Genomic DNA, 56900 nt, shown 5'->3' with positions numbered 1-56900 from the left:
GGTCATCGAAACGGTCCTGATCGACCGGCCCGGCGAACCGTTCCTCGGCGCCGGCGAGGCGACGTCGGGCCCGATTGCCGGCGCGATCGCCAATGCCGTCAGGAATGCGTCAGGGCTCAGGCTGCGGCGGATGCCGTTCACGCCGGACGCCCTGCGCGCCGCCGCAATGGGTAACCATGAGTAACATTGCATTTCCCCTTGCGGAAAAAACCGTTAAGCTTCGCGCGCGCGCCTGGAGGGAGATCTGTTTTCACGGCGCATTTTTCATCAAGAAGCGGCATTGATCGCGGTTTTCCCGCGGCGACGAATGCCGTCAATCACAAGGAGACAAGGATGGGTAAGGTAACAGGCGCCATGTTGTTGGCGAAATCCCTGAAGGAACAGGGTGTAGAGCACATGTTCGGGATCGTCGGTTTTCCCGTGCAACCAATCGCTGCCGCCGCACAGGAAGTCGGCATCAACTATGTCGGCATGCGCAACGAACAGTCGGCCTCCTATGCCGCGCAGGCCGTCGGTTACCTGACGGGGCGCCCGGGCGCCTGCCTGACCGTTTCCGGCCCCGGCGTCATTCACGCCTTTGCCGGCCTGGCGAACGCCAAGGAAAACTTCTGGCCGATGATCCTGATCGGCGGCGCGTCGCCGGTGTATCAGAACGGCATGGGCGCCTTCCAGGAAGAACGGCAGACCGAACTGGCCGCACCGTACTGCAAGTTCGCGCATAACGTGGAACACGGCTACCGCATTCCGTTCTACGTCGAAATGGCGGTCCGCCACTCGATCTACGGCCGTCCGGGCCCGGTCTATCTGGACATGCCCGACGACATCATCCTCGGCGAAATCGACGAATCCGAAGTGTCGGCCGTCGCGCGCGTCCCGGCCCCTCCGCGGGTCCAGACCATGCCGGAATATGTCGACCAGGCGCTCGATCTTCTGGAAAAGGCCGAGAAGCCGCTGGTCATCGTCGGCAAGGGCATGGCCTATTCCGGCGCCGAAGAAGAGGTCCGGAAATTCATCGAACGCACGCAGCTTCCCTTCCTCGCCTCCCCGATGGGCAAGGGCGTCATGGACGACAACCACCCGCTGTCGGTCGGCGCCGCGCGCAGCCTGGCGCTGAAGGAGGCGGATGTCGTCTTCCTGATGGGCGCACGGCTCAACTGGATCATGCATTTCGGTCTGGCGCCGCGTTTCAACAAGGACGTCAAGATCATCCAGCTCGATATCGCGCCGGAAGCCATGCACCAGAACCGGCCGGCAACGGTCGCCATGGTCGGCGACGGCAAGGCGGTCGTGGCCCAGTGCAACGCCGCGCTGGACGGCCGTCAGTGGTTCTATCCGAAGGACACGCCATGGCGTCAGGCGATTGCGAAGAAGTCGGCGGATAACGCGGCCGCCATCCAGCCGCAGATCGACGACAATTCCTCGCCGTTCAACTACTACCGCGCGCTGAAGGACATCCGCGAATGGGCCGGCGAAGACGCCATGATCATCGGCGAAGGCGCCAATACCATGGATATCGGCCGCACCCAGCTGCCGAACGCGAAGGCGCGCCGCCGTCTCGACGCCGGCAGCTACGGCACGATGGGCATCGGCATGGGCTTCGTCATTGCCGCCGCGGTCGTCAACCCGGACATTCCGACGATTTCGGTATCGGGCGATTCGGCCATCGGCTTCTCCGGCATGGAGATCGAGACCTGCTGCCGTCTCGGCCTGCCGGTCAAGATCGTGGTGCTGAACAACGGCGGCATCGGCAAGGGCGTCGAAGTCTATCCGAAGGATGGCTCGGCGGCGCCGCACGTGCTGTCCGTCGACGCGCGTTACGACAAGATGATGGAAGCGTTCGGCGGCAAGGGTTTCTTCGTCACCGACCCGAAAGACCTGCGCAAGACGCTGGACGAAGCCATGGCCTTTGACGGCCCGGCGCTCGTCAACGTCAAGCTGCTCCCGGATGCGACCCGGAAGCCGCAGGAATTCCACTGGAACATGACCAAAGCGCAAGCGTAATCCCGCGCGTCATACCAGATGCAATCCGGGCCGGTGCACCTCGCACCGGCCCTTTTTGTTGCGCAATAATATACTCAGAATCCAGACAGAGACCCTAGAGGGTCTTCAAAGTCTGTAATTGGCCCATCTATTTCAGAGAGTCCAAGGATGACTGCAAAACGGTATGCTGATTCAATTGTCGTAAATGACGCCAGTACATCTAGCCCCCCGATAGGGTCGCTAACATCAAATTCACATAAATAATAACCAGTAGAAACACCCACGACTTCAGCATCTTGCAACTGGTTACGAGTAATCGGACCAATATAAATCATTGTTCCATTATCGGATTTCCCGCTAAAGTAGCGGTCACCGTCAATTATATCCACTTGCCCGGAGGTAATCATGCGTGCTGACCCTCGTATCACTGCGACCAAACTCGCAGAGTATATGACTGCATCGTTTGCCCGGAAACGGGCAATTTTACAAGAAAACAAGTACCCACAAGAAGTTGTGATGGTCCGCTGGACACAGGCTGAACGCCCTGTTTCCCAATTCGTGACAAAGGGGACTAGCGATCTTGGGTTTCTTGACAATGAAATCGATAAACTAAACACCTTAACTCCAGATACAGATTTTAAAATTCAAAACCGAGATCTCTGTGTTGAGGCGCTACAAAACTTTAAACTACTTTCGAATCAAATGCAGTTCACTGACTTTCGCCGAAGCCTCGGTCCTATGCAGCGCGGAATGCCAATACACATGAACGGCGTTGACGTAAGTGTTCTTCCCCAAGTGATCTTAGAGGGTGTGACACGTAAAGGTGATCGTGTTGTTGGAGGGATAAAATTCAGTTTCCCAAAAACACATCCGTTAATCGAGACCGCCGCTGGTTACCTGTCCACGCTCATCCACTGGCACTGCGAACAGCACCTTGGGAATTTGGGGAGAGCCGATATGCGCCTCTGCCACGCCGTCGATGTTCCAACGGCCACTGCCTATAATCCCCCCGCTACTTACAAACGTCGCCGTCAGCATTTAGTGGAGGCTTGTAACGAAATAGTTCAACGTTGGCCTAACGTCCCACCACCGACAGGGTATATTGAAGTCGACAAATAATGGCTAACCAGTTGTTAATCCTTGGTGGCCCAGTCTGTGCGAGACTATGCTGGGGTATCCATCTTTTTGGGCATCGGTTGCGTGGTTACAAGGATTCGCAAGGCATCAGCGAAGGGAATAAGTTTGCATTCTCGGCGCTCCATGCCAGACTCTTCTAGCTTTCTTGACACAGCATTTCCTCGGCAAGATGACAAAAGAATATATTATTTACTGCGACGAATCTGAAGATGACGGAAATTTGTTTTCTAATTTTTTCGGTGGCGCATTGGTTCGTTCTGATCACATTGACCATGTGAGGAATAGCATTGCACAGAAAAAAAATGATCTAAATTTCAATGGCGAAATAAAATGGAATAAAATAACTGAGAATTACGAAAGTAAATATAAGGAAATATTAGACCTTTTCTTCGATTTCGTAGCGCAAGATATTATAAAAATAAGAATAATGTTCACTCAAAATATACATGTTGCACAAAATTTAACAGCAGACCACTATGACCTCAAATACTTTTTGCTATATTATCAGTTTCTCAAGCACGCTTTCGGGTTAAGCTATTCGCCACCAGTATCCCCGAGGCTGCGCTTGTATCTTGATAAAATCCCAGATAACGAAGAGAAAATCGAACAGTTCAAATCATTCATCTTAAGCTTAGAGCGGTATCCCCCATTCCGAAAGGCCGGGATAACTATACAAAAAGATGATATCACCGAAGTAGTGTCACACGAACACGATGTGCTGCAATGCTTGGATATTGTTCTTGGAAGCATACAATTCCGGCTTAACAACAAACATCAGATCAAGCCTGATGGTGCAGCGCAACGAGGCAAGAGAACTCGCGCCAAAGAGCGTGTATACCAACATATCAGCCAAAAAATTCGAAATATCTACCCGAATTTCAACATCGGAATCACAACCGGGACTCAGGGAGAAAAGCGAAACCGTTGGGATCACCCGTACCGACACTGGCGGTTCATCCCAACAGATATGAAAATTGACCGTGATCGAGGGAAGCGGTAGCCCCATTGGCACTATGTTGATGTCAACGCATCAACGAATCTTTAGTGGCACTAGAGACTTCGTGCGCAACAGGGCTACTTAATCATATTCAAACCCTGTCAATCGTCAAACCATAAATCTAACCCGCTAATACCCTTAACAATTTCGGATTTTGGTATCGGGTCATTCGTAGAGAATTTGTTTGCAAGCCGCGAATCGAGCTCCCCATAAGTCAAACACTTGCTGTTACCGCGGATTGGCCGTGACAGGGATTGCAATTGTACCGTCTCGTGCTGTGACCTCTGCACGCCCCGCCGTCAAACGACCTCGTCCTTGCGGTTGGTCGTTTCGCCGTAGCGCGCCAGCGCCGGGCGTTTCAGGTCGCCATAGGCGGCGTCGACCTTCTCGTTCACGATGGCGGCCTGCTGTTCGAACAGGCTGTTGCCGTCCATGTCGCTTTCGACGATCAGCGGGCCGAAATTTTCCACCTCGAACACCCAGATTGCCTGGGCGATGCCCAGTTCCTCCAGCCAGTGGACATCGACCACCCGCTTTATCGCCCGCCCCAGCAGCGCGCCGGTGCCGTAGCCGACCGTGGTCAGGTAGAGCGCGCCGTTCGGCACCAGCTGGTTTTTGTAATCGGCGGGCGACATGCCGCCCTTGCCGACGATCAGCTTGCAGCCGGATTTCGCGAACCAGGCGTCGAGCCATTTGGAGAACCGGAAACTGGCGGTCGCGGTCACCGCGCCGACATTGAAGGTTCCGTCCGCGTTCACCGACGCCGCCGGCGAACAGTGGAAATTCACATTCGAGATTTCCGCCAGCGGCACCGGCGGCTCGGCCCCGTCGCCGAGATAGCGCTGATACATGCCTTCGCGGCCGGTATAGATCACCCCGTCCAGGTAGACGATGTCGCCCAGCTTCAGGTCGCGCAGGTCTTCATCGCTGACCGGGACGGTCAGGCGGCGATGCCTCAGCCCGCCGCCTGCGCCTTTTCCGTCGTCTGCCATTCGACACTCTCCCGTCGCATGTAAGGGGTGAACCAGTTGGGGTCGGTGCGGTATTCGACCCGGCCGTCGCCATGCAGCCGCGCCACCGCCCGGCGCGACGACAGGCAGAAGCTGTGCACGCTCATCGGCATGCCGCCGGTATGGGTGTAGCCCAGCTCCACATGGCAATCGACGACCATCGAACTGCCGACATAGCCCATCGGCCCCATGCCGATGGCGTTGCCCATTTCCTTCAGCTCGTCCTCCAGCTTTGCCGCCGCCGGGTCCGGGTTGCGGTCGCCGACCACCCGCAGGCAGGCCGCCTGCTTGCCCAGCGTCATGGCGACATCCTTGCTGCCGCCAATCCCGACGCCGACGATGGCCGGCTGGCAGGCGAGGCCGCGCCGCCCGAATTCATACATCACGTCCAGGAAGAACCGCTTGATGCCGTCGATCCCGTCGCCGGGGAACAGCATCCGGTAGTCGGACCCGAACAGCCCGCCCTTGTGCACCGTGGTGATATCCACCCAGTCGCCGCCCGGTTCGAAGGAATAGTCGATTTCCGGCGCGTTGATGCCGACATTGTTGTTGTTGTCCTGGCGGGTCAGCGGGTGGACGCGGTTGGGGCGGAGCGGCACCTCCTGGGTCGCCCGGGCCAGCGCGCGGCGCAGCGCGGCTTCCAGCGACACGAAACCGCCTTCGATGGCGGCCTCGTTCCCCGCCTTGACGAAAAACCGCGGCACGCCGGTATCGGCGCACATCGCGCGGCGGTCCTGCTCGGCGGCCTCGTAATTGTCCAGCATCGCCTCGAGCACGAAGCGGCTCAGTTCCGCCTTTTCGCCCTTCACCAGTTCCCGCAGCCCCGTGCGGTAGTCCTCGGGGATTTCAATCGCGGCGCGGCTGGTGATCTCGAACGCCGCTTCCTCTATCGCTTCGATCCTGATCATGGCTTTCTCCCTTCCCCCAAGCTTGCCCGCTTTGCCCGCCCGGTCAAGCAGGACCTGTCCGCCTGTCCGCGATATAATACATGACATTTGGCAGGAAGCCCCCAGGCGGTTTAGGCTTTCGCCGTTGCGGACCCGAAGAGAGGAGAACCTTATGGCCATGACCATCACACCGCTGGGCGATGCGCTCGGCGCCGCCGTCACGGGCGTCGACCTGAGCCGTCCGGTCGATCCCGCCGATATCGACGCGATGCAGACGGCGCTGCGGGACCATCTTGTCCTCGTGATCCGCGACCAGAAGCTGAACCCGGAACAGTATCTCGCCGCGATACGGCTGTTCGGCGACACCATGGCGCAGCACCTGACCGACTGGCTGATGCCGGAACACCCCGAAATCGCCGTGCTGGACAGCCGCCGGATTCCGCCCGACCCGGACGGCACCGTGAAGCAGCCCGGCTCCCGGGACTGGCATACCGACCATACAAACCATGCGAAGCCGCCCAAGGTCACGGCGCTGTACGCGGTCGCCCTGCCCTCATCGGGCGGCGATACGGGTTTCGCCAACATGCATATGGCCTATGACGCGCTGCCGGGCACCGTGCGTTCGAAGCTCGCGGGCATAAAGACGGTCAACAAGATCGAAAACCGCATCTATGTCAGCGACGAGGACAAGCAGAAATACGGCGGCGGACAGATCCACCCGCTGATCCGCACCCATCCGGAAACCGGCAGGAAAGCGATCTATATCCATCCCGGCAAGACCGAGCGGTTCGTCGACATGGCGCCGGAGGAAAGCCACCGCTTCATGGACGATCTGATGAGCAGCATCATCCGGCCGGAAATCTGTTACCGGCACAAATGGCGGGTCGGCGACCTGCTGCTGTGCGACAACCGGGCGGTCCTGCACCTGGCCTATGGCGATTACGACCATTCGGAAGGAAGGGTCATGCACCGGATCATCCTGGAAGGCGACGTGCCGGCGTAGATCAGTCCGTAATGAGGCTTTCGCCGGGCCGGACGCGGGTGAAATCGACCGGGTTCGTGGCAACCGAAAGGCCGCCCTCCGCCAGCGTCACGACCGTGTAATAGGAAGTTTCCAGGTCGCCCGGTTCGGGGAAATCCTCGCGGAAATGCGCGCCGCGCGAATTTTCCCGCGCCATCGCCGCGTGGCAGATGGACCGGCTGACCAGGATCAGGTTCTCCATGTTCAGCCAGTCATGCCAGCTGAGATTGAAGGCCGGGTCCTGTTCCGCCAGGCCGATTTCGCCCAGCGCCGCATCCAGTTCATCCAGCGCCCCCAGCGCGCGGGTCAGGCTGTCGCGGGTCCGCACGATGCCCGCGTCGTCCCACATCATGTCGTACAGCCGGTCGCGCACCGCGTTCATGTCGCCCGCCGGCCGGCCGAACGGCGCCAGCGCACGGGCGGCGGCGGCTTGCAGCGCGGCATCGTCCGGTTCGGAAAATTCGCCTTCCGCCTTTACGAAGGGCGCCATCGCATCGCCGGCCAGCCCGCCGAACACGGTCGAATTGGCGACGCCGTTGCCGCCCAGCCGGTTTGCGCCATGCACCCCGCCCGTATCCTCGCCCGCCGCGAACAGGCCGGGCAGTTCGGTTTTGCCATCGACCCCGAAGACCACGCCGCCCATCATGTAATGCGCGGTCGGCACGATCTCGACCAGCCCGCCGACGAGATCGAAACCGACATCGTGGCAGCGTTCGACCATGCCCTTGAAGGATTTGCGGACCATCGCCGGATCGAGATGCCGCATGGTGATATAGAGGCCGCCATTGGGGCTGGTATGGCCGTGGCGCATCTGTTCGAACATGCCGCGGCTGACGATATCGCGGGTCGCCCGCTCGCCGCGCGGATCGAACCTGTGCATGAAGCGTTCCCCGGCGCCGTCCAGCAGGTGCCCCCCGGCGCCGCGCAGTCCTTCCTCGATGATCGTGCCGGTGATCCTCGTATCCTTGCCCGCGATCAGCCCGGTCGGGTGGAACTGCACCATTTCCATGTCGCGCAGCGGCAGCCCGGCGCGCAGCGCCATCGCCATGCCGTCGCAGCTCTTGTCGCCGGACGGTGTGTGGTAGCGGTACATGGTCGGCCCGCCGCCGGTCGCCAGCAGCACCGCCTTCGCCTGCACGAAGACCAGCGCCCCGTCGCGCATATCGGCCAGCAGCACGCCGGCCAGCCGCTTGCCGTCGACGCTGCGGATCAGCGCCAAGGCCCGGTGTTCCTCCAGCCGGTTGATGTCGCGCGCCCAGACCTGTTCGGCCAGGCGGCTGATGATCTCGATCCCGGTCAGGTCGCCCTTGTGCACGGTGCGGTCGAAGGTCTGCCCGGCGAAGGCTTTCTGGTGGATCGTGCCGTCCGGGTTCCGGTCGAAGAAACAGCCGAGTTCGTTTTCAAGCTCGTGAATCCGGATCACCGCATTGGTGATCAGCGCCCAGGCCAGGTCCTGATTGTTCAGCCATTTGCCGCCCTCGATCGTGTCCATGAAATGGCGCTCGACCGAATCGTCCTTCGACAGGGCGACATTGTATCCGCCCTGCACCATCCTTGTGCAGCCGGATTTCCCCAGCAGCCCCTTGACCGCGATGGTGATATCCAGCGCCGGATCGATCTTGTGGGCGTGCAGCGCGGCGAACAGCCCCGCCCCGCCCGAACCGAGAATCAGGATATCCGTCTGGCGTCTTGCGATGTCGACCATGCTTTTTCAGACCACGTTGAGCAGATAGAGGATGCCGATGGCGAAGGCGAAACCGGCGGCGAGCGCGGCCAGCGTCTTCTGCCGGTCATGCCAGGGCAGGAATTCGACCGCCAGCAGGCGCAGCCCGCCGGCCATGTGCAGGGCCAGCAGGACCACCAGCCCGGTTTCCGCCGCCTTGACCAAAGGATGCGCCGTCCAGTCGATGAAAGCGTCGAACCGCGCGCCGCCGTCGATGACCAGCGACAGCACATACAGATGCACCGGCAGGAACAGCGCCAGCGCCAGCCCCGACACCCGGTGCAGGACGAAGGCCCAGTAGGTCGGGTGATTGCGATGCGCGGCAATCGTACTCATGTGATCGCCCCGACGGCGCGGATGCCGAGCGCCAGCACCGCGACACAGAACAGCGCCGCGACGATATTGGGGACCGCGCCGCGCCAGGCGGTCATTTCCCGCATCACCACCCGCAGCCCGATGGCGCCATGCACCGCCGCCGCGAGGACGAACAGCCCGTAGACGCCGCCCCAGAAGACGCTGCCCCGGGTTCGGCCCAGGATTTCAGCGGCCGACAACCCGTCCTGTACCGCATAGATCATGACGGCCAGATGCAGCAGCACCAGCGGCGCCAGGATCATCGCGGTCAGCCGCTGCGCCGCGAACAGCCACAGCTCCAGCCGTCCGCTCATAGCCGGCCCTTCAGCAGCGCCGCCAGCGTCCGGCGTTTCAGCCCGGCAATCGCCGCCGTCGGGCTGAGATTCTTCGGACAGTGGGTCGAGCAACCCTGCTGGCTGTGACAGGCATGGCAGCCCGCATCCCCCGCGACCGGGCCGAGATGCGCTTCGGGGTCGGCGTCCCGCTCGTCATTGACCAGCGTCCAGACCCGGTTCAGCGCGGCCGGGCCCAGGTAATCCGGTTTCCACGCAACCACGTCGCATGCCGCATAGCAGACGCCGCAGCCGATGCATTCGATGGCGGCCGTGGCTTCCCGGCGCGCCGGGCTTTGCGGGTCCACGTTTGCGAATTCCAGCGAGGCGCCGTCGCGCGGCGCGAAACGCGCGCCGGCATCGCGCCATTTGTCGAAGAACACCGTCATATCGACGGCAAGGTCCTTGACGATGGGGAAATTGCGCAGCGGCCGGATTTCGATCCGCCCGTCTTCCGCAACCGAGTCCACATGGGTGCGGCAGGTCCAGCGCGGCTTGCCGTTCACGGTCATCGCGCAGGATCCGCACATCCCGACCCGGCAGGAAAACCGGTAGGACAGGGTCGCATCCAGTTTCCGCTGCACATAGGTGACCACATCCAGGATCGTCTGGCTGGGCTGGCGCGGCACATTGAAGGTGTCCAGCCAGCCATCATCGCCGCCGCGCCAGATATCGACCCGCAGCGATTTGCCCGATTGCGTTTCCGTCACGGTCCGCCTTCCCTCTATCCCCCTGGCGCGCCATACTCGGGCCAACATGCAATCATGGCAATCCGGCATGGCGCGGCCATCGACGCCGGCCGGTATTCTGCGGGGAAGAACAAAATCATGCAAATGGGCAAATACGGGGTCTGGCATTCATGCAACGCGCTGACCCGGCCACAGATTTCGGAACTGGCGAAAACCGTCGAAAAACTGGGTTACGGCGTCCTGTGGTACCCGGAATCGACGTCCTACGAGTCGATGGCGCTGGGCAGTTACCTGCTGGCGCAAACCGAAACGCTGGCCGTCGGCAGCGGTATCGCCAATATATACGCCCGCGACGCGCTGTCGGCGATGGCCGGGCATAATACGCTGAACACGCTGTATGACGACCGCTTCGTGCTGGGGCTTGGCGTGTCGCACATGCCGCTGGTCGAAGGGGCGCGCGGCCATCAATACGGCAAGCCGGTGACGACGATGCGCGCCTATATCGACGCCATGGACGCCGCCAATATCGCCATTTCCGCGCCGGCGCGGAATATCGTGATCGGCGCGCTGGGTCCGAACATGCTGGCCCTGTCCCGGGACCGGACCTCGGGCGCCCTGCCCTATAACGTGACGCCGGAATACACGGCGCGGGCGCGCGAGATCATGGGCCCCGATGCCTGGCTCTGCATCGAACAGAAAATATGCCTGACCGGCGATGCGGGCACGGCGCGGAACGTGGCCGCCCAGGGGCTGAGCCGCTACATGACGCTGCCCAATTATCGCAACAACTGGCTGCGCTGCGGCTTTTCCGAAAACGAGCTTTCCGGCGGCGGCAACCACCGTTTCCTCGACGCCATGGTCGCCTGGGGCAGCGCCGCCGACATCGAGGCGCGGATCAAGGCGCATTTCGACGCCGGGGCGACCCATGTCTGCATTCAGCCGCTAAACCCCGACGGCGGCGCCGCGCCGGACTGGAAAGCCCTGGAAACCCTGGCGCCGCGATAACGCCATGACGGATGCAGCAACCGCAGAAACCGCGACTGCCGCGACGGCGAAGCGCATCGCCATCATCGGCGCCGGCGCGGCGGGAATCTGCTGCGCCAAATACCTGACCGAGGCCGGATTCGAAAACGTCACCCTGTTCGAGATCGGCACGAAAATCGGCGGCATGTGGTGCTACAGGAACGACAACAACCGATCCTCCGCCTACCGCACGCTGCATATCAACACCTCGCGGAACGTCACGCGGTTCAGCGACCTGGACTTCGCCCCGGACGTGCAGGATTTTCCCGACCATCGGGACATGCACAATTATCTGGAATCCTACGCGGACCATTTCGACCTGCGCCGCCGCATCCGCTTCAATGCGACGGTCACGGATATCCGCCCGGAATTCACGCCCGGCCGGGACGCGCCGAAATGGACCGTGGAAACGGCGGATGGCGAGACCGCGGAATTCGATACGGTCATCGTCGCGACCGGCCACCTGACCGAACCGCTGCACATCCCGGAATTCCGGGACAATTTCAAGGGCGAATACGTCCACTCCCATTATTACCGGGAGCCGGAAGATTTCGTCGGCAAGCGGATCTGCGTGGTCGGGGTCGGCAACAGCGGCTGCGACATCGTCAGCGATATCTGCGTCACCTCGCCCCGCACCGTGCTGGTCGCGCGCTCCGGGGTCCTGATCCTGCCCAAGCTGCTCTGCGGCATCCCGTTCACCGATATCACGCGCAAGATCCAGCGGCCCTGGATACCCGGTTTCCTGCGGCGCAAGCTGACCCGGTGGCTGACCTTCCTGGTGCATGGCCGCATGACCGATCTGGGCTTCAGGCCGCTGACCGAGCGCGCCCATGTGACCAGCAACGCCACCGTCGTCAATCACATCGCCTACAGCCGAATCGAGGTGAAACAGGGCATCGCAAGAATCGAGGGCAAAACGATCCACTTCGTCGACGGCACGGCGGAGGAATTCGATACGCTGATCGCCGCGACCGGCTATCTGATCGACCTGCCCTTCCTCTCGCCGGAGGTCGTACCGATCCGGGACAATGCGATCGACCTGTACGAGCGCATCGTGCCGCCGGGCTGGCCCGGGCTGTATTTCATGGGCATGTTCAATACGGATACGGCGCTCAATATGGTCTTCGAGCACCAGGCCCGCTGGATCCGGGAAATGGAACTGGGCAACGCGGTCCTGCCCGGCGAAGCGGAAATGCGCACCGCCATCGCGGAACACAAGCACTGGGTCAAAAACAACTACCGGGATTCGCCCCGCCATACGATCGAGGAGGAGCACGTCCCCTATCTCGGTTCCCTGAAGCGCACCCTGCGCGAGGCGCGGCGAAGGCGCCGCTGACACCCTGCAACAGAGTGTTTTGCCGGAAGCGTCTCTGTCGCTAAAGTCGATTTCCTTTTTCTCCCAACATGCAGAAAGTCCAGCCATGGCCGACCCGTTGCTGTTTTCACCGCTCCAGATTCGCGGCGTCACCCTGAAAAACCGTGTGGTCATCGCGCCGATGCACCAGTATTCCGCCGTCGAGGGCTATCCGACGGACTGGCACCTGATGAATGTGGGCCGGTTCGCCGCCGGCGGGGCCGGGCTGGTCTTTGTCGAATCGACCAAGGTGGAGCGACGGGGCTGCGGCACCGTCGGCGATACCGGGCTGTGGCACGACGATTTCATCCCGCATTACAAACGGCTGGCCGATTTCATCCGGCAACACGGCGCGGTGCCCGCGATCCAGCTTGGCCATAGCGGCCGCAAGGCGCGGCGGTTCCGGCCCTGGGAAGGCGGCAGGCCGCTGACGCCGCAGCCGGAGGTCAGGGACTGGGACGCCTGGGAACTGGTCGCGCCCAGCGCGGAGGCCGCGAATGACATCGATCCGGTCCCCCGCGCGCTGAGCATCGATGAAATTCATGAGGTCATCGAACATTGGGGACAGGCCGCCGCCCGCGTCGATGCCGCCGGATTCGATGTGCTGGAAATCCACGCGGCGCATGGCTACCTGATCCACCAGTTCCTGTCGCCCTTCGCCAACCGGCGCAACGACGAATATGGCGGATCGGAAGAAAACCGCATGCGTTTCGCGACCGAGGTCGTCAGGGCGATCCGCCGCGTCTGGCCGGACGAAAAACCCCTGTTCATGCGGCTGTCCGTCGAGGACGACGCCGGCTGGGGCCCGGACCAGAGCGCAGCCCTGGCCCGCATCGTCAAACCCCTCGGCGTCGATGTCATCGACTGTTCCTCGGGCGGCATGCGCGGCGCGCCGGTCGTCGATACCGGCCCCATCACCTATGGCTACCAGGTGCCCTATGCGGACAAGGTCAAGCGCGACGGCGATATCCTGACCATGGCCGTCGGGCTGATCGTGCATCCCGACCATGCCGAGGAAATCCTGAACCAGGGCAAGGCGGACCTGATCGCGATCGCCCGCGAGGCGCTGTACAATCCGAACTGGCCGATGGATGCGGCGCGCAAGCTGGGCGTCGGCAACCCCTTCGACACGGTGCCGCCGCCCCAACGCTACTGGCTGGAAAAGCGCGACAGTGCCGTTCAGGATTTCACGCCGTCGACCTACCGCGACTGAACGCGAAGCGGGTTACGTCGTGGCCGGCGCGGCCAGCGCCTCGCGGATTTCGTCGTCGGGAATATCGTCGAAGGATGCGTAGTTGAGCGCATAGAGCCGCGCATACAACCCGTTCCGCTCCAGCAGGGATTCATGGGCGCCGGTTTCGACGATGCGGCCTTCCTGCAGCACGATGATCCGGTCGGCGCCGCGGATGGTGGCCAGCCGATGGGCGATCACGATCCCCGTGCGGCCTTCCAGCAGCCGTTTCAACGCGATCTGGATTTCGCGCTCGGTATAGCTGTCGATGCTGGCCGTCGCCTCGTCCAGCACCAGGATCCGCGCATCCGCGACCAGCGCGCGGGCGAAGCTGATGAGCTGCCGCTGGCCCAGCGACAGGTTGCGCCCCTGCTGGTCCAGCACGGTGTCATAGCCCCGCGGCAGTTGCGAAATGAAGCCGTGCGCGCCGACGATTTTTGCGGCCCTTTCCACATCCGCGCGGGTCGCGCCTGTGGTCCGGTAGCAGATATTGTCGAAAATCGTGCCGGTGAACAGGAACGGGTCCTGCAGGACCATGGCGATATGGCGGCCCAGCGCCGCCTTGGTGTAGTCCCGCACATCGCGCCCGTCGATCGTGACCGCGCCGTCCCAGACTTCGTAGAACCGGTGGATCAGCGAGGTGATGCTGGTCTTTCCCGATCCCGTCGGCCCGACCAGCGCCACGGTTTCGCCGCGCCTGACCTCAAACGATATGTCCTTCAGCACCGGCTGGTTCCGCACATAGCCGAAAGTCACGTTTTCGAAGGCGATACTGCCCTCGATGGTTTCCGGGTCGATGGCGTCCGGCTTGTCGGTAATGGCGAGCGGGACTTCCAGCACCTCGAAAATGCGCTGGCCGGAGGCCATGGCCCGCTGCATGACGCTGTACTGGATCGTCAGCGAGCGAATGGGATCGAAAAACCGCTGCACATAAAACAGGAAGGCCACCATCACGCCGACATCGAGGGCGTCCTCCAGCACCAGCGTACCGCCGACCACGACCACGATGCCCATCGCGGCGCCGGTCAGCGTATCGACGATCGGCACCATGATCTGCGCGAATTTCGCCGAGCGCAGATGGGCGAACAGGTTTTCCTTCGCCTTGTCGTCATACAGCCGGAAATTGACGTCCTCGCGTCCCATCCCCTGCACGGTGCGGACCGCGTGGATTCCTTCGGCCAGCGCGCCATTGGCGATGGAATTGGTTTCCCGCGCCCGGCGAAACGCCCGGCGGGCCGGCGGCAGCCAGATCAGCCGAACGATCAGCAGCGCCGGCACGACGGACAGCGTGACCAGCCCGAGATTGAAGTTGAGCGACAGCATGATGACGATGATGCCGACGAGCAGCACCAGGTCACCCACGACGGTGATCGAGTTTTCGAGGAATTCCTGCAGCGAGTTCACATCGCCCTGCAGCCGCGACATCATGCGGCCGATTTCCGTCCGGTCCATGAAGCTGAGCGACACATTCTGCAGATGCGCGAACATGGCGCGGCGGAGATCGAAGATGACGCGCTCGCCGGTCAGCCCGACGATACGGTCCTGCACCCAGTTCGACGCGTAGCTCAGCAGGATGGCGGCGCCGAACGCGGCCACGGCGAACCCCAGCAGGGACACGCTGGCGCTGTCGGATACAAGCGCGTTGTCGATGGCGTAGCGGATGATCAGGGGAATCACCAGCTGCGCGCCGGTGAAGGCGAGGACCGCGAGCAGCGCGATATAGATCCGCTTCCTGTAGGGATGGACATAGGCGAAGAAACGCCGGATCACATGGCCGTCGAACGCCGCGCCGAACATTTCCTCGTCATGGCTGATCTGCGAGCCCACGACCGCCCGGGGCGGCCGTTCCTGCGTCGCGGTATCGAATGGGACCGTCACTCCGCTACTACTCCTTCGAGGGCCTGGTCGTCGCTGGTCCGGCTTTGCAGGGCGAACAGCGCCGCATAGCGCCCGCCCGACGCCACCAGCGACTCATGCGTGCCGCGCTCCACGATGCGCCCGGCTTCCAGGAAGACGATTTCATCGGCATGGCGCAATCCGCCGAGCCGGTGCGAAATGATGATGGTCGCGCATTTGTCCGTATGGGCCTTGAGCGCCTGCCGGATCCGGCGCTCTGTCCCCGCATCGATGGCCGCCGTCGCATCGTCGAACACCATGACGGATGCGTCGAGGATGGCGGCGCGGGCGATGGCCAGCCGCTGCTTCTGTCCGCCCGACAGCGACACCCCGCGTTCCCCCACCAGCGTGCGGTAACCATCCGGCAACTGGTTCACGAACCCGTCGATCTGCGCCAGCGACGCGGCCCGCTCAATCGATTCGTCGTCGACCCAGGGGTCGCCATAGGCGACGTTGTTTTCCAGCGACGAGGTAAACAGGAACGGGTCCTGCTGGACAACCTTCACCGCATCGCGCAGCGAGGACAGGGTCACGGTCCTGATATCCTGGCCGCCGATCAGGATTCGGCCGCCCGTTACGTCATAGTAGCGCGGCAGCAGATGTGCGACGGTCGATTTTCCGCTGCCCGGCGGCCCGACGATGCCGAGGGTTTTGCCCCGTTCGACCCGAAAGCTCACGCCGTTCAGCACCGGCGGCGCGCCCTCGCCCTGGTAGGCGAAGGAAACGTCCTGGAATTCAACGGCCCCGTCCGACAGGTCCAGCGGTTTTGCATCCGCGGCATCCCGGATCGCCGGCTCCAGGTCGAGCACGGCGAACAGCCGCGCGCCGCAGGTGGAGGCGCGGGCAATGGAGTTCACCACCATGCCCAGCTGGCGCACCGGCAGTTGCAGAATCGTGATGAAGGTCAGGAAGACGGTCAGCGTGCCGACCGTCATGCTGCCGTCGATGACCCGCAACCCGCCGACCCACAGCACCAGCCCCATGGACACGAAATACGAGAAGGTCATGACCGCGACCGACGACACACGGACCCTGATCCGCTCATCCGCCAGCGCCATCGCCTCGCCGGAGGCTTCGTCGTATTTGCGCATCTCATGGGGTTCGGCGCCGAAGGCCCGCACGACGCGAATCCCGGTCAGGTTTTCGTCCATGACCCGGCCGAGATTGGCCATCCGGTCCTGCAGCGACAGCCATAACCCCCGCAGCCTGAGCCGCGTTACCGACGAATGCCAGGCCACGAAGGGCACGAAACTCAGGCTCAGCAGACCCAGCGAAACATCGATGGACAACAGCAGATAGGTCCCGGCGCCGATCAGGACGCTGAGCAGGAAAACGCGCAGCACCGCCGTATTCATGAACATCCGGACCCCTTCGAGGTCCAGCATGCCGCGCGTGATCAGCTCGCCCGTATGGACCCGGTCATGGAACGAAAAACTGAGCTGCTGCAGCTTGCCGTAGAATTCCCGCCGCAGGTCATAGGCGACCAGATGGCCCAGCGCCTCGCCGTTATAGTTATGGATCAGCGTGAAGACGCCGCGCATAACCGAGACGCCCAGCAGGATTGCCGCCGTGCGCCACAGCGCGGCCTCCGCTTCCTCCGGCGTGGCCACGCCCTCGCCCAGCAGGCCAAGGGCGCTGTCGACCGCCGCCCCCAGATACTGCGGAATCATCAGCTGGAAGGCCGCGGCGACGAGGGTTGCCGCGATGGCGGCGGACAGGCGCCATTTGTAGCGGAAGCTGAGCCGCAGGATTCGCATCAGGGTCGCGGTATCGTTGGCGAACCCGCGCTCGTCCTCGACCGAGAACCCGCCATACGCCCGCACCGCGCCGCGCGGTTTCTGATCACCTGGCCGGTTTTTTTGCGATACTTCGCTCTCTGTCATGCACACAGCTTCCCGCGACAAGGCAATCGGTCGCATATTCGCGGCCATCACCCTCACGGTCCTTCAAGATGCGGAACGGGTTAAGGGCAGAATAGACGATGCGGCACATCGCCACAAACAAGGCATGTAGGACATGCGCCCGGCCGTGACAATATCCCGTCTCGGGCCAACCGCCCCCGGTCAGTCCGCCGAACGGTGGAGACCATGGGCGATGGCCATGTAATCCGGTTCGTTTTCCGGCGTCAGCACGCCATGGCGTATCATGAAATCCATGATAACAAGGTTGCAGTTGAACTTGAAATCGGTGGAATCCCGGATCCGCGCCGCGACATCCTCAATCGGCCACAATTCGAACCGGTCGACCTCCCCGTCCTGGTTCACGGGTGTGAAATCGCCGGGCAGTTCAAGGTCGTAGCAGAATATCTGGTCAGGTTTCAGCGTATCGCCCGCCTGGTGGCAATAGGACAGGGCCCCCACCGGCCGCACCGAAGCCGCCAGTTCCCGCGGTATTCCTGCCTCTTCGGCGCATTCCTTGATGATATTGTCGCGCGTGCCGATACCGATGGGCTGGCCGCCGGCGACCATATTGTCCAGCATGCCGGGAAAGGTCGGCTTGTCCTTCGCGCGGGTCGCCACCCAGAGGAAAAGCGCGCCGTTGCGCCGGACATAGCCGTTCATGTGTACGCCCCAGGCCCGCACGCCAAACCGGGGGCAGGCCGCGCGCTCCATCTGCAACAGGGGCGCATCGCGCCAGTTCCGCATGACCGGATAGGCTTCGTCGCGCCAGCCGGTCACCTCGCCCGCCGCCGACAGTTCGCGCAGAACCCCGTCCATAGCCGCGCTGCGCGATGCGAAATCGCCAAACGCGGGCGACAGGCCAATCTGTTCCGGATTCGTCACGAACACGTCCGGCCAGGCCGACAGTCGCGCCGCGAACGACCGGTCGAGCCAGCCGATTCGCTGCGCGCCGGTCACGAAGGGCAGGAACTGCGACAGGTCGGCGTTGTTGCACGCATTTATATGGTCCAGGTAGCTCATCGCGCCCCGTGCGTCAGGCGACCTTCCGGCGCCGCGATTCCGAAACGAAGACCTCTTCGACGCAGAACATCGCGCGCAGGCATTCGCCGATATAGGCGGCCAGGGACGGTTCCATGTCCGTCATCCGGATTTCGACGCATAGTCCGCCATCGCCGGAACCCGCCCGGGTCACGTTCATCTGCGCAGGCACGAGGCCGCGCTTGGCGAACGGTTCAAGGATACGCGGCAACGCGCCCGGATCCGCAACCGCGGTCACCGAAAAACACGCAACGGGCCCTGTTTGATCAAATCTGCTTATGGTCATGATGTGCAACCTCAATTATCGATACCGCAAGACGAACGCCACCCGTCCGATCCCCTACGAGGACCGGGGTGGTAATTCGGATGCGGGACCCGATATGAGATTGCAGGCACATGGTGCGGGTTATATCAACATCGTTTCCGAAATTGCAAGCCCGTCCGCCACACCGAAAGGGAGCATCGCGCATGCATCGCAGCATTCTGATAGCCATTATTCCCCTTCTGGCCGCCTGCGCGCCGGAACCCGTCGGGCACTGGTCCCGTCCCGCCGGCGACGATAACGCCGCCTGGTCCCGCGATACCGCCGCCTGCCGCAGCGAAGCAAAGCGCCGGGCCGAACGGGATTTCGAACTGGAAACGCAGCATCTCGACCGCGGCCAGGTCGGCGTCTTCGGTCGGCAGTCGATCGCAACCGATATCGCCCGGCGCGACGCCAGGCAGTACCAGCAATCGCTGTACGAAAACTGCCTGCGCAGCCTCGGATATGTTCCGCGGCAATCCGAGGGCAAGCCCGCAGCGCCGCTGGAATCACGGTAAAACACGTCGTGATGAAACGAACGCACGAAAAGCGTTCGATACAGAGCACGCCAATAGCCCTGTATTCCCCTGCATGTTATATCTGCGCCAGTGCAAACAGGATGGCCTGACATTGGCGAAGCGCTCCCGGCGGAAACTTGAACTGGATGAATCGACCCGGGCGCTGGTGCGCCGGATCTGGCGCGAATACGTGCGTCAGCATACCGGCAAGATCCTGCTCGCGGTCCTCTGCATGGTCGTTGTGGCGGCCGCGACCGGCGGACAGGCGCGGCTGATCGAACCGGCGCTCGACCGCGTTCTCGTCACCGGCGATGCGCAACTGGTGTGGATCATCCCGCTGGCGTTCTTTGCGATTTCGGTTATCAAGGGATGCGCCAGCTACGGCCAGTCCGTCCTGATGCAGACCGTCGGCCTGCGCGTGGTCACCACGTTGCAAAGCCAGATGTTCGCCAGAATTATCCACGCCGACATGGCGTTTCTGCATGGCGACGCGACGGGCCGGCTGATTTCCCGATTCACCAACGATGTGAACTTCCTGCGCGAAGCCGTGGTCAAGACGGTGACCGCATCGGTGCGCGACCTGCTGACCGTGATCGTGCTGGTCGGCGTGATGTTCTACACGCACTGGATGATGGCGGCGCTGGCGTTCTTCGTCTTTCCGGTCAGCCTGTGGCCCATCATTTATATCGGCCGGCGGCTGCGCCGCGTTTCGGCCGATACCCAGGTCGAACTGGGATCGCTGACGGCGCTGCTGGACGACGTCTTCAAGGGCATTCGCCAGGTCAAGGCCTATGGCATGGAAGACCACGAGCAGCGCCGGGCGGATTCGATGTTCGAGTCGATCTACCGGTATATTCTCAAGGCGGCCAGCGTGCGCTCCCGTTCCTATCCGATCATGGAAAGCCTGGGCGGCCTGGCCATCGCTGTCGTCCTCTGCTTCGGCGGGTATCAGGTCCTGAGCGGCGAAACGACGGTCGGCAAGCTGATCGCGTTCCTGACCGCGCTGGTCATGGCCTATCAGCCGGTGCGCAGCCTCGCGGCCATGAATGCGAGCCTCCAGGAAGGACTCGCCGCAGCCCAGCGGATTTTCCATATGATCGACAACAAGCCGCGGATTTTCGACAGCCCGGACGCCCGGCCGCTGGCGGTGGACAGGGGCGCCGTGCGGTTCGACGACGTTCATTTCTCCTATGGCGACGACATTCCGGCATTGCGGGGCGTCTCCATCGATGCCCCGGCGGGATCGATGGTCGCGCTTGTCGGTCCGTCCGGGGCGGGCAAATCCACGGTGCTGAACCTGCTGCTGCGGTTTTACGACATCACCGCCGGCAGTATCGCCATCGACGGCCAGGATATCCGCACTGTGACGATTGAATCCCTGCGACGGTCGACTGCCCTGGTCAGCCAGGAAACCGGCCTGTTCGACGCCACGGTCCGCGAAAACATCGCCTATGGCGATCCGGATGCCGGCGAGGACGCCGTTATCGCGGCGGCAAAGGCCGCCGCGGCGCACGAATTCATCATGGAACTGCCCGCTGGCTATGACACGATGATCGGCGAACGCGGGCTGCGCCTGTCCGGCGGTCAGCGGCAGCGCCTGTCGATTGCCCGGGCCATGCTGCGCGATGCGCCGATCCTGCTGCTCGACGAGGCAACCTCGTCGCTCGACACCCAGTCGGAGCGACAGGTCCAGGCCGCGCTGAAGCGGCTGATGACAAATCGAACGACCCTTGTCATCGCCCACCGCCTTTCCACCGTGATCGATGCCGATATCATCTATGTCCTGGACAGGGGCGGCGTCGCGGAACAGGGCACCCATCAGGAACTTCTCGCCCTGAACGGCCTGTATGCGACGTTGAGCCGCATGCAGTTCGCGCCGGAACCGGCGGAAGTCACGGACCCCGATGCCGCGACGGCTCGGGTGGGCGCATGACGCCATGCGGGCCTTGCGACCGGTTCTTGGCCATCCCCTCGCACAGTCCGCGCTGTGCTGGATCGTCGCGTGCTATATCAGGCTCGTGTGGCGCACCGGCCGCTGGACCATCGTCGACGGGGAAGGTCCGCTGGCGCGCAACCGGGAACGGCGCCCGTTCATCGCGGCGTTCTGGCACGGACGGCTGGCGATGATGCCGTATGCGCTGGGCGGCGCGGCGCAGGATATCACCGTCATGATTTCCAACCACCGGGACGGCCGCATGATCGCCCGCGCGGTCAAATTCTTCGGCATCGCGGTTATCGCGGGATCGACGTCGAAAGGCGGCGCCTCGGCATTCCGCAGCGCGGTTCGGGCGCTGCGCGACAATGCGATCCTCTCCATCACCCCGGACGGGCCGCGCGGACCGCGCATGCGGGCCAGCGACGGCGTGGCGGTGCTGGCGCGATTTACGGGGGCGCCGGTCTATCCCGTCGCCTTTTCAACCTCGCGCCGCAGGGTGCTGGGAAGCTGGGACCGCTTCGTGCTGCCGCTTCCGTTTTCGCGCGGCGTCTTCGTCTGGGGCGCGCCCATCGAAGCCGGTCCGCAGCGCGACGGGGAAACGGTCGAAACCATGCGACTGAGGATCGAGGACGCGCTGAACGCGGTAACGGAAAAAGCCGACAGGCTCACCGGGCAGCCGGTCGTTGCGCCCGACGGCGTTTCCCCGGTCGCCCCGGCGAAGCGGTGACAGCGTGACCGGCCTGGCGCTGTATCGCGGCCTCACGGGGCTCGGCGCACCGCTGATCGTCCACCTGCTGCGCCGGCGCCTGAACGCCGGCAAGGAGGATTCGGCACGCTTTCCCGAACGCCGCGGCATTGCCTCGCGGCCGCGGCCCTATGGCCCGCTGGTCTGGATGCATGCCGCCAGCGTCGGCGAGGCGCAATCGGCCCTGTCGCTGATCGCCCGGATGCTGCGGGTCCGGACCGATCTCCATATTCTGGTGACCACGGGCACCGTAACCTCGGCCGGCATTCTGGCCGACCGGCTGCCGCCGCGAAGCTTTCACCAGTACGTCCCCGTCGACTACCTGCCCTGGGTTCGACGGTTCCTCGACCACTGGGACCCGGACATGGCCGTGTGGATCGAGTCGGAATTCTGGCCGAACCTGATATCCGAAACCGCGAGTAGGGACATTCCCGCGATCCTGGTCAATGGCCGGATCTCCCGGAAATCGGTCGCCAACTGGCAATTCCTGCCCGGTTTCATCCGCGGCATCATCGGCAATTTCCGGCTCTGTCTGGCGCAGAGCGACGACGAGGCCGACCGGTTTCGCCGCCTCGGCGCCGACCCGGTGCGATGCGTCGGCAACCTGAAATTCTCCGCCGCCGCCCTGCCGGCGGAGGAACCCGAACTGCGCCGCCTGGCGACCCGGGTGGACGGGCGGCCGCGATGGATCGCCGCCAGCACCCATCCCGGCGAGGAAGCCCTGGCCGCCGAGGCGGATCGCCTGTTGCGGCAACGGTATCCGAACCTGCTGACCATCGTCGCGCCGCGTCATCCCGCGCGGGGCCCGGGCATCGCGGCGGAGCTCGGCAAATCCGGGCTCCGCGTGGCGCGGCGGGCCGGCGGCGACGACATCGAGCCCGCGACCGATATCTATGTCGCGGACACGCTGGGCGAGTTGGGGTTGCTTTACCGACTGGCCGACATCGCCTTCATCGGCGGCACGATGGATGCGTATGGCGGCCACAATCCGCTGGAGGCGGCGCAGCTGGACTGCGCCGTGCTGCATGGTCCGGACATGGCGAATTTCACGACGGTCGCGCAGCAACTGGCCCGAGCCGACGCCGCGCAGGTCGTCACGGACGCGGCGTCGCTGGCGGCGGCGGTGCAGGCGCTGCTGGACAATCCGCTACGGCGCGAAACCGTCGCCCGGGCGGCGGCGGATGTCGCGCTGGCCAATGCCGAAGTCGTCGACCGCGTCATGGAACACCTTCAGCCCTTTATCGACGCGCTGCCCGCCGAGGAACCGGATGCGCGCCCCTGAATTCTGGACGCGGTCCGGCGGTCCGGGACTGTTCCTGGCGCCGCTGGGCTGCGCCTTCGCCGCCGTTTCGGGCCTTCGCCGCCGGTTGGCAACGCCCTGGCGGGCCCCGGTGCCGGTCATCTGCGTCGGTAATCTCGTGGCCGGCGGCGCGGGCAAGACGCCGGTCGCCCTGGGGCTGGGCCTGCTGCTGCGCGAACGGGGACGCGATATCCATTTCCTCAGCCGCGGCCATGGCGGCCGGCTGGCGGGTCCCGTCCGGGTCGATCCCGCGCGCCACACCGCCCGGGAGGTCGGCGACGAACCGCTGCTGCTGGCGGAACTCGCCCCGTGCTGGGTCGCGCGCGACCGCGTCGCCGGCGCGAAGGCCGCCATCGCCGCCGGCGCCGACGTGATCGTGATGGATGACGGCTTCCAGAACAATGCGCTCGCCAAATCGCTCAGCCTGCTGGTCATCGATGGCGGTTACGGCTTCGGCAATGGCCGGGTGATGCCGGCCGGCCCCCTGCGCGAACCCGTTGCCGGGGGGCTGGCCCGCGCCGACGCCGCCATCGTCATGACGCCGGACACGCGCGACGTCATGGCGTCGCTGGCAAACGCCGGTGTACCGGTGCTGCAGGCCCGGCTGGCCGTCCTGCCATCGGCGGAGCGGCTGACGGGCCGGAAGGTCGTGGGTTTCGCCGGAATCGGCCGGCCGGAGAAATTCTTCGCGACGCTGGAGGAACTCGGCTGCACCCTGGTTGCGCGGTACGGCTTTGCCGACCACCACGACTATACGCCGGAGGAAATCATGCGGATCGCCGAAACCGCCGACGCGGCGGGCGCTGTCCCCGTCACGACGGCGAAGGATTACGCGCGCCTGTCGCCGGACGCGCGCGCCATGGTCGAAACGGTCGGCGTTACCCTGGAATGGCGCGACCAGGCGGAAATCGACGCGCTGCTGAAGCGCGCCGTCAGGTCCTAATTCGCCGGCTGCGGCGACAGCAGCAGGGCGGGGTCTATCCGCCGGTCGAACCAGTTGATGCGCCAGTCCAGATGCGGGCCGGTCGCACGGCCCGTCGCGCCGATGGCGCCGATACGCTGGCCGCGCGCCACCGTTTCGCCCGGTTTCACCTCGACCCTGCTCAAATGCAGGAAGGCGGAAGTCAGCCCGTGGCCGTGATCCAGGATCAGCGTGCCGCCGGTGTAATACATATCGTCCCGGGCCAGCACGACGACGCCCGGCGCGGGCGCGACCACGGGCGCGCCGACCGGTCCCGCATAATCGATACCGTAATGCGGCTGGCGGGGCTCGCCGTTCAGGATTCGCTGGCTGCCATAGACGCCGGTTACCGGGCCGTCCGCCGGCCGGATCCAGTCGCCGAGGAAGTGCGTGGCGTCGCGGTCGCTTTTCCGCACCGCGGCGATCGCTTCGTTCTCCGCCCTGATCCGCGCCAGCACTTCGGGCGGCGGCGTCACCATTTTCGCCGGCAGCCCGTCAATCCGCTGGATCGCGTATTCACGCGGCGTCACGTCCAGGACCTTCTCGGTCACGGTCCCATCGGGCAGGCGAACCGACAGGATCGCCTTCGGCGGCGCGTCCCGGTTGAAGCCGAAGATGAAATCGCCGTTCGGCGAAACCCGCAGGGTCCGGCCATCCAGCATCGCCACCGCGCGCGGTTCGGTCCTGCCGCGAATCAGGCCGCCCTGCGTCATCCGCCCGTGCAGTTCCAGCGCATCGGCGACAGGCGCGACCAGCATCAGCAGCAGGATGCCGAGCAGCTTCACAGCAGTTTGCCCTGCTCTTCCGGCGGTTTCGCCTTCGCCCTCGTGCGGGGCCTTGTGCCGGATCCGGATATCACGGCTTGCGCCCTTTCCTTCTTTGCAAACTGCAACGTCACAACGTCTCCCGGCTTCGTGCGTTTCGCGGAAGTGACCGGTTCGTTTTTTTCATCGCGAACGACAACGAAGCCGCGCTCCAGCACGCGCTCGAAGGAATAGCTTTCCAGCAGCCCGCCCAGCTGGTTCACCCGGCCCCGGGCGTCGTCGAGCGGGCGGCGCATGCCCTGCGCCAGCCGATGCGACAGGTCGTCGAGGGTCTCCCGACCGTCCCGCATGGCGCGGTTGACCGGCGCGACGGACAGCCGCGCGGCGACGCCGGCAAACCTGTCGTCCTGGCGGCCCAGCAGCCGGGCGACCGCCGCCTGCATGGCGCGGACTTCGCTCTCCACGCGGCTCGCCGCCGCGCCGATCACCTGGTCCGGGCTCTTCAGCCGCGCCGCGAGCAGCGCCACCGCCTGCTGCCGCTGCGTGACCAGCCGGGCGCCCCCGTTGGCGAAGCGTTCCGCCGCCACGTCCAGCCGCTGCATCTGCACGCCGAGCAGCCCGCTGACATCCGGCAGGCCGCGCGCCAGCCCGTCGACCTGCATCTGCCGCCGGTCGATCAGCCGCGTCATGCCGCCGACCATCCGCCGCGCCACATCCATCACATCCTGCAGCAGTTCCGCCCGCACGGGCACCGCCATTTCGGCGGCCGCCGTCGGCGTCGGCGCGCGGCGGTCCGATGCGAAGTCGATCAGGGTGGTGTCGGTTTCATGCCCGACCGCCGAAATCACCGGAATGTCGGAGGCGGCGACGGCGCGCACGACGATTTCCTCGTTGAAGGCCCAGAGATCCTCCAGGCTGCCGCCGCCCCGCGCGACGATCAGCACATCCGGCCGGGGGATATCGCCACCCGCCGCCAGCCGGTTGAATCCCTCGATAGCGGCCACGACCTGCGCCGCCGCCGTATTGCCCTGCACCAGGACCGGCGCCAGCAGGACATGGCGGGGGAACCGGTCGGCGAGCCGATGCAGGATATCGCGAATCACCGCGCCGGTCGGCGAGGTCACGACGCCGATCACCGCCGGCAGATAGGGAATCGGCTTCTTGCGCGCGTCGTCGAACAGCCCTTCGGCGGCGAGCCTGCGACGCCTTTCCTCCAGCATCTTGAGCAGCGCGCCCTCGCCCGCCAGCTCCATCGATTCGATCACGATCTGGTATTTCGAGCGGCCGGGATAGGTCGTCAGTTTCCCCGTCGCGATCACTTCCATGCCGTCTTCGGGTTTGACCGCCAGCCGCCCCGCAACGCCGCGCCAGCACACCCCGTCCAGCACCGCATCCTCATCCTTCAGCGCCAGGTACAGATGGCCGGAAGCGGCGCGTTTGAAGCCCGAAACCTCCCCCCGCACCCGGACATAGGAATAGGCGTCCTCGACTGTCCGCTTGAGCGCGCTGGACAGCTCCGATACGGAGTATTCGGGAAGATTGGGCGCGGGTTCGGCGGAAATTTCAGGCATTACTGAGGCTGCGTGATATGTAGGGTCCCTGAGTATACCTCGATATGTCATCGCGTGGAGGGAGAGTATGAAAGTTCTGGTGGTCGGTTCCGGCGGCCGCGAACACAGCCTGTGCTGGGCCATCGCGGCCTCGCCCCTGTGCAGCAAGCTGTATTGCGCCCCGGGCAATGCCGGCATCGCGCGGGAGGCCGAATGCGTGCCGATTGCCGCCGACGACCTGGGGGCCCTGATCGCCTTCGTGCAGGAAAACGCCGTCGAATTCGTCGTCGTCGGGCCGGAAGGGCCGCTGGTCCTGGGCCTCGTCGACCGGCTGGACGCCATCGGCGTCAAATCCTTCGGCCCCAGCGCCGCCGCCGCCGCGCTGGAGGGGTCCAAGGGATTCACCAAGGATTTCTGCGCCAGATACAATATCCCGACCGCCGCCTATGGCCGCTTTACCGACGCCGAAGCCGCCCGCGCCTATGTCCGGCGGCAGGGCGCGCCCATCGTCGTCAAGGCGGACGGGCTGGCCGCCGGCAAGGGCGTCACCGTCGCCGCGACGGTCGCGGAAGCGATTGCCGCCATCGATGACGCCATGGTCGACAGCCGCTTCGGCAATGCCGGCGCGGAAGTCGTGGTCGAGGCCTTCCTGCGCGGCGAGGAAGCCAGCTTCTTCGCGCTCTGCGACGGGGAACACGCCCTGCCGCTGATTTCCGCCCAGGACCACAAACCCGTTTTCGACGGCGACAAGGGCCCGAATACCGGCGGCATGGGCGCCTATGCCCCGGCGCCGGTGATGACGGACGCCCTGGCGGAAACCGTGATGGCGCGGATTATACGGCCGACGGTCGCGGGCATGAAGGCCGACGGCCGCCCCTACAAGGGCATCCTCTATGCCGGGCTGATGATCGAAAACGGCGACCCGCAGCTGATCGAATACAATGTCCGCTTCGGCGATCCGGAATGCCAGGTGCTGATGGCCCTGCTGATGTCCGATATCCTCACCGCCATGATCGCCGCCTGCGACGGGGTGCTGAACAGCTTCGCCCTGCGCTGGCGGCAGGGTTCGGCGCTGTCCGTCGTCATGGCCGCCAGCGGCTATCCCGGCGATTACGCCAGGGGCGACGAGATCAGGGGCGTGGACGGGTTGGGCGACAGGGACCTTGTCGTCTTCCACGCAGGCACCGCGCGGGACGATGCGGGGCGGCTGCGGGCCAATGGCGGCCGCGTGCTGAATGTCACGGGCATCGGCCCGACCGTCACCGTGGCGCAGGCCAGGGCCTATGCCGCGATAGACCGGATCGACTGGCCCGGCGGGTTCTGCCGCCGCGACATCGGCTGGCGCGCCGTCGCGCGGGAAAGGAACGGTCCAGCCTGACCGACGGCTACAGCGCCATTTCCAGCCGCTGTTCCATGACGGCCCGCCCCCAGGTTTCGCCGGTGCATTCCGACACAACATGAAAACCCGCACGGGCATACAGCGTACCGGCCGGTTCCAGCCCGCGAAACGTGGTCAGGTAGAGGGAGGACAGCCCCGCATTCCGCGCGAATTCGACCGCCTCGCCGAGCATCCGCCCGCCCAGCCCCTGCCCCGCCAGCGATTCGTCCAGGATAAACCAGCGCAGATGCCCCTGGCCTTCCGCCGCGCCCGGATCGCTGCCGTCTATCGTGATCGAACCCAGGATGCGACCATGTTCCGCAACCGAGCAGATCCGGTCCCGCGCCGGCTCATACCGCAACAGGAAGTCGCCCATTTCACGCGCGACCATTGCCTCGAAACAGGTCGGAAACCCCCATTCCCGCGCATAGTACCGGCCATGCATCGCCGCGACATCGCCGAGCAGTCCGGGCGCCGGCCCCAGCGTCAATATAATCGTTTCAAACACGATTTACTTTAGCGCCGCGCCGCGAAGAAGTCGCGCAGCAGCGCCGCCGCCTGCGATTCCGCAAGGCCGCCGATGACTTCCGGCGCGTGGTGGCAGGTATCCTGAAGGAAAAACCGGGCGCCGTGTTCGACCCCGCCGCCCTTGGGGTCATAGGCGCCGAAATAGAGCCGCCGGATACGGGCAAAGGAAATAGCGGCCGCGCACATGGCGCAGGGTTCCAGCGTCACATACAGGTCCGCCAGGGGCAGGCGCGCCGCCCCGGCCTTCGCCGCCGCCTCGCGAATGACCAGGATTTCCGCGTGCGCGGTCGGGTCGTGCCGTTCCTCGGTCCGGTTGCCGGCCCGCGCCAGCACCGCGCCGGTGACGCTGTCCACCAGCACCGCGCCGACCGGCACCTCGCCGCGCGCCGCCGCCGCTTTCGCCTCGGCCAGCGCCTGCGCCATATGGGAATCGCCTGTCATGCCGCGCACCCTGCCGCGCCGATTCATCCGGGTCAATCGCAGCGTTGCGCGGCCCCTCCATTGCCTGTATCAGACGCCCCATGAATACGCCAACCCCCGAACCGACCCCCAAGGGCGACCGGATCGCCAAGATCATGGCGCGCGCCGGGCTGTGTTCGCGCCGCGATGCCGAACGCTGGATCGCCGAGGGCCGCGTCGCCGTCGCCGGCAAGGTCATCGACTCGCCGGCCCTGAACATCACCGACCTCAATTCCATCCGCGTCGACGGCAGGCCGCTGCCGAATACCGAGCCGCCGCGGCTGTGGCGCTACCACAAGCCGCCGGGCATCGTCACGACCGCCCGCGACCCCGAGGGACGCCCGACGGTCAGCGACAAGATGCCCGCGGGCATGCCGCGCGTCATGCCCATCGGCCGGCTGGATATCACCTCGGAGGGGCTGCTGCTGCTGACCAATGACGGGGAACTGAAACGCCACCTGGAACTGCCGACGACCGGCTGGACGCGCCGCTACCGGGCGCGGGTCTATGGCCGGGTCGAGGTCGGGAAGCTGGAGGCGCTGAGCAAGGGCGTCACGGTCGAGGGCATCAAATACGGTTCGATAGAGGCGAAACTGGAGCATCAGGAAGGCGCCAACGCCTGGGTCGCCATCGGCATCCGCGAGGGCAAGAACCGCGAGGTGCGCAAGGTCATGGCGCATCTCGGCTATACAGTGAACCGGCTGATCCGCATCTCGTTCGGCCCCTTCCAGCTCGGCGGGCTGGAGCGGGGAGTCGTGGAGGAAATGCCGACCCATGTCCTACGCGACCAGCTGGGCAAGGCGACGGCGGAGAAAATCGGCATTGCGACTCGTCGGGGGTAGGCTGCGCGGCAAGCTGCTCACCGCGCCGCCGGGCAAGGCCGTCCGGCCGACGGCGGACCGGGCGCGGGAATCGCTGTTCAACATCCTCGAAAACGGCCGCGCCGCCCGTGTCACAGGGCTGCGCCTGCCGGGCGCGCATGTGCTCGATGCCTTTGCCGGGACCGGCGCGCTGGGGCTGGAAGCCCTGAGCCGGGGCGCCGCCCATGTCGCCTTCATCGAGAATGCGCGGGTCGCCCGGCGCGCGCTGGAGGAAAACATTTCCGCCTGCAGGGCGGGCGATTCTGTCGAAATCCTCGACGCCGACGCCACCAGCCCGCCCCCGGCGCGCGCCCCCGTCGACCTTGCCCTGCTGGATCCGCCCTATGGCGCGGCGCTTCCGGTTCCGGCGCTGGTCGCGCTGAACGACCGGGGCTGGTTCCATGACGGCACCCTGATCGTGGTGGAATACGGCGCCGGCGAAAGCTTCACCCCGCCGGATTTCCTGGAACCGCTCGACGAGCGCCGCTATGGCGCGGCGCGGTTCATGCTATTGCGCCGCCGGAATCCTGCGGATTAGCGGCACGACCATCACGGCGACCGGCAGCAGCGCCAGGCCGGCGATGAAATACGGCGAGTCCGCCCCTATCGCGGCGAAGACGAACCCGGCCCAGGCGGGGCCGCCGATCCGCGCGGCGCTGGCCGTCGACTGGGCCAACCCCATGACGCCGCCCTTCACGTCCTGCGGCGCCACCTGGATCATCAGGCTCTGGATCGCCGGACCGATAATGCTGAACCCGACGACGACCAGCAGCAAGGGCAGCAGCACCAGATACGGTGTTACCGCGAAGGGCAGCGTCCCCATACCAAGCCCCAGCAGGACAACGCCGACGAACACGGCCCGCGCTTCGCCCAGCCGCTTGACGACCGGGCCGATCATGCCGCCCTGCACGATCGCCACGACAACGCCGATAAACACGAAATAGGCCGCGACCTCCCGGGGGCCGAAACCGAATTTGTCCAGCGTCCAAAGTGCGAACGTCGCCTCCAGTCCCGTGAATGTCAGATAGACGAGAAAATAGACCAGGAACATCCGCGCCAGCGAAGCCTCCCGGAACACGGCCAGGTTGAACCGCGACAGGTTCGCTTCCTCGCGGCGTTCCGGCTCCCGGATGAAGATTATTGTCAGCACGAAACCGATTGCGGTGAAGCCGGCGCCGACCATTGCCGGCAGCGCCAGACTGTCGCCGCCGCCCAGAACGCCGAAGGTGATCGCCGGACCGATCACGAAGCCGACCCCGAAGGCCGCGCCCAGGAAGCCGAGCCCCCTGGCCCGGTTATCCGCCGTCGTCACATCGGCGATATAGGCCTGCGAGACCGTCAGCCAGCCGGCCGTGGCCCCCGCGAAACAGCGGCTGGCGAATATTTCCCACAGCGAATCCGCCTGCGCCAGCCAGATATAGGACACGCAGGTGCAGGCCACGCTGAACAGCATCACCGGCTTGCGGCCGATCCTGTCCGACAACCGGCCCCAGACCGGCGCCGTCAACAGGCTGGCCGCCGAAAAAACCGAAAAGATCAGCGTCGCGATTTCCGGGCCCGCGTCGAAGGCGGTCACGTAGAACGGCAGCACCGGCAGGACGACGCCGAGCGCGATCAGGTTGACGCAGGTGGTGAGGATTACCGGCACCATGCGGGTGCAAACTCCTTGTTGGGACCGGCGCTAGATCAGATCGTGTTTTGTTGGAATCGCCTTCGGCGATCCAAAAAACACGTGAATCTGATCTTATTATTGAAAACAGAGCACCTTCACAGGATTGATTAGAACCTGATGCGGTTCTAATCAATCCTGATGTGCTCTTGTTAGCAGGTACGGCCGGTCAAAGCACTGACTGATATTCCGATTATTCCGATGGATTAGCGCCGGCCGAACAGCCTTTCGATGTCCGCGAGCTTGAGTTCGACGAATGTCGGGCGGCCGTGGTTGCACTGGCCGGAATGGGGCGTGACCTCCATTTCCCGCAGCAGCGCGTTCATTTCATCGCCGTTGAGCCGCCGCCCCGCGCGCACCGATCCGTGGCAGGCCATCGTGCCGCAGACATCCTCCAGCCTTTCCTTCAGGCTGAAGGCGTCGCCGAATTCCGACAGTTCGTCCGCCAGGTCCCGCACCAGCGCCCGCGAATCGACCTGTCCCAGCATCGCCGGCACTTCGCGCACCAGTACCGCCCCTTCGCCGAAGGCCTCGACGACCAGCCCCAGTTCCTGCAATTCCCCGGCCCGCTGCACCAGCCGCGCCGCGGCGGATTCATCCAGTTCGACGACTTCGGGGATCAGCAGCGACTGCCGCGCCACCCCGGATTCGCCCAGCGCCTTTTTCATCCGCTCATAGACCAGCCGTTCATGCGCCGCATGCTGGTCGACGATAACGATACCGTCGGCGGTCTGCGCGACGACATAGGTTTCGTGCAACTGCGCCCGCGCCGCGCCCAGCGGATACGCCCCCTGCGCCGCCGCGTCTTCCCCGCCGGCTTGCGGCGTCACGGAAGGCTGCGCCAGCGTATTGCCGCCGAAGGGCGACTGGAACGCCGCGGCGCTGGCGGCCAGTCCCTGCGGCGGCGTGGACGGGCGGTAGGCGTAGCTGCCGCCGCCCCCGCCATAGGGCAGCGATCCCGTTCCCGGCCGGACCACGCCCAGCGCCGCATCGGCGACGGTGGTCGAGGCGCGATGCCCCGCTTCCGCCAGCGCATGCTTCAGCGCGCCGACGATCAGCCCGCGCACCAGCCCCGCGTCGCGGAACCGGACCTCCGCCTTGGCCGGGTGGACATTCACATCCACCGAGCGCGGCTCGATCGCGACGAACAGCGCCACCATCGGGTGCCGGTTATTGGCGAGGAAATCCATATAGGCGCCGCGCACCGCGCCATGCAGCAGCTTGTCCCGCACCGGACGGCCGTTCACGAACAGGAACTGCTGCATCGCGTTGGAGCGGTTCAGCGTCGGCAGGCCCGCATAGCCGGTCAGGCGGATGCCCTCGCGCTCCGCGTCGATCCGCAGCGCGTTGTCGGCGAATTCCCGGCCCATCACCGCCCCCAGCCGCGCCAGCCGCGTGTCCAGCAGGTCGCCGTTCGCGGCGTCGCAGCGGAACCGTTCGCGCGCATCGTCGCGCACCGTGAAGGCGATATCCGGCCGCGCCATCGCCAGCCGTTTCACCGTATCCAGGATCTGCGCCGTTTCCGCCCGGTCCCCCTTGAGGAATTTCAGCCGGGCCGGCGTCGCATAGAACAGGTCGCGCACATCGATCCGGGTCCCGCGCGGATGGGCGGCGGGCTGCGGGGCGGATACCGCGCCCCCCTCCACCGCGATAGACCAGGCGGATTCCGCGCCTTCGGGCCGGCTGACGATGGACAGCCGGCTGACCGCGCCGAGCGAGGGCAGCGCCTCGCCCCGGAACCCCATGGTGTGGATGTCGAACAGGTCGTCATCGGCCAGCTTCGAGGTCGCGTGCCGCTCGATGGCGAGTTGCAATTCGTCGGGGGTCATGCCGGAACCGTCATCGCTGACCGAAATCAGCGACTTGCCGCCGTCGCGGATGGCCACATCGATGCGCCGCGCGCCGGCATCGATGCTGTTCTCCACCAGTTCCTTCACCGCGGAGGCCGGCCGCTCCACGACCTCGCCCGCGGCGATGCGGTTGATGAGGGATTCGGGCAGGCGGCGGATGGTCATGGCGGCATCATTGCCGACGATTCGCCGCGGTGCAATGCGGCAGAAGGGCGGGCGGCAGTCCCTAACGCGGCCATTGTTGCGCAGGATAACATTTCCGGCGTTGACGTGCGGCTTCTCGCCATTCAACGTTTAGCGCGGCCACGGCGCTTCCTGTCGATCCGCGCCTGGACATCGTCCATCACCTGTCGGTGCGGCACGGCAGGGCCGGTATCGGCGAGCGCTTCATGCACCTTTGCGCGAAACCAGACATCGTAAGCCTCGGGATCGGCCGTAAGGCCGGCCGGCAGTCCGCCTTCCTTCGCAACGCGTGTCAGCAGGATACGCACGGCATCGGACACCGTAAGCCCAACAGAGGCAAGCTTTTCCGAGGCCTGCGACTTGAGGTCCTCGTCAACACGAACATGCAGCATCGACGTGCGGGCGGCCATTTCCGGACTCCTGACTCGATATTCCATTATGTATCTCAAATGAGATACAATTAAAGGTAACCAGAGTCAACCGAAAACCCGCTCAAAATTGCGAGCCTGCGGTCCCAGGGCGATGTTCGAATTAAGGAGTTACTGTGATGGTGTGGACGGCGCCCTGACGGGCTGCTGATCCGCAAATCGGCCGGCGGCGGATCCTCACGACGGTGCCATGGCCTCCAGGTAGGCTCGCGCCCGCTGCTTGCCGTCCTCCACCTCCGGCTGGTCGAACGGGTTCACCCCCAGCAGATGGGCCGCGATGATCGTCTCCAGCATGAAATGCATCATCAGCGCGCCAAGCGTCCGCTCATCGACGGCCTCGACCTCCATCAACCGCACCGGCCGCCCTTTGGCGGCGAGGCTGTCCGCCGTGCCCTGTTCGCAGGCGTTCAGCAGGTCGCCCAGGCTGCGCCCGGCCAGGTAATCCAGCGACGGGTCATCCGCCAATGCGCCGTCCAGCGCGTCGCCGCCGCCCGGCCCGCGGATGATGGTGAACATCTTGTCGTTGGGCCCGCCGAGATAGAGCTGCAACTGGCTGTGCTGGTCCACCGTGCCGGCGGCGTCGATCGGCACCGTGCCCCTGCCCTCCTTGCCCAGGCTCTCCGCCCAGAGCTGGCGGAACCAGGACGCGAAACAGACCAGCCGGTCGCAATAGGGCATCAGCACCGTCGCCGCGACATTGCGCTCCACCGCCAGCGCGACCGATACCGCGGCCCCGACCGCAGGCGCGCTGTCGCAGGGCCGCGCGGCGGCCAGGGTCGCGTCCAGCACGGCCGCCGCGCCTTCGCGGATCGCGGCCGCATCCTGCCCGATGATCAGCGCCGGCAGCATGCCGACCAGCGACAGCACCGCGTAACGCCCGCCAACCCCCGGGTCATGGGTCAGCGCCGGCAGCCCGTGCTTCGCGGCGAGGCGGCGTAGCGCATTGTCCGCATCCTCGGAAATAATGGTGACATGGTCCGCAAACCGCCGCCCGGCCCGGCGCAGCCAGGCCATGCAGAGCATCGTCTGGGACAGGGTCTCGGCGGTGCCGCCGGATTTGGAGATGGACAGGATGCCGGTGCGCGCCGGGTCCAGCGCCGCGAACATTGCGGCAAAGCTGTCCGGGTCCACATTGTCCATGAAATGCAGGCGCGGCGACCCGGCGGGCGGTCCGAAACCCCGGTCGGCCAGCGCATAGAGGCTGCGCCCGCCGAGGCTGGACCCGCCGGTGCCGAGGATGACCACGTCGCTGAAATTTTCGCGATAGCGCGCCGCCACCGGCGCCAGCGCCGCGAGGTCGTCACGCGCGGCGGGCAGGTCGAGCAGCGGCAGCCCGCCATCGCGCTTCCAGTCGCGCAATTGCGCCAGCGCCCCATCCGTCCGCGCCAGCATGGCGGCCAGTTCGGAATCGGCGAGGCCGGCCGGCCCGATGGCGTCGGCAAGGCAGTTGTCGATGGTCTGGCTGTAGATCATGGGACGCATTGTCGCCCATGACTCGTGAATGTGCAACGCGGCAGCGAGGCTTCGGCGTCTGCAACCAACGCCCCGCCTGTGCCGGCCCCTGTCGCGGCGCGGCGGATGCCGCTACCATGGCGGCCGCAACCCGACCATCCATCGGAGACTCCCATGCCCCTGACCGACTACACCTCCGCCCTCGTCACCGGCGCCTCCAGCGGCATCGGCCTCGCCGTGGCGCAGCGCCTGCTCGGCCGGGGCCTCACGGTGCATGCCGTGGCGCGCCGCCGCGACCGGCTGGAAGCGCTGTCCGCGCCGGGAAACTGCGTTATCCATGCGGTGGATGTTCGCGACGGCGGCGCCGTGGCGGCCGCGTTCGGCGCGCTCGAAATCGATATTCTCGTTAACGCCGCCGGCGTGGGGCAGAAAAGAGTGGGTCTGCACGAACTGTCGCCCGGCCAGATCGACGATGTCCTGGAAACGAACGTCCTCGGCGCGACCCGGGTGCTGCGCGCCGTCCTGCCGGGCATGGTGCGCCGCCGGCGCGGACATGTCGTGAATATCGGGTCGATCACGGGGCTTCACGCCACGCCCGGATCGGTTTACGGCGCATCCAAGGCAGCCATCCACATGCTGAGCCAGGACCTGCGGCTGGAAGTCCAGGGCACGGGCATCCGCGTCAGCGAGATCTGTCCCGGCGGGACCCGGACCGAGTTTCACGCGCTCGCCCGCGACCTCGCTCAGGACGAGATCGATCGGACGATGTATTCCTACGACGTGCTGACGCCGGCGGACGTGACGGACGCAATCGTCTACGTGCTGGACGCCCCCGCCCGGGTCGACGTCACCCTGATGGAGCTGATGGCAACGGAACAGGTGCCGGGCGGTAACGCCATGGTGCGGCGGGAGCCGCCGCCGGAATAAGTCCACCTGCCGCGGCTCCGCGTTGCTTCACATGGCCGCTGAACGTCCTGTTGAACGAGAACCCGCACAAAAAAATGCCAAATGGCCTGCAACTCTGTTATAGCACATCAGGTTTGAACGAAACCGTCAAAGGTTCCCTGTAAACCTGTAAAGACACTATGTCTTCAACAAGATAGATCAGAGGCACGGTCGATTGATAGAGCTCATCGCGCAGTCCGCATTCGGAGAGGTTGCCGCCCTGCTGGTCATGGCGGCCACTATCGGCTTTGTCGGCATCATCCTGCGCCAGCCGCTGATCGTCAGCTTCATCGCCGTCGGCCTGATCGCGGGACCCTCGGCGTTCGACGTGGTGCGATCCGATGCGCAGATCGACCTGTTGTCGGAACTCGGCATCGCCGTGCTGCTGTTTCTGGTCGGCATCAAGCTCGACATCAAGCTCATCCGATCGCTGGGCGCGGTCTCCCTCATGACGGGTCTCGGGCAGGTCGCCTTCACCTCTATTTTTGGCTATGTTATCGGTCTGGCGCTCGGCCTGGACGCGCTGACCAGTCTCTATGTCGCGGTGGCGCTGACCTTCTCCAGCACGATCATCATCGTGAAACTGCTTTCGGACAAGCGCGAGATCGACTCGCTGCATGGCCAGATTGCCCTGGGTTTCCTGATCGTGCAGGACCTTGTGGTCGTCCTCGCCATGATCGTGCTATCCACTATCGGCATCGGTACAGGAAAAGGGCACGGCCCCGACAACATTTTCGCGGTCCTGGGCGCAGGCCTCGTGCTGGTCGGACTGGTTGCGCTGTTCGTCCGGTACGTCGCCAACCCGCTCACGGAACGGCTGGCCCGGGCGCCGGAACTGCTGGTTATCTTCGCCATCGCGCAGGCGGCAATCTTCGCCGCCATCGGCGACTTTGTCGGACTCGGCAAGGAAGTAGGCGGCCTGCTGGCCGGCGTGTCGCTGGCGTCCACTCCATACCGGGAGACCATCGCCGCGCGGCTGGCGCCGCTGCGCGATTTCCTGCTGCTGTTCTTCTTTATCGGCCTCGGCTCCGCCCTGGACCTGTCTCTGCTCGGCGCCCATGTTTCCGGTGCCATCGTGTTCTCGCTGTTCGTCCTGATCGGCAACCCGCTCATCGTCCTCGTCATCATGGGGTTGATGGGCTACCGCAAGCGCACCGGTTTTCTGGCGGGCCTGACCGTCGCGCAGATCAGCGAGTTCTCGCTTATCTTCATCGCCATGGGGCTGACGCTCGGACACGTCAGCGAGGACGCGCTCGGGCTTGTCACCATGGTGGGGCTCGTGACGATCGCGGCCTCCACCTACATGATCACCTATTCCCATCAACTCTACAGGCTGTTCGAGCCGCTGCTCGGCATCTTCGAGCGGACGGGGACGCCCCGCGAACCGGGCGATGCCGTCCATCACGGCGGCAATCAATACGATGTGCTGATATTCGGCCTCGGACGTTTCGGCACGGCCATCGGCCTGCGCCTCAAGAACAAGGGGCTGCGCGTTCTCGGTATCGACTTCAATCCACTCGCCGTCCGGCGCTGGCGCAACCTCGGGCTCGATACGGAATACGGCGATGCGACGGATCCGGAGTTCATGGCCGCCCTGCCCCTGAAGGGCGCCGCATGGGTGGTCGCCACAGTCCCCGTCCATCCCACCGGCCTGACTCACGAGGACACCCGGATGACGCTGCTTCAGATCACCCGCACCGCCGGGTTCCAGGGACGGATCGCGGTGACCTCCCACAGCAAACCCGATACGGAAGACCTGCTGGTTTCCGGCGCCGATATCGTTCTGGAACCGTTTCAGGACGCGGCCGACCGCGCCGTGGATCTGCTCACGGGCGGCGAGCAAATGGAGCGCACCGCCATTCCCGAAATTGGAACGGAGGAAAAAAGCGATTGATGACAGGTACCAGCCGGCGCCCGGCAAACGGACAACAGCACAATCGGTAATGCCCGCGGCACGGAGGCCGCGCGAGCCTTGTCAGTTTGTCGCGTTGGCGATATCCCGGAAAGGCCTCGGAGCAAAAAATACCTGCTTTCAACGGGCCGTCCATACATGGCGGTCGATACGGCTTGCATTCTCCGATGCCGATTTGACATGGCCGTCGCGGTTGATCCATTTACGGGCAACCATCGCATGGCCTACGATATTCCGGGCTTTGGATTTACGGGAATTCGCGAGTAGGAAAGGCCATGTCCGAACCCATTTTCTTCAACAGCTGGCCCGGGTTGCTACGCATAGTCATCGTCGGGATTGCCGCCTACCCGATTCTCATACTCATGCTGCGCATATCGGGCAAGCGCACGCTCAGCAAAATGAACGCTTTCGATTTTGTGGTGACGGTCGCGCTTGGATCGACGCTCGCCACTCTGATTCTGAACGCAAATGTGCCGTTGCTCGAGGGTCTACTGGGGCTTGCGCTGCTGGTATTTCTGCAATTTGCAATCTCCTGGCTGTCGGTCCGGTCCAACCGGTTCCAGAATCTGGTCAAGTCCGAGCCGACGCTTCTGGTCCACGAAAGCCGCTACCTCGATGCGGCCCTGCGGCAGCAACGCGTGACGCGCGAAGAGATCGGCGCGGCCTTGCGGCAAAGCGGCAAGAATGATGTCTCCGAAGTCCAATCGGTCGTGCTGGAAACCGACGGATCGATAACCGTAATCCCCCGGGATCGGGTACAGTAGCCTTCGATCTGGAATTTCGCTTGAGCTGAAAATGCTATCCCTATCCGTCGACGCAACAAAATTCGGCGATTTCCTGAAGGCGACCCGGGCGCCATTGTCAAACCGAAGATCGAGAACAAGGCGAAGTCCGGTTTTGAGAAAAACTGCCGGGAATTTTCGGGGACGGACAATTCCCGGAAAGCGCACCGATTGAATCTACTGCCACACGACAAGACAAACCCTTGACTTGTCTAAAACGCCATGATTACACTTCAATTAAATGAAGTATTCATGCCGTTGAATACAATTAATATTTGGTTAACAAGCCTGGAGAACGGGTACAACACTTATTAGTTAGAAATGAAATATGCTGCGACGTGCCGATTTGCCCAGCGAAGTGGACCTACTTTTGCGCCTTGCACCGGACCCGATGCTGGTTGCCGATGCCGGGGGAAACATTGCTTCCGTCAATGGACAATTGGAGCAACTGTTCGGCTACCGGGCCGAGGAACTGATCGGGCAGCCCGTCGAGACCCTGATGCCGCCGGAAGACAGGGCCGGGCACGGGAAGAAATTCAACGAATTTACGGCCAACCCGGCGACCCGGAAGATGGGCGACCGGGAACTGCACGGCTGGACGCGCGACGGGTCGGCGTTCCCCTGCGAAATCAGCCTGAGCCCCTACCGAAGGGAAGATGTGCTGTTCGTCGTCGCGGCCGTCCGGGATATTTCGGCGCGCAAGCAGGTCGAGCGCCGCCTGAGCGACACAGAAGAACAGTTCGACCTCATCTTCGCGGCGTCGCCTGAGGCCTATTTTCTGGTCAATCCCGACGGTACGGTCCGCGCGCATAACCCGGCCGCGGCACGCCTGTTCGGCGAGGACGGACGGCTGGACGCCCGGGGCGCCGGCATCGCGACAGTGCTGCAATCAGACGCCGGGTTGCGGAAGGCGTTCCTGTCACGCTTCGTACAGTGTGTCCGGGAGGCGATACCGGCAACTGGCGAGGCGGTGTTCACGCCGCCCGGCAAGGGATCGTTCGAAGCCGAATTCGCGCTGACGCCGCTCGTCGCCGACGACGGCAACCTGGGTTCCATCTTCCTGGTCTGCCGCGATATCAGCCACCGCAAGCAGGCGGAGCGGAACCTGCGGGAAGAAAAAGATCGCGCCGAGCAGGCGCTGACCGAGTTGACCCAGGCGCGCGCCAACCTGTTCGACGCCGAACGCCGCGCCGCGCTGGGGCGGACGGTAGCGGGCGTGGCGCATGAAATCCGCAATCCACTGAACTTCATCCGCAATTACGCGGAAGCCGCGGCTCAGGATCTGGCGGTGCTGCGCGACGAGATTCCGCAAACGGCGGAAATTGTCGGGGAAATCGACCTGATCCGCGAGGATATCGGCAAGGTCCAGGAGAACAGCCTTCGACTGGAAAACATCGTCCGGTCCATGATGCTGCTGGCCCGCAGCGAGCGGGGGCCCGTCGAGCGCTTCCGGATCAACGAACTGCTGCGGGAAACCGCGAATTTCGCGGTGCAGGCTCGGCGCAAGGAAAATGTCGAACTGGGCGATGTCATGCGGTTCGCCCTCGACCCCGGCGACCCGACCCTGCAAGGTCGCCCGGCGGACTTGGCGCGGGCCTTCCTGAACATCCTCGAGAACGGGCTGTACGTGCTGCGCAAGCGCAAGGCGGAAGACACATCGTTCGTGCCGGAAATCCTGATCAGCAGCCGATGTGCGGGGGAGCGTCTGGAAATCGAATTGCGCGACAACGGACCCGGTATGCCGAAGGCGGTTCGCGACAGGCTCTTTACGCCATTCTTCACGACGAAGCCAAGCGGCGAAGGGACGGGCCTCGGCCTGTCGATCTGCCATGAGACGATTGTCACGGAGCATCACGGGACGATTGACGCGATCTCGGAGGAAGGAGAATTCACGTCATTTAACATCGGATTGCCGCTCAATTTGCCGCAGAAAGACGGCATGAATGCGACAGGGGGCAAATTATAAAATGAGCAATTACCAAACGTCGAGTCGCGGCATGGGGGAAATTAATGGTTCCGGGAAGGAAGTCGATGACAATGCCGTCAAAATCCTTGTCGTCGATGACGAAGCGGAAGTTGAAAGCCTGATGCGGCGCCGGTTCCGCCGGGAAATCGACCGGAAGGAGTATAAATTCTCGTTCTGTCACGATGGCGCCGAAGCCCTGGAGTTTCTGATGCAGAAAAAAGATACCGACCTGATTCTGTGCGATATCAACATGCCCCGCATGAGCGGTCTCGAACTGCTGGACCACCTGGAGTCTGGCGAACAGGACAGCAAGGTCGTCATGATCACGGCCTATTCGGACATGGCGAACATTCGCAATGCCATGAACCACGGCGCCTTCGACTTCATCGTGAAACCGCTGGACTTCACCGACCTGCTGATGACGATGAAACGCGCCATCGATCAGTTGTACCAAGAACGACAGATGCAAAGCCAGCGCGACGCCGCGGAAGCGGCGCGACGCGCCCTGTCCAGATATTTCCCGGCGCACCGTTTGAGTGAGGTAATGGCGAGCAGGGAGATATTCGGCACGCCGCATGAAGAAAATGCGGCGGTGATGTTCGTCGACCTTGCCGGTTTCACGCAACTGTCCCAATTGTGCACCCCCCTGGAAGTCTTTGCTTTTCTGCGCGATTTTCAGGGGCATCTGGCGACTCTCGTGTTCGAGCATGGCGGCCATGTCGACAAGTATCTTGGCGACGGACTGATGGCGGTGTTCAGCACGGTGGTCGACAAGTCGTCACACAGCGGCGCCGCGCTGAGTTGCGGCCGGCACATGCTCAAGGTCATCGACGAATTCTTTGCCAATCATCCGATGGGTACGAAAGGGCCGCTGGGCATTCGCATCGGCGCCCATTACGGCCCGGTAATGGTCGGCAATATCGGTGACGAAAGCCGGCTGGAATTCGCGACGATAGGCGACACCGTCAATATCGCTTCGCGGCTCGAAGCGCTGGGCAAGGTCGTCGGGTCGCCGTTCATCGTTTCCGAAGTGCTCGTAAATCAGGCAAGGGCAGAAGGGACATTGGCGGAGGAAGATTCGGCGGCGCTGGGTGAAACGCAGGAGCATGAAATACGCGGCATCACAACCGGGCCGATGCGTATCGTCCCTATTTCCGGTTGACCCCGTAATGGCAAAGAGTTCCGAGAGGGAACACAGATCACTGCTTCGCGCCATCAGCGCGATATCCCGGGCCGTGGAGGCGCGCGATTCCTACACGGCGGATCATCAGCGCAAGGTCGCCGAACTGGCGCGCCGGATCGGCCAGGGCATGAACCTGCCGGAGCATCAGGTCGACGGTATCCGCCTTGGCGGAACACTGCACGACATCGGCAAGATTGCCGTGCCCTCGGAAATCCTCACCAAACCATTGAAACTGAGCGCGCACGAAATGGGCCTGGTCAAGACCCATGCCGTTGTCGGTTTCGAGATTTTGGGCGACGTCGACCTGCCCTGGCCGATTGCGGATATCATTCATCAGCATCACGAACGTCTGAATGGCTCCGGCTATCCGAATGGCCTTTCCGGCGACTCCATTCTCCTCGAAGCCCGGATTGTCGCCGTTGCCGATGTCGTCGATTCCATAGCGGCATTTCGCCCGTACCGCCCGGCGTTCGGCCTCAGGAAGGCGCTGGACGAACTTTCCGAAAATCGCGACAGACTCTATGACAAACGGGTGGTCGATGCGTGCTGCTGCGTTTTGACCAAGGATCCGATGGGCTACGCATGACCCCAGGCTTCAGGACCTGATCACGGAATGGAAACGGCTCCTGGGTCTTCGATCTTCGGGATGACGGGTCCCGTCCCGCCGGGAGGCCTCGACAGTGCATTTTTCACCGCCCCCGCTATCATGGGCCATCCCTTTGCCGCCATATTCAGGAGCCCTTCCCTTGCTTGAGCCGAAATTCGCCGACCTGCCCGGTGTCCGCCTGCTCTACCGCGACAGCGGCGGAGACGGGCCTGCCGCCGTTTTCCTGCATGCCAATACGGGCACGAGCGAAAGCTGGGCGCCGCAATTCGGCCCGCTGATCGAATCGGGATACCGGATCATCGCCTTCGACCGCCGGGGGCGCGGCGGCAGTATCCCCGTCGCGGAAACGGGACCGCAGCCGGGTAGCGTCGGCGAGGATCTGGCGGCGCTCGTCGACCATCTCGGCCTCGCGCGCTTCGTGCTTGTGGGCGTCGCCGGCGGCGGGTTCCAGGCGCTGGATTATGCGGCCTGGAAGCCGGAACAGTTGCGCGGCCTCGCGATTGTCGCCTCCAACGGATCGATCAGCGAACCGGAAATGCAGGCGGCCTACAAGCGGCTGCACGCCCCCTTCATCGACGATACCAACCGGCATTTCCTGGAGGTCAGCCCCACCTACCGGCTGACGGACCCCGACGGCCTCGCGCGGTGGATCGCGCTGGAGGACCATTCGCGCGCCCAGAACCAGCCGTTGCAGGCGCTGCGGACACCGAATACCTTTGCGAAGCTGGCGACAATCCGCTGCCGCGCGCTTGTGGTCTCCGGATGCGCCGACATGCTGGCGCCGCCGGCGCTGATGAGAATGTGGGCCGCGCATGTCCCCGACGTGGATTTCCACGAATTTCCCGCCGCCGGCCATGCCCTGCCCTGGGAACAGCCGGAAAAATTCAACGCGCTGCTGCTGGACTATCTCGGGTCGCTGGCGGCATAGGACGACAGGGGCGATTCCGGCAAACCGCGATCCGATCTATCGGATACGGCTGTAATCCATCGGGCGCAGCAGTGTGCTGTCGACGCGCTCCACGGTCGCCAGCCATTCCGCCTTGATCAACGGGGCGAGTTCGCGTTCCTGCGCCTCGCGCCAGCGCTGCCAGGCGGCCATGTCGGGGAAGCGGCGGATTTCGACGCTGCGGTGCGAACCGGTATTTGTGGTGCCGGGGCCGATCACCGTATCGAAGAACCCGACCAGTTCCGCACCTTCGCGCGCCAGCGCCGGCATCACCTTTTCCCTGTAGAGCGCATGGTGCGTCGCCGCCGTACCCGGCTTGAAACCGAGAATTCGCTGCTCGATGAAGCCGCGCGGCCGACCGCGCACCGCAACGAAATCCGGCCAGTCCGCCGGCATGGGCGGCGAAAAATCCGTCAGGCGCAGGATCGCCGTGTCGACGAAATCGAGCGCCGGGTACAGCGCCTGGTTCTGCCGGCCGATCAGCGCCGCGTCGGCCATCGCCCGTTCACGGTGCTGTTCCCAGGTCGCGAGGCTTTCGTGTTCGCGCAACTGCCAGACGGCGCAGCCTGCCTCCGGCCCGACCCAGATTTCCCAGGCGCCGACCAGGGTCGAGCCGTGCTCGTCCAGCGCCTGCATGGCCGCCTTCTGGAATTGTTCGTGCCGCTTTTCGAGCCGGCCGCCGCGCGCGATGACCTGGCGATGCTGATAGATCACGGTGCTGGTTCCTCCCATACGATTGCCGTCTGTTCCGGCGAATACCATGCCACACCGGCGCACACGGCGCGTCAATCCGAAACCTGCGTCGTGCCGAACGGAAATCCCGACTCCCCTGTCCGGACTGCCCCTGTTCAAAACCCGCATGCCGACGTATTCTGCGCCACACCGCCCGCCCCCTTTGAACCTGTCTGGCCGATGCGGGCGTCCCGGCCTGAGTGAGTTGCGTTCATGTGGCTGACCAAACTGCGCGGCAGCGCGCCGGGGCGCGCGCTGCGCCACCGGAATTTCCGGCTGTTCATCACCGGCAACCTCGTCAGCCTGCTGGGCACGCGCATCCACGAAATCGCGGCGGGATGGCTTGTCTGGACGCTGACCGGGTCGGCCACATGGCTGGGCGCGCTGGCGGTCGCCCAGATGCTGCCGCGCATCCTGCTGTGGCCCGTCGCGGGCGTGCTGGCCGACCGCATGGACCGGCGCCGCATGGCCTTCATCTTCCAGTCCATCGCCTTCCTCGCCGCCGGGTCGCTGGCGCTGGTCAATGCCACGGGGCATATCCAGGTGTGGATGATCGTGGCGGTGCACGCGGTGCTTGGCGCCTGCCAGGGATTCTGGCAGCCGTCCCGCATGGCGCTGCTGTCGCAGGTGGTGCCGCGCGCGGACATGACGCCCGCTGTCGCCCTGAACTCTGTCGGCGCCCAGTCGTCGCGCATCCTCGGCCCGGCGCTGGCCGGCCTCATCATCATTTTTTCCGGTCCGACAATGGCCTTCGCGGTCAACGCGTTCTCCTTCCTCGCGGTTATCGTCGCGCTGTCGCTGATGGTGCTGTCGCCGGGGCGGGCGAGCCGGGCGGCGCGCACGGGCATCGTCCGCGAATCGCTGGATGGCATGCGCTATATCGCCCGGCATCCGGGGATCGGACCGCTGATCCTCATCGTCCTGATCTTCTGCGTGTCGGTACGGCCGATCATCGACCTGTTCCCCGCCTTCGCCGATGTGAACTTCGCACGGGGTGCCGGCGGACTCAGCGCGCTGAACGCCATGCTCGGACTCGGCGCGGTGCTGGGCGGGATCTGGGCATCGTGGCGCAGCGGGCTGCGCGGGCTGACCGCGCTGCTGGCATGGTCCAGCGGCATCGGCGGCGCGGCGACCCTGCTGTTCGCGCTGACCGACAGTTTCCCCTTCGCGCTCGTCTGCGTCGTCTTCGCCGGCTGGGGGATCGTGCTGCTGGGGATCGTCTCGCAGACGCTGATCCAGACCGCGGTGGACGACGCCGTGCGCGGGCGGGTGTTCAGCGTCTACGGCATGATCTTCGGCGCCTCGCCGGGGATCGGCACCTTTGTCATGGGCTGGGCGGCGGACCGCATCGGCCTGCATATTCCGGTCGCCATCGGCGGCGGCATCGCCATGCTGCTGTGCCTGTACATCTTCCTCCGGCGGCGGCGCCTCGCCGCCGTCCTCGAAGCTCCGGCGCGCGACGCGGCGGTGGAGCCGGCCAGCGGGCCGGAGACCCGATAAGCCGATGCCAGGCGCGATACGGGTGGCGGCGTTGCCGATTGCCCGGACGATCGGTTAGTGTCCCCCGTCCGGGGCGGATCGCCCGTTCATCCCCTGCCGGCAGGCCGCCGGCCGCCAGAAACAATCAAAACCGAGGACTTCCCATGGCCCGTGTTCCCGTCCTGAAATCCCCCGACGAATTCACCGGCGAGGCCCGGCGCATCGCGGAAAAGATCGTCGATACGCGCAAATCGCTGGAAGGCCCCTTTTCCGTCTGGATGCACGCGCCGGAATGGGCCGAACGCGTCGCGCATCTGGGCACGCTGGTGCGTTGGGAAGGGACGCTTGAGTTGCGCATCCGCACGCTGGCCGCCCTTGTCGCCGGCCGGCACTTCCAGGCCCAGTATGTCTGGGGCATCCAGGGCGTGATCGGCGCCGAGCGGGCGGTTCCCCGCGCGACGATCGATGCGATCCGCGACGACCGTTCCGACGGCATTCCGCCGGAAGACCTGCAGATCATCGACTTTACCCGGCAACTGCTGCGCCGGAACCGCATCGAGGAATCGCTGGCGCAGGCGGTGATGGCGCGGCTGGGCGCCGACCGGTATGTGCAGCTGACCACCTGCATCGGTTACTACGCGATGCTGGCGATGACGGTGAACGCGGTGGAACTGGAACCGAACCCGAAGCACGAAACGCTGGAACTCTGACGGCGAAAAGGCCCCTTGTTCGCAGCGCCCGTCCGGTTGCACACTGCCGGCCAATATCGGGGATCCGCCAACGGGAGGGAGAAACTCATGGAGCTTGAAGGCACGGTCGCGCTGGTGACGGGCGGCAATGGCGGGCTGGGGCAGCGCATCTGCCATGCGCTCGCCCGCGAAGGCGTGAATATCGCGGTGATGTACGCGCAGAGCAGGGACCAGGCCGAAGAGGTCGCCCGCGACCTGACGTCGCGCCACCAGGTCAACGCCGCCGCCTTCGCCTGCGACATCACCGACGGCGCGGCGATCAAGGCGCTGGTCGAAGCGATCACGAAACGGTTCGGCCGGCTCGATATCCTGGTCAACGACGCCGCTTACAACAAATCGGTCCCCTATCAGGATCTCGACGGCCTGACGGACGAAATCTGGGACCGGATATTCGCGGTCAACCTGACCGGCCCCATGCGGCTGATCAAGGCCGTCGCCCCCGTCATGAAGGCGCAGGGCCAGGGCCGCATCGTCAACATCTCGTCGGTCGCCGGGCTGACGCCGACGGGCTCGTCCATCGCCTATGCCGTCGCAAAGGCCGGGCTGAACCACCTGACGCGCTGCATGGCGGTGGCGCTGGCGCCGGAAACGCTGGTGAACTGCGTTGCGCCGGGACTGCTGGAAGGCACCCGCGCGACCGCCAATCTGCTGCCCGAACATATCGAGCGTTCGGCGGCGGGGGCCGTGCTGAAGAAGGTGGCGGACAAGGACGATTGCGCCGACATGGTGGTGACCATGTGCCGCACCAGCACGATGACGGGACAGACGACCGTCATCGATTCCGGGCGCTTTTTTCACTAGCCGCCTCAGCGGAAATCAGACAGCCGGATAACCGGCGAGGGCCCTGACCGCATCGGCGCTTCCGCCGCCGTCGCGCATGGCCTGGATCGTTTCGGCCCGGTCGCGCTTGGCGAAGCGCCGCCCCGCATCATCCGTCAGCAATTCGTGGTGATGGTATTCCGGCTCCGGCAGGCCGAACAGCGCCTGAAGCACCCGGTGGACATGGGTCGCGTGCAGCAGGTCTTCCCCCCGCGTCACCAGGGTCACGCCCTGCAGCGCATCGTCCCAGGTCACCGCCAGGTGATAGCTGGTCGCCACGTCCTTGCGCGCCAGCACCACGTCACCGCAGCTTTCGGGTTCGACCATGATCGTCCCGCGAGCCCGGTCGGTAAAGGTCAGGGGCCCGACCCGCGCCGCCGCCTGCGCCATATCGAGCCGCAGCGCGAAGGCCTCGCCCGCCGCGATACGTTCCGCCGCGGCGGCGCCCGCCAGACCCCGGCAGATACCGGGATACAGCGGCCCGTCCGGCCCGTGCGGCGCGCGCACCGAGCCTTCCGCCTCCGCCCGCAGATCCTTGCGGGTACAGAAACAGGGATAGAGCAGCCCGTCCGCCTCCAGCCGGTCCAGCGCCTGCCGGTAATCCGCCATGTGGTCGGACTGGCGGCGGACCGGTTTCTCCCATCGCAGGTCCAGCCAGGCCAGGTCCTCGTAAATACCGTCCTCGAATGCCGGCCGGCAGCGGCCCCGGTCGATATCCTCGATCCGCAGCAGGAACCGCCCGCCGGCCGCAAGCGCCGCCGCCTCGGCGAACAGCGCGCTGAAGGCATGGCCGAGATGCAGCCGGCCGGTCGGGCTGGGCGCAAAGCGGGTTACGGTTTCCATGTTTTTGACTCGACAGGTAATACCGGGCTGGCGGTAGCCTAGCCGGAATGGTTTAGTTAATCACCATGACCCGACCGAAAAAAATGACGAAGCGGGCGATTGCCGCCGCGCTGGACGAACTCGCCGCCCGCGACGCCGATATCGCGCGCGCGATCCGCGAGGTCGGCTATCCCGCGCCGCGCAACCGGGACCCGGGGTTCGAGACCTTCGTGAACATCATCATCGGCCAGCAGGTATCGGTCCATGCGGCGGCGGCGATTCGCGGCCGGTTGCTGGCGGCGACCAATCCGCTGACGCCGGAAACACTGCTGGCGCTGGACGACGACGCCCTGAAGGCGGTCGGGCTGAGCCGCCGCAAGATGGAATACAGCCGCCTGCTGGCGCGGGACGTTCTGGAGGGGCGGTTCGATCCCGACGGGCTGCACCGCCTGGAAGACGAGGCGATCATGGACGCCATCGTCGCGCGCAAGGGTCTGGGCCGGTGGAGCGCGGAGATATACATGCTCTTTGCGCTCGGTCGGTCCGATGTCTGGCCCGCCGACGATCTGGCCGTGATGGTGGCGGTGCAGCGCCTGAAGGGACTGGCGGCGCGGCCGAACCGGCTGCTTATGGACAGCATCGCCGAGGACTGGCGGCCCCATCGCGGCGTGGTCGCGCTGCTGATGTGGCATCACTATAATACGGCGGCGCTGTAAGCGGCGCGCCGGAGAAGGGAGAACGACGGAACGATGGCAGACCTCATGACACTGGACGGCCCGCGCCACGGCGCGGCTTCCGGCGCCGCCAGACAGCTCGTCATCCTGCTGCACGGGCTGGGCGCGGATGGCAATGACCTGATCGGGCTGGCGCCGCACTGGGCCGAGATCCTGCCGGACGCCGAATTTGCCGCGCCGGACGCGCCGTTCCCCTGCGACATGTCGCCGATGGGATACCAGTGGTTCAGCGTTCAGGACCGGTCCCCGGCGGCAATGCTGGCCGGGGTGCAGGCCGCCGCGGGCAGCCTGAACGCCTTCATCGACAGCGAACTGGAACGGACCGGCCTGACGGCGGACCGGCTGGCGCTGGTCGGGTTCAGCCAGGGCACGATGATGAGCCTGTATGTCGCGCCGCGCCGCGCGGAAAAAATCGCCGGCGTCGTCGGCTATTCCGGCCGGCTGGTCGCCCCGGAACGGTTGGCCGGCGAGGCCGTCTCGCGGCCGCCGATCCTGCTGGTGCATGGCGACGCGGATGAGGTGGTGCCCTTCGAATCCATGGCCATGGCCGAACAGGGATTGTCGGCGGCGGACTTCACCGTCACGACCCTGGCGCGCCCCCGCCTGGGCCATGGCATCGACATGGCGGGGCTGCAGCACGGCGGGGCCTTCCTGAAGGCCGCCTTCGCCGCCTGACCGATGCCGCTGCAGAACCGCGTCACGCCCCAGGGCGATATCGTCGCCGTTCCCGAACGCGGCGCTTTCATGGGCAATCGCGGCATCCTGCATGACGAACACCGTCAACTGGGCGCGCGGCGCTGGGCGCTGAAGGCCTGGCTGATCTGCCGGCTGGAATTTCGCGGCCGACACCGTGAGGTCATGACGCCGCGGCGCTATACGGAACTGTTCTTCTTCGACGAGGCCGCCGCCATCGCCGCCGGCCACCGGCCCTGCTGCGAATGCCGGCGCGACGCCTTCCTGGCCTGGCAGGCGGCATGGCGCATGGCGCATTCCCCGGACACACCGCCGCGCGCACGGGAAATCGATGCGCAGTTGCATACGGAACGTATCGTCCCCCGCACCCGCCGCCAGCAACGCTGGCAGACCCGGTTCGATAGCCTGCCGGACGGAACGTTCGTTGCCCGCGAAACGGGTCCCTGTCTGGTCCTGGACGGCGGGCTGCATGGCTGGTCCTGGCGGGGATACGGGCCGCCGTCACCCTGCGCCGCCGACGAAACTGTCACCGTCCTGACGCCGCCCGCGTCGGTTGCCGTGTTACAGGCAGGTTACCGTCCGTCCATAAATATTACCTGCTGACGCCTTGAAAGCGACAGTCGAATCAGATATTTATGCAATGGGTTGAGTGTGAGAACTGGTATGATCGTCGCAACGAACGCATTTCCGGCTCTGGTGCTGAACGCGGATTTCCAGCCGCTCAGCTACTTTCCCCTGTCGCTCTGGTCGTGGCATGATTCGGTGAAGGCGGTGGTCACCGACCGGGTCAACGTCGTTTCCGAATACGACACCGAAATCAGCTCGCCGTCCTTTTCGCTGAAACTGCCCAGCGTGATCTCGCTGAAGGAATACATCGCCGCCCAGCGGCAGCCCGCCTTCACGCGCTTCAACGTCTTCCTGCGCGACCGGTTCTCCTGCCAGTATTGCGACATGGACCTGCCGTCCCATGAACTGACCTTCGACCATGTCATCCCGCGCTCGCGCGGCGGCCGGACGACATGGGAAAATGTCGTCGCCGCCTGCGCGCCCTGCAACCTGCGCAAGGGCGGAAGGATGCCGCATCACGCCGGTATGCTGCCCCTGCGCCACCCGACCCGCCCCACCTCGCACGAGTTGCAGGCCAACGGTCGGCATTTCCCGCCGAACTTCCTGCACGAAAGCTGGCGCGATTTCCTGTACTGGGACGCGGAACTGGACCCTGTTTGATGAAACGCGACGCCGCCTGACGGGTCAGTACCGTTCCGAAAGCCAGATTGCGAGTCGTGACGCGGATTTGACCGCCGCGGACAGGACCGGATAGGCCGGCGCCTCTTCCGCGCCGTGGGCCAGCGCGGTTTCGCGGTGTTCGGCTTCGTCGGCGCGGTATTCCGCGATCACCTGGCGCAGTTCCGGTTCGCGCTCGCCCAGTTGGTCGAGCTGCCCGCCGTAATGTTCGTCGATCACTTCCTCGACCGCCGCCGTGCAGGCCATCGCCGCCTTGTCGCCCAGCAGCGCCGTCGTCGCGCCCAGCGCAAAGCCGGCCACATGCCACAGCGGCGCCAGCGCCGTGGGCCGGACCCGCCGTTCGGCGACCAGCCGGTTGAAGGTGGCGAGGTGCCGTGCTTCCTGTTCCGCCATATGGTCGATCAGATCCGCCGCCGCCCCGTCGCGGATCACGCTGCGCTGGCCGGCATAGATCCGCACCGCGCCGAATTCGCCGGCCTGGTCGACACGGATGATGCGGTCGACCAGCCCCTTCGGCGCCGGATCGCCGGGCAGGTAGGCGGGTCCCTTTTCCGTCATTGCCGCCTCCGTTCGTTGCGCAACAGCCACACGACGCCGCCGCCGGTCGCCAGCGACAGCAGCGCATTATACCCCGCCATCGAAATGCCGAACAGCGACCAGGCGACATCGTCGCAGCGGACGACCGGCGCGGCCAGCACCATGGCGCGCAATTCCTCCAGCGTCGCCGGGGTGGCCGCGCCGGAACAGGCCGACGGTCCTTCCCACCAGCGCTGTTCGACGCCGACATGATAAACGGCAATTCCGGCGCCGACCCAGACCGCCAGGGTCGCCAGGGACAACGCCGCCGCATGCAGCCGCCGGTCCCGGACCGCGACGATCGCCACGATGGCGAGGGCGCCCGCGATCCACCAGGGCCAGCGCTGGTACAGGCACAGGGCGCACGGCTGCAGCCCGCCCCAGTATTGAAAGGCATATGCGCCACCCAGCGTCCCGGCGCTCATGACAAGCAGCAGGATCGGGGCCAGATACGGATTCTGCAGGTTCATACGGCGGTTTCCATCATGTCATGCCAGATACTTAAGCACGACAAAGCCGGATACCAGCAATACGACGAAGGCCAGCGTCAGCGGCCCGAGCCAGCGTTCGATGAAGGCGCGGATCGGCGCGCCGAATTTCCACAACAGGACCGCGACGAGCAGGAACCGGCCGCCGCGGCTGATCACCGAGACCACCGTAAAGGTCGTCAGGTCCAGATTCACCGAACCGCTGGCAATCGTGATCACCTTGTAGGGCACCGGGCTGAACCCGCCGGCGAATACGATCCAGCCGCCCCATTCCCGGTACCAGTCCTGAAAACGCTCGAACTTCGCAGCATAACCGTAGAAGTCGAGAATGACCTGCCCTACGGTCTCGAACAGGAAATAGCCGATGCCGTATCCGGCCAGCCCGCCCAGCACGGAACCGGCGGTCGCCACGGCGACGATCCGCCAGGCCCGGGTCGGCGCCGCCAGCACCATCGGAATGATCAGCACATCCGGCGGTATCGGGAAAAAGGAACTTTCGGCGAAGGCGATGACGAACAGCCAGAACATTGCATGCGGCCGCGCGGCCAGATCCATGGTCCAGTCATAGGTACGGCGCAGCATCAGTTCTCCACCCACATTTCCAGTGCCTCGCCGAGGCGATGCACCACATCCGCCCAGTCGCCGGGCGCGTCCTGCCGGAACAGGCGCATGGTCGGATACCACGGGCTGTCGGCGCGCGCGAGCATCCAGCGCCAGTCCGGCGAATATTTCAGCAGCAGCCAGACCGGACGGCCGAGCGCCCCCGCAAGGTGCGCGGTGGCCGTATCGACGGTAATGACGAGGTCGAGCGCCGAAAGCGCCGCCGCCGTATCGGCGAATCCGTCGAGATGCGCCGACCAGTCGGCGAGGCATGTTCCGGCCGCCTGCTCCGAACCGGGGCCGAATTGCAGGCTGATCCATTCGACGTCATCGCGCGCCAGCAGCGGCGACAGCGCCGCCGGCGTTACGGAACGCTGTGCGTTGTCGGGATGTTTCGGATTGCCGGTCCAGCACAACCCGATTCGCCGCCGTCCGTTTCCGGCGGGCGGCGGCTTCGCATCTATTGGCGGGAACAGGTAGGGCACGTTTGCCGGGATTGTTTCCGTCCCGGAACCGAGCAGATGCGGCAGGCTCATCAACGGCGCATGGCAATCGACGGGCGGCACGGCGCCGCCGGTCGATACAATGCGCGGGCTACCCGGCAACGTCCCGAAAAGCCCGGCCAGTTTCGCGTGGCAGCCGATTGTCACGTCGGCGCCCAGTTCCCGCAGAACTGGCGCGTAGCGGGCAAACTGTATCGCGTCGCCGAAACCCTGCTCCGCCAGCAACAGGATGCGCCGCCCTGACGGATCGCTGCCGTCCCATAGCGGCGAATCGTGTACGGGCGGTGCATGGTCCGGGGTGTGCCGGCGCCATTCATATTCGGCGAATCCGCTTGTGAAATCGCCCGACAGCAGCAGGGTCATCGCCCGGTTCCAGTGGCATTCGGCGTTATCGGGATCCAGCGCCAACGCCCGGCCATGCGCTTCCAGCGCCGCGTCCAGCCGGCCTTCTTCCTGCCGCAGGTTGCCCAGATTGCTCCAGCCGCCCACGAACGCCGGATGATTCCCCGTCACGGATTCCAGCGCGCGGGCGGCGTCATCCATCCGGCCCGCATCCATCAGCACGACACCAAGGTTGCACAGCGTCGCGGGGTCGTCCGGGTTGAGCGCCACCGCATTTTCCAGCGCCGTCACCGCGTCGTCGAAACGCCCCGCCGCCTTCAGCGCCAGCCCGAGATTGCTCCATGCGTCGTCCGCCAGCGGATCGCGCGCCAGCGCCTCCCGATAGGACTGCACGGCGCCGGCCAAATCTCCCGCGCGCTGCTGGCAGGCGCCCAGCGCCACCCGCGCGGCATTGTTATCCGGATTGATCTCCAGAACCCGCCGGTATCCGGCGATCGCCGCATCCAGTCGCGACAGGCTGCGATACGCTTCCGCCCGCACCGCCTGCGCCCGTTCCGATTCCTGCAGCCGCGCGAGCCGCCCCGACAACACGCCAACGGCCGCTTCCGGCCGGCCCGATGCATGCGATGCAACGGCCAGTTCAATGGCGATATCGTCATTGTCCGGCGCGAGGGCCGCGGCCCGGCCAAGGGCGTCTACCGCCTCTTCCGCCTGCCCCGCATCCAGCAGCGCGCCTCCCAGCAGCGCCCAGGCGGCGGGCTGATCCGGATGCGCGGACGCGATCTGCCTGAAAAGCGCGGCCGCGCCCGCCGCATCGCCCGCTCCATGCAGTTCGGTCGCCCGCCGCAGCAGGGCGGCGCTGTCCTCGGGGGGCTTTTCGCGACCGGTCAATGCGCGGATTTCAGGACGGCGCCGCGCCCCGCAAAATACGGCGACCGGATAGTCACGCCCAAAGGACCTGGTGGATGGGCGGCAGGTAGCCGCTGACCTGCTGCCAGCGGGTCCCGCCCGCCTCGCCGACCCAGAGATTGCCCGTCGTCGACCCCATCGCCAGCCGGTCCCCGGCGCCGTCGACATCCAGCGCATGGCGGTAGATCAGGTCGAAGGACGGCTGGTCCGGCAATCCCGCATCGAGGGTCGTGAACGTCCTGCCGCCGTCGCGCGTCACGGTCGCCACCAGCCGCTGGTCCACCGGGTAACGGAATTCATCCTTTACCGCCGGCACGAACCAGGCGGTATCCGGATCGGCGGGATGCACCGCGACAGCGAAGCCGAAGGCGGATGGCGAGGCCGTTTCGATTTCCGTAAAACTTTCGCCGCCGTCCTCGGAACGGAAAATCCCGTTATGGTGCTGGCACCAGATGACATCGGGCGCGGCGGGGCAGCGGGCGAGCCTGTGCGGGTCCTGCGCAATCGGCTCGAAGGCGAGCGCCGGCGGCATGTATGCGGCGCGGAGCCCTTTGCCGCCCAGCGACCAGGTCTGTCCCGCATCCGCCGTCATCCAGACCCCGCCGGAGGACACGCCGATCGCCAGCCGGCTGCTGTCGCGCGGGTCGACGCAGATGGAATGGATGCCCGGATCGTCATAGCCGCCGCCGTTCCATTCGCCGCGCCGCGGATGATTCCACAGCGGCTCGTTCAACGCCCAGCTTTCGCCGCGGTCGCGGGACACGAACAGCCCGCCCGGCAGCGTCCCGGCCCAGAGCCAGCCGGGCCGGTCCGCCCCGCCGGCGACGAGCGTCCAGATCAGCGAGACGCTCGGCCCGTCCGCGCCGTCCGGCACGGCGGGGAATGCCGGCGCGGGCAATTCCCGCCAGGTCGCGCCCCCGTCTTCGGAACGATGCATCTTGACGCCAAAATGTCCCAGGTTCAGGGCGGCGTAGAGGCTGCCGTCGCGCCCGTCCCGCAGCACCGCCGTCACCGGATCGCCGACAAAGGATTGCCGGCCGCATACCCAGGCGCCATTCTGCATCGAATATTCCAGCAATCCCTTGCGGGTCGCCACATAGAGCCGCTCCGTCACCTCATCCTCCCGACAATGCCTGAAACACGAAAACCTCGTCGGCATCCGCGACCGGGTCGGTCAGGCGGTCCCGGTCGGCGACGAGCCTGTCGTTGATGTATACCGCCACGTGCTGCCGCAGCCGCCCCTGGTCATCCAGCAGGTAGCTGCGCAACGCGGCATTGTCCCGGAAGACATCGTTCAGAACCGCGGACACCGTATCCCCCGCCCCGCATACCACGGGGCAGGACAGGTGCCGCTGAAGGTTTTCCGTGAAACTGACCCGTGCCACTGCCCGATTTCCTGTTTCCCAGGATCCATGAAACAATCCACCCCGCAACGTTTTTACCACGGGTCCCCCGGGATGGGTGGTACAATTTCATGTCATGCGGCGTTTTCATGTCACCCGACGCTGCCGCGTATCCGGAATATCGGAAAGGAACAACGCATGAATACGACAACGCAGTTACGGCATGTCGTCGCCGCCTATAATCTTTCCGCCGCGTCGGAAAACAGGATTCACGACGATACGGTGGCGAAAAAATTCGGCTTCGCCGGCGGGCTGGTGCCGGGGGTCGAGGTCTACGCCTATATGAGCCATCTGGCGGTGCGGCATTACGGCATCGACTGGCTGCGCCATGGCAGCGCCGAATGCCGGCTGCTCAAGCCGGTCTATGACGGCAAGGAGGCCACCGCCACGGGATCGCCGGACGCCAATGGCGGGCTGGACCTGCGGGTGACGATGGGCGACATCCTGTGCGCCACCGGCTCGGCGCGGCTGGAAACGCCGGAAACCGCACCCCCGGCCGATGCGATCCCCGCCGCGCCGCTGCCCGCCGAACGGCCTGAAGCCGCGCCGGAACCGCTGCGGCCGGGCACGGTGCTCGGCACCTTCGAGACGCAGTTCAGCGAGGAGGAACACCTCGCCTATCTGCGCGACGCGCGCGAGACCCTGCCGATATATGCCGACGAAAGAATCGCCCATCCGGGCCTGATCCTGCGGCTCGCCAACCGGGCGCTGGGATCGAATGTGCGGATGGGCCCGTGGATGCATGTCGGCAGCCATATCCGCAATTACGCGACCGCCGCCTTCGACGCCCGGCTGTCCGCTCGCGCCCGGGTGCTGAAGGAATACGAGCACAAGGGCCACCGCTTCGTGGAGATCGACGTGTGCGCCATCGCCGACGGCGCGGCCTGCATCGCCCGCATCCACCACACCGCGATCTACCAGCCGCGGCAGGCGGCCGGATAGATCGCGCCGCCGGCGCCAGGGTACAATCATGAATCGTTAACGTGCGAGGATTTCGGCGCGGAATGCCG

58 protein-coding genes (1 of these 58 running past the window's edge) are annotated in these 56900 nt (G+C 65.0%); 31 read left to right on the top strand and 27 right to left on the bottom strand.

From position 1 onward, the window contains the following. Positions 1 to 184: the end of a molybdopterin cofactor-binding domain-containing protein gene (locus WD767_12815; GenBank protein ID MEX2616969.1), read on the top strand. Its footprint begins 1973 nt before the window's first position; 184 of the gene's 2157 nt are visible here — the last part of the coding sequence; its start codon lies beyond the left edge, outside the window; its stop codon occupies positions 182 to 184. A 2-nt stretch (positions 185 to 186) separates the two neighbouring features. Further along, positions 187 to 2001: an oxalyl-CoA decarboxylase gene (gene oxc, locus WD767_12810; GenBank protein MEX2616968.1), complete on the top strand. Its 1815-nt coding sequence runs from the start codon at positions 187 to 189 to the stop codon at positions 1999 to 2001. Between the two features lie 74 nt (positions 2002 to 2075). On the opposite strand, the gene WD767_12805 is transcribed toward oxc, so the two are convergent. After that, positions 2076 to 2387 (bottom strand): hypothetical protein, encoded by a 312-nt coding sequence (locus tag WD767_12805; protein MEX2616967.1) that lies wholly within the window; start codon positions 2385 to 2387, stop codon positions 2076 to 2078. Between WD767_12805 and WD767_12800 the strand changes: the two genes are divergently transcribed. Together WD767_12800 and WD767_12795 are read left to right on the top strand one after the other, a co-directional pair. Next, positions 2386 to 3099 carry a hypothetical protein gene (locus WD767_12800; protein ID MEX2616966.1) on the top strand — a complete coding sequence of 238 codons (714 nt, stop codon included), beginning with the start codon at positions 2386 to 2388 and terminating at the stop codon, positions 3097 to 3099. The two genes, WD767_12805 and WD767_12800, sit on opposite strands and share 2 nt — an antisense overlap. Before the next feature lie 187 nt (positions 3100 to 3286). Further along, entirely contained in the window at positions 3287 to 4117 is an 831-nt protein-coding gene (locus WD767_12795) for a DUF3800 domain-containing protein (GenBank protein MEX2616965.1), read from the top strand. A gap of 296 nt (positions 4118 to 4413) precedes the next feature. On the opposite strand, the gene WD767_12790 is transcribed toward WD767_12795, so the two are convergent. Next, positions 4414 to 5106, bottom strand: coding sequence for a fumarate hydratase C-terminal domain-containing protein (locus tag WD767_12790; GenBank protein MEX2616964.1), 693 nt, complete (start codon positions 5104 to 5106; stop codon positions 4414 to 4416). Continuing rightward, on the bottom strand, positions 5070 to 6032 hold the full coding sequence (locus WD767_12785) for a fumarate hydratase (GenBank protein MEX2616963.1): 963 nt from the start codon (positions 6030 to 6032) through the stop codon (positions 5070 to 5072). Before WD767_12785 ends, WD767_12790 begins: the two co-directional genes overlap by 37 nt. A 151-nt stretch (positions 6033 to 6183) precedes the next feature. Between WD767_12785 and WD767_12780 the strand changes: the two genes are divergently transcribed. Further along, complete coding sequence (locus tag WD767_12780) at positions 6184 to 7014, top strand: TauD/TfdA family dioxygenase (protein MEX2616962.1); 831 nt, start codon at positions 6184 to 6186, stop codon at positions 7012 to 7014. A 1-nt stretch (position 7015) separates the two neighbouring features. Here the strand turns inward: WD767_12780 and WD767_12775 are convergent, their stop codons facing one another. The 4 genes from WD767_12775 to WD767_12760 are packed head-to-tail and all read right to left on the bottom strand — an operon-like array spanning position 7016 to position 10151. Then, the gene (locus WD767_12775) at positions 7016 to 8737 is read right to left on the bottom strand and encodes an FAD-binding protein (GenBank protein ID MEX2616961.1); all 1722 of its coding nucleotides are present in this window, start codon (positions 8735 to 8737) and stop codon (positions 7016 to 7018) included. 6 nt (positions 8738 to 8743) lie between these two features. Then, positions 8744 to 9091, bottom strand: coding sequence for a succinate dehydrogenase, cytochrome b556 subunit (gene sdhC, locus WD767_12770; protein MEX2616960.1), 348 nt, complete (start codon positions 9089 to 9091; stop codon positions 8744 to 8746). Then, positions 9088 to 9423 carry a succinate dehydrogenase gene (locus WD767_12765; GenBank protein MEX2616959.1) on the bottom strand — a complete coding sequence of 112 codons (336 nt, stop codon included), beginning with the start codon at positions 9421 to 9423 and terminating at the stop codon, positions 9088 to 9090. Before WD767_12765 ends, sdhC begins: the two co-directional genes overlap by 4 nt. Beyond that, positions 9420 to 10151 carry a 2Fe-2S iron-sulfur cluster-binding protein gene (locus WD767_12760; GenBank protein MEX2616958.1) on the bottom strand — a complete coding sequence of 244 codons (732 nt, stop codon included), beginning with the start codon at positions 10149 to 10151 and terminating at the stop codon, positions 9420 to 9422. Before WD767_12760 ends, WD767_12765 begins: the two co-directional genes overlap by 4 nt. A gap of 117 nt (positions 10152 to 10268) precedes the next feature. On the opposite strand from WD767_12760, the gene WD767_12755 reads away from it, so the two are divergent. The 3 genes from WD767_12755 (at position 10269) to WD767_12745 (ending at position 13720) form a co-directional block, all read left to right on the top strand. Continuing rightward, positions 10269 to 11135 (top strand): TIGR03620 family F420-dependent LLM class oxidoreductase, encoded by an 867-nt coding sequence (locus WD767_12755; protein MEX2616957.1) that lies wholly within the window; start codon positions 10269 to 10271, stop codon positions 11133 to 11135. 4 nt (positions 11136 to 11139) lie between these two features. Then, positions 11140 to 12489: an NAD(P)-binding domain-containing protein gene (locus tag WD767_12750; GenBank protein MEX2616956.1), complete on the top strand. Its 1350-nt coding sequence runs from the start codon at positions 11140 to 11142 to the stop codon at positions 12487 to 12489. 85 nt (positions 12490 to 12574) lie between these two features. Then, complete coding sequence (locus tag WD767_12745; GenBank protein ID MEX2616955.1) at positions 12575 to 13720, top strand: NADH:flavin oxidoreductase/NADH oxidase; 1146 nt, start codon at positions 12575 to 12577, stop codon at positions 13718 to 13720. A gap of 12 nt (positions 13721 to 13732) precedes the next feature. Here the strand turns inward: WD767_12745 and WD767_12740 are convergent, their stop codons facing one another. The 4 genes from WD767_12740 to WD767_12725 form a co-directional block, all read right to left on the bottom strand. Next, positions 13733 to 15616 (bottom strand): ABC transporter ATP-binding protein, encoded by a 1884-nt coding sequence (locus WD767_12740; protein ID MEX2616954.1) that lies wholly within the window; start codon positions 15614 to 15616, stop codon positions 13733 to 13735. After that, positions 15613 to 17517, bottom strand: a complete 1905-nt coding sequence (locus WD767_12735; protein ID MEX2616953.1) for an ABC transporter ATP-binding protein — start codon at positions 17515 to 17517, stop codon at positions 15613 to 15615. Before WD767_12735 ends, WD767_12740 begins: the two co-directional genes overlap by 4 nt. A gap of 180 nt (positions 17518 to 17697) precedes the next feature. Next, positions 17698 to 18555 (bottom strand): DUF4743 domain-containing protein, encoded by an 858-nt coding sequence (locus tag WD767_12730; protein ID MEX2616952.1) that lies wholly within the window; start codon positions 18553 to 18555, stop codon positions 17698 to 17700. A 13-nt stretch (positions 18556 to 18568) separates the two neighbouring features. Beyond that, the gene (locus WD767_12725) at positions 18569 to 18784 is read right to left on the bottom strand and encodes a hypothetical protein (GenBank protein MEX2616951.1); all 216 of its coding nucleotides are present in this window, start codon (positions 18782 to 18784) and stop codon (positions 18569 to 18571) included. Positions 18785 to 19041: 257 nt separating this feature from the next. Here WD767_12725 and WD767_12720 point away from each other — a divergent pair, with 257 nt between their 5' ends. The 5 genes from WD767_12720 to lpxK all read left to right on the top strand — a co-directional run bounded on the left by WD767_12720 (position 19042) and on the right by lpxK (position 24316). Beyond that, positions 19042 to 19392, top strand: coding sequence for a hypothetical protein (locus WD767_12720; GenBank protein ID MEX2616950.1), 351 nt, complete (start codon positions 19042 to 19044; stop codon positions 19390 to 19392). Between the two features lie 112 nt (positions 19393 to 19504). After that, positions 19505 to 21325 carry an ABC transporter ATP-binding protein gene (locus WD767_12715; protein MEX2616949.1) on the top strand — a complete coding sequence of 607 codons (1821 nt, stop codon included), beginning with the start codon at positions 19505 to 19507 and terminating at the stop codon, positions 21323 to 21325. After that, complete coding sequence (locus WD767_12710; GenBank protein MEX2616948.1) at positions 21297 to 22055, top strand: lysophospholipid acyltransferase family protein; 759 nt, start codon at positions 21297 to 21299, stop codon at positions 22053 to 22055. Before WD767_12715 ends, WD767_12710 begins: the two co-directional genes overlap by 29 nt. Before the next feature lie 4 nt (positions 22056 to 22059). Further along, positions 22060 to 23355, top strand: coding sequence for a 3-deoxy-D-manno-octulosonic acid transferase (locus WD767_12705; protein MEX2616947.1), 1296 nt, complete (start codon positions 22060 to 22062; stop codon positions 23353 to 23355). Continuing rightward, positions 23342 to 24316, top strand: a complete 975-nt coding sequence (gene lpxK, locus WD767_12700; GenBank protein MEX2616946.1) for a tetraacyldisaccharide 4'-kinase — start codon at positions 23342 to 23344, stop codon at positions 24314 to 24316. The genes WD767_12705 and lpxK overlap by 14 nt, the downstream gene beginning before the upstream one ends. Here the strand turns inward: lpxK and WD767_12695 are convergent. Both WD767_12695 and xseA read right to left on the bottom strand, forming a co-directional pair. Continuing rightward, positions 24313 to 25119: a M23 family metallopeptidase gene (locus WD767_12695; protein ID MEX2616945.1), complete on the bottom strand. Its 807-nt coding sequence runs from the start codon at positions 25117 to 25119 to the stop codon at positions 24313 to 24315. The two genes, lpxK and WD767_12695, sit on opposite strands and share 4 nt — an antisense overlap. Further along, positions 25116 to 26669, bottom strand: a complete 1554-nt coding sequence (gene xseA, locus WD767_12690; GenBank protein MEX2616944.1) for an exodeoxyribonuclease VII large subunit — start codon at positions 26667 to 26669, stop codon at positions 25116 to 25118. The genes WD767_12695 and xseA overlap by 4 nt, the downstream gene beginning before the upstream one ends. A gap of 67 nt (positions 26670 to 26736) precedes the next feature. Between xseA and purD the strand changes: the two genes are divergently transcribed. Beyond that, positions 26737 to 28026, top strand: a complete 1290-nt coding sequence (gene purD / locus WD767_12685) for a phosphoribosylamine--glycine ligase (protein MEX2616943.1) — start codon at positions 26737 to 26739, stop codon at positions 28024 to 28026. 7 nt (positions 28027 to 28033) lie between these two features. Here the strand turns inward: purD and WD767_12680 are convergent, their stop codons facing one another. After that, on the bottom strand, positions 28034 to 28534 hold the full coding sequence (locus WD767_12680) for a GNAT family N-acetyltransferase (GenBank protein MEX2616942.1): 501 nt from the start codon (positions 28532 to 28534) through the stop codon (positions 28034 to 28036). A gap of 8 nt (positions 28535 to 28542) precedes the next feature. Then, on the bottom strand, positions 28543 to 28995 hold the full coding sequence (locus WD767_12675) for a nucleoside deaminase (protein ID MEX2616941.1): 453 nt from the start codon (positions 28993 to 28995) through the stop codon (positions 28543 to 28545). An 80-nt stretch (positions 28996 to 29075) separates the two neighbouring features. Here WD767_12675 and WD767_12670 point away from each other — a divergent pair, with 80 nt between their 5' ends. Further along, the gene (locus WD767_12670) at positions 29076 to 29855 is read left to right on the top strand and encodes a pseudouridine synthase (GenBank protein MEX2616940.1); all 780 of its coding nucleotides are present in this window, start codon (positions 29076 to 29078) and stop codon (positions 29853 to 29855) included. Beyond that, positions 29836 to 30411, top strand: coding sequence for a 16S rRNA (guanine(966)-N(2))-methyltransferase RsmD (rsmD, locus tag WD767_12665; GenBank protein MEX2616939.1), 576 nt, complete (start codon positions 29836 to 29838; stop codon positions 30409 to 30411). The genes WD767_12670 and rsmD overlap by 20 nt, the downstream gene beginning before the upstream one ends. On the opposite strand, the gene WD767_12660 is transcribed toward rsmD, so the two are convergent. The 4 genes from WD767_12660 to WD767_12645 all read right to left on the bottom strand — a co-directional run bounded on the left by WD767_12660 (position 30382) and on the right by WD767_12645 (position 35476). Beyond that, the gene (locus tag WD767_12660) at positions 30382 to 31524 is read right to left on the bottom strand and encodes an MFS transporter (GenBank protein MEX2616938.1); all 1143 of its coding nucleotides are present in this window, start codon (positions 31522 to 31524) and stop codon (positions 30382 to 30384) included. The genes rsmD and WD767_12660 overlap by 30 nt on opposite strands. A gap of 224 nt (positions 31525 to 31748) precedes the next feature. Next, positions 31749 to 33557 (bottom strand): DNA mismatch repair endonuclease MutL, encoded by a 1809-nt coding sequence (mutL, locus tag WD767_12655; GenBank protein MEX2616937.1) that lies wholly within the window; start codon positions 33555 to 33557, stop codon positions 31749 to 31751. Between the two features lie 122 nt (positions 33558 to 33679). Continuing rightward, positions 33680 to 33985 carry a type II toxin-antitoxin system RelB/DinJ family antitoxin gene (locus WD767_12650; protein MEX2616936.1) on the bottom strand — a complete coding sequence of 102 codons (306 nt, stop codon included), beginning with the start codon at positions 33983 to 33985 and terminating at the stop codon, positions 33680 to 33682. Positions 33986 to 34180: 195 nt separating this feature from the next. Further along, positions 34181 to 35476 (bottom strand): glucose-6-phosphate isomerase, encoded by a 1296-nt coding sequence (locus tag WD767_12645; protein MEX2616935.1) that lies wholly within the window; start codon positions 35474 to 35476, stop codon positions 34181 to 34183. Between the two features lie 153 nt (positions 35477 to 35629). On the opposite strand from WD767_12645, the gene WD767_12640 reads away from it, so the two are divergent. From WD767_12640 to WD767_12610, 7 genes are all read left to right on the top strand, one after another. Further along, positions 35630 to 36382: an SDR family oxidoreductase gene (locus tag WD767_12640; GenBank protein MEX2616934.1), complete on the top strand. Its 753-nt coding sequence runs from the start codon at positions 35630 to 35632 to the stop codon at positions 36380 to 36382. Positions 36383 to 36575: 193 nt separating this feature from the next. Next, positions 36576 to 38294 carry a cation:proton antiporter gene (locus tag WD767_12635; protein ID MEX2616933.1) on the top strand — a complete coding sequence of 573 codons (1719 nt, stop codon included), beginning with the start codon at positions 36576 to 36578 and terminating at the stop codon, positions 38292 to 38294. 293 nt (positions 38295 to 38587) lie between these two features. Then, the gene (locus tag WD767_12630) at positions 38588 to 39076 is read left to right on the top strand and encodes a YetF domain-containing protein (GenBank protein MEX2616932.1); all 489 of its coding nucleotides are present in this window, start codon (positions 38588 to 38590) and stop codon (positions 39074 to 39076) included. Positions 39077 to 39422: 346 nt separating this feature from the next. Beyond that, positions 39423 to 41060 carry a PAS domain S-box protein gene (locus WD767_12625; protein MEX2616931.1) on the top strand — a complete coding sequence of 546 codons (1638 nt, stop codon included), beginning with the start codon at positions 39423 to 39425 and terminating at the stop codon, positions 41058 to 41060. A 1-nt stretch (position 41061) separates the two neighbouring features. After that, a complete protein-coding gene (locus WD767_12620) occupies positions 41062 to 42222 on the top strand; it encodes an adenylate/guanylate cyclase domain-containing protein (GenBank protein ID MEX2616930.1) in 1161 nt (386 codons plus the stop codon). 7 nt (positions 42223 to 42229) lie between these two features. After that, positions 42230 to 42829 carry an HD domain-containing phosphohydrolase gene (locus WD767_12615; GenBank protein MEX2616929.1) on the top strand — a complete coding sequence of 200 codons (600 nt, stop codon included), beginning with the start codon at positions 42230 to 42232 and terminating at the stop codon, positions 42827 to 42829. Between the two features lie 160 nt (positions 42830 to 42989). Beyond that, a complete protein-coding gene (locus tag WD767_12610) occupies positions 42990 to 43778 on the top strand; it encodes an alpha/beta fold hydrolase (GenBank protein ID MEX2616928.1) in 789 nt (262 codons plus the stop codon). 36 nt (positions 43779 to 43814) lie between these two features. On the opposite strand, the gene WD767_12605 is transcribed toward WD767_12610, so the two are convergent. Next, entirely contained in the window at positions 43815 to 44510 is a 696-nt protein-coding gene (locus tag WD767_12605; protein ID MEX2616927.1) for an NIPSNAP family protein, read from the bottom strand. Positions 44511 to 44741: 231 nt separating this feature from the next. Here WD767_12605 and WD767_12600 point away from each other — a divergent pair, with 231 nt between their 5' ends. The 3 genes from WD767_12600 to WD767_12590 all read left to right on the top strand — a co-directional run bounded on the left by WD767_12600 (position 44742) and on the right by WD767_12590 (position 47557). Then, positions 44742 to 46028 (top strand): MFS transporter, encoded by a 1287-nt coding sequence (locus tag WD767_12600; GenBank protein MEX2616926.1) that lies wholly within the window; start codon positions 44742 to 44744, stop codon positions 46026 to 46028. Positions 46029 to 46171: 143 nt separating this feature from the next. Continuing rightward, entirely contained in the window at positions 46172 to 46717 is a 546-nt protein-coding gene (locus WD767_12595; GenBank protein MEX2616925.1) for a hypothetical protein, read from the top strand. A gap of 87 nt (positions 46718 to 46804) precedes the next feature. Next, complete coding sequence (locus WD767_12590; GenBank protein MEX2616924.1) at positions 46805 to 47557, top strand: SDR family oxidoreductase; 753 nt, start codon at positions 46805 to 46807, stop codon at positions 47555 to 47557. A gap of 15 nt (positions 47558 to 47572) precedes the next feature. Here WD767_12590 and gluQRS read toward each other — a convergent pair whose 3' ends face one another. Continuing rightward, a complete protein-coding gene (gluQRS, locus tag WD767_12585) occupies positions 47573 to 48418 on the bottom strand; it encodes a tRNA glutamyl-Q(34) synthetase GluQRS (protein ID MEX2616923.1) in 846 nt (281 codons plus the stop codon). 65 nt (positions 48419 to 48483) lie between these two features. Here gluQRS and WD767_12580 point away from each other — a divergent pair, with 65 nt between their 5' ends. From WD767_12580 to WD767_12565, 4 genes are read left to right on the top strand one after another with little or no spacing between them, the layout of a single operon-like run. After that, positions 48484 to 49113, top strand: a complete 630-nt coding sequence (locus tag WD767_12580) for a DNA-3-methyladenine glycosylase 2 family protein (protein ID MEX2616922.1) — start codon at positions 48484 to 48486, stop codon at positions 49111 to 49113. A 33-nt stretch (positions 49114 to 49146) separates the two neighbouring features. Further along, complete coding sequence (locus WD767_12575) at positions 49147 to 49806, top strand: alpha/beta fold hydrolase (GenBank protein MEX2616921.1); 660 nt, start codon at positions 49147 to 49149, stop codon at positions 49804 to 49806. A 3-nt stretch (positions 49807 to 49809) separates the two neighbouring features. Further along, positions 49810 to 50427: a hypothetical protein gene (locus tag WD767_12570; protein MEX2616920.1), complete on the top strand. Its 618-nt coding sequence runs from the start codon at positions 49810 to 49812 to the stop codon at positions 50425 to 50427. 60 nt (positions 50428 to 50487) lie between these two features. Next, entirely contained in the window at positions 50488 to 51051 is a 564-nt protein-coding gene (locus tag WD767_12565) for an HNH endonuclease (GenBank protein MEX2616919.1), read from the top strand. A 24-nt stretch (positions 51052 to 51075) separates the two neighbouring features. Here WD767_12565 and WD767_12560 read toward each other — a convergent pair whose 3' ends face one another. Genes WD767_12560 through WD767_12535 form a run of 6 tightly spaced genes read right to left on the bottom strand, consistent with a single transcriptional unit; the run spans position 51076 to position 55872 of the window. Then, the gene (locus WD767_12560; GenBank protein MEX2616918.1) at positions 51076 to 51627 is read right to left on the bottom strand and encodes a demethoxyubiquinone hydroxylase family protein; all 552 of its coding nucleotides are present in this window, start codon (positions 51625 to 51627) and stop codon (positions 51076 to 51078) included. Next, positions 51624 to 52115 (bottom strand): disulfide bond formation protein B, encoded by a 492-nt coding sequence (locus WD767_12555; GenBank protein ID MEX2616917.1) that lies wholly within the window; start codon positions 52113 to 52115, stop codon positions 51624 to 51626. The genes WD767_12560 and WD767_12555 overlap by 4 nt, the downstream gene beginning before the upstream one ends. Positions 52116 to 52133: 18 nt before the next feature. Beyond that, positions 52134 to 52715 carry a YqaA family protein gene (locus WD767_12550; GenBank protein MEX2616916.1) on the bottom strand — a complete coding sequence of 194 codons (582 nt, stop codon included), beginning with the start codon at positions 52713 to 52715 and terminating at the stop codon, positions 52134 to 52136. Further along, complete coding sequence (locus WD767_12545) at positions 52715 to 54469, bottom strand: tetratricopeptide repeat protein (protein MEX2616915.1); 1755 nt, start codon at positions 54467 to 54469, stop codon at positions 52715 to 52717. Before WD767_12545 ends, WD767_12550 begins: the two co-directional genes overlap by 1 nt. A 52-nt stretch (positions 54470 to 54521) precedes the next feature. Next, positions 54522 to 55601, bottom strand: coding sequence for an exo-alpha-sialidase (locus WD767_12540; GenBank protein MEX2616914.1), 1080 nt, complete (start codon positions 55599 to 55601; stop codon positions 54522 to 54524). Position 55602: 1 nt separating this feature from the next. After that, a complete protein-coding gene (locus WD767_12535) occupies positions 55603 to 55872 on the bottom strand; it encodes a MoaD/ThiS family protein (GenBank protein MEX2616913.1) in 270 nt (89 codons plus the stop codon). A 156-nt stretch (positions 55873 to 56028) separates the two neighbouring features. On the opposite strand from WD767_12535, the gene WD767_12530 reads away from it, so the two are divergent. Then, positions 56029 to 56832: a hypothetical protein gene (locus tag WD767_12530; GenBank protein MEX2616912.1), complete on the top strand. Its 804-nt coding sequence runs from the start codon at positions 56029 to 56031 to the stop codon at positions 56830 to 56832. Positions 56833 to 56900 lie beyond the last annotated feature (68 nt).

It is taken from the genome of Alphaproteobacteria bacterium, from assembly GCA_040905865.1.
In the GTDB taxonomy this organism is placed as follows: Bacteria; Pseudomonadota; Alphaproteobacteria; order UBA8366.
This window is presented reverse-complemented; position numbering and strand designations above follow the sequence as displayed.

Excerpts from the sequence above, each read along its gene's own strand:
- WD767_12755 (MEX2616957.1), top strand. The coding sequence starts at position 10,269 with ATGCAAATGGGCAAATACGGGGTCTGGCATTCATGCAACGCGCTGACC.
- gluQRS (MEX2616923.1), bottom strand. The coding sequence starts at position 48,418 with ATGGAAACCGTAACCCGCTTTGCGCCCAGCCCGACCGGCCGGCTGCAT.
- WD767_12670 (MEX2616940.1), top strand. The coding sequence starts at position 29,076 with ATGAATACGCCAACCCCCGAACCGACCCCCAAGGGCGACCGGATCGCC.
- WD767_12530 (MEX2616912.1), top strand. The coding sequence starts at position 56,029 with ATGAATACGACAACGCAGTTACGGCATGTCGTCGCCGCCTATAATCTT.
- WD767_12560 (MEX2616918.1), bottom strand. The coding sequence starts at position 51,627 with ATGACGGAAAAGGGACCCGCCTACCTGCCCGGCGATCCGGCGCCGAAG.
- WD767_12600 (MEX2616926.1), top strand. The coding sequence starts at position 44,742 with ATGTGGCTGACCAAACTGCGCGGCAGCGCGCCGGGGCGCGCGCTGCGC.
- WD767_12590 (MEX2616924.1), top strand. The coding sequence starts at position 46,805 with ATGGAGCTTGAAGGCACGGTCGCGCTGGTGACGGGCGGCAATGGCGGG.
- WD767_12580 (MEX2616922.1), top strand. The coding sequence starts at position 48,484 with ATGACCCGACCGAAAAAAATGACGAAGCGGGCGATTGCCGCCGCGCTG.
- WD767_12615 (MEX2616929.1), top strand. The coding sequence starts at position 42,230 with ATGGCAAAGAGTTCCGAGAGGGAACACAGATCACTGCTTCGCGCCATC.
- WD767_12775 (MEX2616961.1), bottom strand. The coding sequence starts at position 8,737 with ATGGTCGACATCGCAAGACGCCAGACGGATATCCTGATTCTCGGTTCG.
- WD767_12550 (MEX2616916.1), bottom strand. The coding sequence starts at position 52,715 with ATGCTGCGCCGTACCTATGACTGGACCATGGATCTGGCCGCGCGGCCG.
- WD767_12645 (MEX2616935.1), bottom strand. The coding sequence starts at position 35,476 with ATGATCTACAGCCAGACCATCGACAACTGCCTTGCCGACGCCATCGGG.
- WD767_12575 (MEX2616921.1), top strand. The coding sequence starts at position 49,147 with ATGGCAGACCTCATGACACTGGACGGCCCGCGCCACGGCGCGGCTTCC.
- WD767_12640 (MEX2616934.1), top strand. The coding sequence starts at position 35,630 with ATGCCCCTGACCGACTACACCTCCGCCCTCGTCACCGGCGCCTCCAGC.
- WD767_12745 (MEX2616955.1), top strand. The coding sequence starts at position 12,575 with ATGGCCGACCCGTTGCTGTTTTCACCGCTCCAGATTCGCGGCGTCACC.
- WD767_12720 (MEX2616950.1), top strand. The coding sequence starts at position 19,042 with ATGCATCGCAGCATTCTGATAGCCATTATTCCCCTTCTGGCCGCCTGC.
- WD767_12800 (MEX2616966.1), top strand. The coding sequence starts at position 2,386 with ATGCGTGCTGACCCTCGTATCACTGCGACCAAACTCGCAGAGTATATG.
- WD767_12625 (MEX2616931.1), top strand. The coding sequence starts at position 39,423 with ATGCTGCGACGTGCCGATTTGCCCAGCGAAGTGGACCTACTTTTGCGC.
- WD767_12790 (MEX2616964.1), bottom strand. The coding sequence starts at position 5,106 with ATGGCAGACGACGGAAAAGGCGCAGGCGGCGGGCTGAGGCATCGCCGC.
- WD767_12735 (MEX2616953.1), bottom strand. The coding sequence starts at position 17,517 with ATGACAGAGAGCGAAGTATCGCAAAAAAACCGGCCAGGTGATCAGAAA.
- WD767_12555 (MEX2616917.1), bottom strand. The coding sequence starts at position 52,115 with ATGAACCTGCAGAATCCGTATCTGGCCCCGATCCTGCTGCTTGTCATG.
- WD767_12795 (MEX2616965.1), top strand. The coding sequence starts at position 3,287 with ATGACAAAAGAATATATTATTTACTGCGACGAATCTGAAGATGACGGA.
- WD767_12750 (MEX2616956.1), top strand. The coding sequence starts at position 11,140 with ATGACGGATGCAGCAACCGCAGAAACCGCGACTGCCGCGACGGCGAAG.
- WD767_12570 (MEX2616920.1), top strand. The coding sequence starts at position 49,810 with ATGCCGCTGCAGAACCGCGTCACGCCCCAGGGCGATATCGTCGCCGTT.
- mutL (MEX2616937.1), bottom strand. The coding sequence starts at position 33,557 with ATGACCATCCGCCGCCTGCCCGAATCCCTCATCAACCGCATCGCCGCG.
- WD767_12660 (MEX2616938.1), bottom strand. The coding sequence starts at position 31,524 with ATGGTGCCGGTAATCCTCACCACCTGCGTCAACCTGATCGCGCTCGGC.
- WD767_12710 (MEX2616948.1), top strand. The coding sequence starts at position 21,297 with ATGCCGCGACGGCTCGGGTGGGCGCATGACGCCATGCGGGCCTTGCGA.
- lpxK (MEX2616946.1), top strand. The coding sequence starts at position 23,342 with ATGCGCGCCCCTGAATTCTGGACGCGGTCCGGCGGTCCGGGACTGTTC.
- WD767_12565 (MEX2616919.1), top strand. The coding sequence starts at position 50,488 with ATGATCGTCGCAACGAACGCATTTCCGGCTCTGGTGCTGAACGCGGAT.
- WD767_12780 (MEX2616962.1), top strand. The coding sequence starts at position 6,184 with ATGGCCATGACCATCACACCGCTGGGCGATGCGCTCGGCGCCGCCGTC.
- WD767_12805 (MEX2616967.1), bottom strand. The coding sequence starts at position 2,387 with ATGATTACCTCCGGGCAAGTGGATATAATTGACGGTGACCGCTACTTT.
- WD767_12765 (MEX2616959.1), bottom strand. The coding sequence starts at position 9,423 with ATGAGCGGACGGCTGGAGCTGTGGCTGTTCGCGGCGCAGCGGCTGACC.
- WD767_12630 (MEX2616932.1), top strand. The coding sequence starts at position 38,588 with ATGTCCGAACCCATTTTCTTCAACAGCTGGCCCGGGTTGCTACGCATA.
- WD767_12595 (MEX2616925.1), top strand. The coding sequence starts at position 46,172 with ATGGCCCGTGTTCCCGTCCTGAAATCCCCCGACGAATTCACCGGCGAG.
- sdhC (MEX2616960.1), bottom strand. The coding sequence starts at position 9,091 with ATGAGTACGATTGCCGCGCATCGCAATCACCCGACCTACTGGGCCTTC.
- WD767_12675 (MEX2616941.1), bottom strand. The coding sequence starts at position 28,995 with ATGACAGGCGATTCCCATATGGCGCAGGCGCTGGCCGAGGCGAAAGCG.
- WD767_12650 (MEX2616936.1), bottom strand. The coding sequence starts at position 33,985 with ATGGCCGCCCGCACGTCGATGCTGCATGTTCGTGTTGACGAGGACCTC.
- xseA (MEX2616944.1), bottom strand. The coding sequence starts at position 26,669 with ATGCCTGAAATTTCCGCCGAACCCGCGCCCAATCTTCCCGAATACTCC.
- purD (MEX2616943.1), top strand. The coding sequence starts at position 26,737 with ATGAAAGTTCTGGTGGTCGGTTCCGGCGGCCGCGAACACAGCCTGTGC.
- WD767_12730 (MEX2616952.1), bottom strand. The coding sequence starts at position 18,555 with ATGAGCTACCTGGACCATATAAATGCGTGCAACAACGCCGACCTGTCG.
- WD767_12785 (MEX2616963.1), bottom strand. The coding sequence starts at position 6,032 with ATGATCAGGATCGAAGCGATAGAGGAAGCGGCGTTCGAGATCACCAGC.
- WD767_12620 (MEX2616930.1), top strand. The coding sequence starts at position 41,062 with ATGAGCAATTACCAAACGTCGAGTCGCGGCATGGGGGAAATTAATGGT.